General features: G+C 63.3%; 53 protein-coding genes (3 of these 53 running past the window's edge). 34 read left to right on the top strand and 19 right to left on the bottom strand.

The window, feature by feature from the left end; all coding sequences use genetic code 11:
- On the top strand, positions 1 to 35 hold the 3' end of the coding sequence (locus tag AXW84_RS08780; RefSeq protein WP_082773784.1) for a glycoside hydrolase family 30 protein. Its footprint begins 1,408 nt before the window's first position; the window shows 35 of its 1,443 coding nt (coding positions 1,409-1,443); its start codon lies off the left edge, out of view; it ends in the stop codon at positions 33 to 35.
- On the top strand, positions 1 to 393 hold the 3' portion of the coding sequence (locus AXW84_RS24690; protein ID WP_157886896.1) for a hypothetical protein. Its footprint begins 15 nt before the window's first position; the window shows 393 of its 408 coding nt (coding positions 16-408); its start codon lies off the left edge, out of view; it ends in the stop codon at positions 391 to 393. The genes AXW84_RS08780 and AXW84_RS24690 overlap by 50 nt, the downstream gene beginning before the upstream one ends.
- A complete protein-coding gene (locus AXW84_RS24685; RefSeq protein WP_157886895.1) occupies positions 394 to 567 on the top strand; it encodes a hypothetical protein in 174 nt (57 codons plus the stop codon). It abuts the gene before it with no gap.
- A gap of 12 nt (positions 568 to 579) precedes the next feature.
- Entirely contained in the window at positions 580 to 2,271 is a 1,692-nt protein-coding gene (locus AXW84_RS08775) for a glycoside hydrolase family 3 C-terminal domain-containing protein (protein ID WP_068231534.1), read from the top strand.
- 708 nt (positions 2,272 to 2,979) lie between these two features.
- Here the strand turns inward: AXW84_RS08775 and AXW84_RS08770 are convergent.
- Together AXW84_RS08770 and AXW84_RS08765 are read right to left on the bottom strand one after the other, a co-directional pair.
- A complete protein-coding gene (locus tag AXW84_RS08770; protein ID WP_068231533.1) occupies positions 2,980 to 3,249 on the bottom strand; it encodes a hypothetical protein in 270 nt (89 codons plus the stop codon).
- A 23-nt stretch (positions 3,250 to 3,272) separates the two neighbouring features.
- Positions 3,273 to 4,838, bottom strand: a complete 1,566-nt coding sequence (locus AXW84_RS08765; protein WP_068231530.1) for a T9SS response regulator signal transducer PorX — start codon at positions 4,836 to 4,838, stop codon at positions 3,273 to 3,275.
- Between the two features lie 277 nt (positions 4,839 to 5,115).
- Here AXW84_RS08765 and AXW84_RS08760 point away from each other — a divergent pair, with 277 nt between their 5' ends.
- The 6 genes from AXW84_RS08760 to AXW84_RS08735 all read left to right on the top strand — a co-directional run bounded on the left by AXW84_RS08760 (position 5,116) and on the right by AXW84_RS08735 (position 11,199).
- Complete coding sequence (locus AXW84_RS08760; protein ID WP_068239115.1) at positions 5,116 to 6,345, top strand: HD domain-containing protein; 1,230 nt, start codon at positions 5,116 to 5,118, stop codon at positions 6,343 to 6,345.
- 100 nt (positions 6,346 to 6,445) lie between these two features.
- Positions 6,446 to 7,486, top strand: coding sequence for a UDP-3-O-(3-hydroxymyristoyl)glucosamine N-acyltransferase (gene lpxD / locus AXW84_RS08755; protein WP_068231526.1), 1,041 nt, complete (start codon positions 6,446 to 6,448; stop codon positions 7,484 to 7,486).
- Between the two features lie 102 nt (positions 7,487 to 7,588).
- Complete coding sequence (locus AXW84_RS08750; RefSeq protein ID WP_068231523.1) at positions 7,589 to 8,986, top strand: bifunctional UDP-3-O-[3-hydroxymyristoyl] N-acetylglucosamine deacetylase/3-hydroxyacyl-ACP dehydratase; 1,398 nt, start codon at positions 7,589 to 7,591, stop codon at positions 8,984 to 8,986.
- Positions 8,987 to 9,086: 100 nt separating this feature from the next.
- A complete protein-coding gene (gene lpxA, locus AXW84_RS08745; protein ID WP_068231520.1) occupies positions 9,087 to 9,890 on the top strand; it encodes an acyl-ACP--UDP-N-acetylglucosamine O-acyltransferase in 804 nt (267 codons plus the stop codon).
- A gap of 92 nt (positions 9,891 to 9,982) precedes the next feature.
- A complete protein-coding gene (locus tag AXW84_RS08740; RefSeq protein ID WP_236943284.1) occupies positions 9,983 to 10,633 on the top strand; it encodes an ABC transporter ATP-binding protein in 651 nt (216 codons plus the stop codon).
- Between the two features lie 203 nt (positions 10,634 to 10,836).
- Positions 10,837 to 11,199 (top strand): hypothetical protein, encoded by a 363-nt coding sequence (locus AXW84_RS08735; protein WP_068231514.1) that lies wholly within the window; start codon positions 10,837 to 10,839, stop codon positions 11,197 to 11,199.
- 82 nt (positions 11,200 to 11,281) lie between these two features.
- On the opposite strand, the gene AXW84_RS08730 is transcribed toward AXW84_RS08735, so the two are convergent.
- The gene (locus AXW84_RS08730; RefSeq protein ID WP_068231511.1) at positions 11,282 to 12,136 is read right to left on the bottom strand and encodes a DUF4197 domain-containing protein; all 855 of its coding nucleotides are present in this window, start codon (positions 12,134 to 12,136) and stop codon (positions 11,282 to 11,284) included.
- Between the two features lie 138 nt (positions 12,137 to 12,274).
- Here AXW84_RS08730 and AXW84_RS08725 point away from each other — a divergent pair, with 138 nt between their 5' ends.
- The 5 genes from AXW84_RS08725 to AXW84_RS08705 all read left to right on the top strand — a co-directional run bounded on the left by AXW84_RS08725 (position 12,275) and on the right by AXW84_RS08705 (position 18,365).
- Positions 12,275 to 13,549 (top strand): competence/damage-inducible protein A, encoded by a 1,275-nt coding sequence (locus tag AXW84_RS08725; protein WP_068231508.1) that lies wholly within the window; start codon positions 12,275 to 12,277, stop codon positions 13,547 to 13,549.
- A 29-nt stretch (positions 13,550 to 13,578) separates the two neighbouring features.
- On the top strand, positions 13,579 to 13,950 hold the full coding sequence (locus AXW84_RS08720) for a hypothetical protein (protein ID WP_068231505.1): 372 nt from the start codon (positions 13,579 to 13,581) through the stop codon (positions 13,948 to 13,950).
- Positions 13,951 to 14,095: 145 nt separating this feature from the next.
- On the top strand, positions 14,096 to 15,505 hold the full coding sequence (locus tag AXW84_RS08715) for a dihydrolipoamide acetyltransferase family protein (protein WP_068231503.1): 1,410 nt from the start codon (positions 14,096 to 14,098) through the stop codon (positions 15,503 to 15,505).
- A gap of 39 nt (positions 15,506 to 15,544) precedes the next feature.
- Complete coding sequence (locus tag AXW84_RS08710; protein ID WP_068231500.1) at positions 15,545 to 15,754, top strand: hypothetical protein; 210 nt, start codon at positions 15,545 to 15,547, stop codon at positions 15,752 to 15,754.
- A gap of 562 nt (positions 15,755 to 16,316) precedes the next feature.
- Positions 16,317 to 18,365, top strand: coding sequence for a T9SS type A sorting domain-containing protein (locus tag AXW84_RS08705; protein WP_068231496.1), 2,049 nt, complete (start codon positions 16,317 to 16,319; stop codon positions 18,363 to 18,365).
- A gap of 95 nt (positions 18,366 to 18,460) precedes the next feature.
- Here the strand turns inward: AXW84_RS08705 and AXW84_RS08700 are convergent, their stop codons facing one another.
- Positions 18,461 to 21,094: a valine--tRNA ligase gene (locus AXW84_RS08700; protein WP_068231493.1), complete on the bottom strand. Its 2,634-nt coding sequence runs from the start codon at positions 21,092 to 21,094 to the stop codon at positions 18,461 to 18,463.
- Between the two features lie 107 nt (positions 21,095 to 21,201).
- Positions 21,202 to 21,552 (bottom strand): 4Fe-4S dicluster domain-containing protein, encoded by a 351-nt coding sequence (locus AXW84_RS08695; protein ID WP_068231490.1) that lies wholly within the window; start codon positions 21,550 to 21,552, stop codon positions 21,202 to 21,204.
- Positions 21,553 to 21,721: 169 nt separating this feature from the next.
- On the opposite strand from AXW84_RS08695, the gene AXW84_RS08690 reads away from it, so the two are divergent.
- Positions 21,722 to 22,738: an acyl-CoA reductase gene (locus tag AXW84_RS08690; protein WP_068231488.1), complete on the top strand. Its 1,017-nt coding sequence runs from the start codon at positions 21,722 to 21,724 to the stop codon at positions 22,736 to 22,738.
- A gap of 463 nt (positions 22,739 to 23,201) precedes the next feature.
- Here the strand turns inward: AXW84_RS08690 and AXW84_RS08685 are convergent, their stop codons facing one another.
- The 8 genes from AXW84_RS08685 to xerD form a co-directional block, all read right to left on the bottom strand.
- Entirely contained in the window at positions 23,202 to 24,074 is an 873-nt protein-coding gene (locus tag AXW84_RS08685; protein WP_068231486.1) for a nucleoside phosphorylase, read from the bottom strand.
- Between the two features lie 162 nt (positions 24,075 to 24,236).
- Positions 24,237 to 25,181 carry an oxygen-dependent tRNA uridine(34) hydroxylase TrhO gene (gene trhO, locus AXW84_RS08680; RefSeq protein WP_068231483.1) on the bottom strand — a complete coding sequence of 315 codons (945 nt, stop codon included), beginning with the start codon at positions 25,179 to 25,181 and terminating at the stop codon, positions 24,237 to 24,239.
- Between the two features lie 62 nt (positions 25,182 to 25,243).
- Positions 25,244 to 25,876, bottom strand: a complete 633-nt coding sequence (locus AXW84_RS08675) for a NeuD/PglB/VioB family sugar acetyltransferase (protein WP_068231479.1) — start codon at positions 25,874 to 25,876, stop codon at positions 25,244 to 25,246.
- A gap of 74 nt (positions 25,877 to 25,950) precedes the next feature.
- The gene (locus AXW84_RS08670; RefSeq protein ID WP_068231476.1) at positions 25,951 to 27,276 is read right to left on the bottom strand and encodes a hypothetical protein; all 1,326 of its coding nucleotides are present in this window, start codon (positions 27,274 to 27,276) and stop codon (positions 25,951 to 25,953) included.
- Positions 27,273 to 28,580, bottom strand: coding sequence for a DUF2851 family protein (locus tag AXW84_RS08665; RefSeq protein ID WP_068231472.1), 1,308 nt, complete (start codon positions 28,578 to 28,580; stop codon positions 27,273 to 27,275). Before AXW84_RS08665 ends, AXW84_RS08670 begins: the two co-directional genes overlap by 4 nt.
- Before the next feature lie 150 nt (positions 28,581 to 28,730).
- Positions 28,731 to 29,378 (bottom strand): LolA family protein, encoded by a 648-nt coding sequence (locus tag AXW84_RS08660; protein ID WP_236943283.1) that lies wholly within the window; start codon positions 29,376 to 29,378, stop codon positions 28,731 to 28,733.
- 131 nt (positions 29,379 to 29,509) lie between these two features.
- On the bottom strand, positions 29,510 to 32,410 hold the full coding sequence (locus AXW84_RS23950) for an FtsK/SpoIIIE family DNA translocase (protein WP_068231469.1): 2,901 nt from the start codon (positions 32,408 to 32,410) through the stop codon (positions 29,510 to 29,512).
- Positions 32,411 to 32,491: 81 nt separating this feature from the next.
- Positions 32,492 to 33,391, bottom strand: coding sequence for a site-specific tyrosine recombinase XerD (gene xerD / locus AXW84_RS08650; RefSeq protein WP_068231467.1), 900 nt, complete (start codon positions 33,389 to 33,391; stop codon positions 32,492 to 32,494).
- A 171-nt stretch (positions 33,392 to 33,562) separates the two neighbouring features.
- Here xerD and aroQ point away from each other — a divergent pair, with 171 nt between their 5' ends.
- The 5 genes from aroQ (at position 33,563) to AXW84_RS08625 (ending at position 37,267) form a co-directional block, all read left to right on the top strand.
- Positions 33,563 to 34,009, top strand: coding sequence for a type II 3-dehydroquinate dehydratase (aroQ, locus tag AXW84_RS08645; RefSeq protein ID WP_068231465.1), 447 nt, complete (start codon positions 33,563 to 33,565; stop codon positions 34,007 to 34,009).
- Between the two features lie 182 nt (positions 34,010 to 34,191).
- A complete protein-coding gene (locus AXW84_RS08640; RefSeq protein ID WP_068231461.1) occupies positions 34,192 to 35,271 on the top strand; it encodes an aminotransferase class V-fold PLP-dependent enzyme in 1,080 nt (359 codons plus the stop codon).
- An 81-nt stretch (positions 35,272 to 35,352) separates the two neighbouring features.
- The gene (locus AXW84_RS08635) at positions 35,353 to 35,913 is read left to right on the top strand and encodes a MarC family protein (protein ID WP_068231457.1); all 561 of its coding nucleotides are present in this window, start codon (positions 35,353 to 35,355) and stop codon (positions 35,911 to 35,913) included.
- 141 nt (positions 35,914 to 36,054) lie between these two features.
- Complete coding sequence (gene rnhA, locus AXW84_RS08630) at positions 36,055 to 36,528, top strand: ribonuclease HI (RefSeq protein ID WP_068231454.1); 474 nt, start codon at positions 36,055 to 36,057, stop codon at positions 36,526 to 36,528.
- A 13-nt stretch (positions 36,529 to 36,541) separates the two neighbouring features.
- On the top strand, positions 36,542 to 37,267 hold the full coding sequence (locus AXW84_RS08625; protein ID WP_068231451.1) for a tRNA1(Val) (adenine(37)-N6)-methyltransferase: 726 nt from the start codon (positions 36,542 to 36,544) through the stop codon (positions 37,265 to 37,267).
- 41 nt (positions 37,268 to 37,308) lie between these two features.
- On the opposite strand, the gene AXW84_RS08620 is transcribed toward AXW84_RS08625, so the two are convergent.
- Complete coding sequence (locus tag AXW84_RS08620; protein WP_068231448.1) at positions 37,309 to 38,670, bottom strand: saccharopine dehydrogenase family protein; 1,362 nt, start codon at positions 38,668 to 38,670, stop codon at positions 37,309 to 37,311.
- A 75-nt stretch (positions 38,671 to 38,745) separates the two neighbouring features.
- On the opposite strand from AXW84_RS08620, the gene AXW84_RS08615 reads away from it, so the two are divergent.
- Together AXW84_RS08615 and AXW84_RS08610 are read left to right on the top strand one after the other, a co-directional pair.
- Positions 38,746 to 39,243 (top strand): cytidine deaminase, encoded by a 498-nt coding sequence (locus AXW84_RS08615; protein ID WP_068231445.1) that lies wholly within the window; start codon positions 38,746 to 38,748, stop codon positions 39,241 to 39,243.
- 99 nt (positions 39,244 to 39,342) lie between these two features.
- Positions 39,343 to 40,005, top strand: coding sequence for an alpha/beta hydrolase (locus AXW84_RS08610; RefSeq protein WP_068231442.1), 663 nt, complete (start codon positions 39,343 to 39,345; stop codon positions 40,003 to 40,005).
- On the opposite strand, the gene AXW84_RS08605 is transcribed toward AXW84_RS08610, so the two are convergent.
- The 4 genes from AXW84_RS08605 to AXW84_RS08590 form a co-directional block, all read right to left on the bottom strand.
- Positions 40,002 to 40,757, bottom strand: coding sequence for an SDR family NAD(P)-dependent oxidoreductase (locus tag AXW84_RS08605; RefSeq protein ID WP_068231439.1), 756 nt, complete (start codon positions 40,755 to 40,757; stop codon positions 40,002 to 40,004). The genes AXW84_RS08610 and AXW84_RS08605 overlap by 4 nt on opposite strands.
- 33 nt (positions 40,758 to 40,790) lie before the next feature.
- Positions 40,791 to 41,594: a type IX secretion/gliding motility protein PorT/SprT gene (gene porT / locus AXW84_RS26500; protein WP_082773782.1), complete on the bottom strand. Its 804-nt coding sequence runs from the start codon at positions 41,592 to 41,594 to the stop codon at positions 40,791 to 40,793.
- Complete coding sequence (gene ubiE, locus AXW84_RS08595; protein ID WP_068231435.1) at positions 41,543 to 42,271, bottom strand: bifunctional demethylmenaquinone methyltransferase/2-methoxy-6-polyprenyl-1,4-benzoquinol methylase UbiE; 729 nt, start codon at positions 42,269 to 42,271, stop codon at positions 41,543 to 41,545. The genes porT and ubiE overlap by 52 nt, the downstream gene beginning before the upstream one ends.
- Positions 42,272 to 42,419: 148 nt before the next feature.
- Entirely contained in the window at positions 42,420 to 44,657 is a 2,238-nt protein-coding gene (locus tag AXW84_RS08590) for an OmpA family protein (protein WP_082773781.1), read from the bottom strand.
- Between the two features lie 412 nt (positions 44,658 to 45,069).
- Here AXW84_RS08590 and yihA point away from each other — a divergent pair, with 412 nt between their 5' ends.
- From yihA to AXW84_RS08575, 3 genes are all read left to right on the top strand, one after another.
- The gene (yihA, locus tag AXW84_RS08585) at positions 45,070 to 45,684 is read left to right on the top strand and encodes a ribosome biogenesis GTP-binding protein YihA/YsxC (RefSeq protein WP_068231432.1); all 615 of its coding nucleotides are present in this window, start codon (positions 45,070 to 45,072) and stop codon (positions 45,682 to 45,684) included.
- 98 nt (positions 45,685 to 45,782) lie between these two features.
- A complete protein-coding gene (locus AXW84_RS08580; protein ID WP_068231428.1) occupies positions 45,783 to 46,232 on the top strand; it encodes an energy transducer TonB in 450 nt (149 codons plus the stop codon).
- Positions 46,233 to 46,344: 112 nt separating this feature from the next.
- Complete coding sequence (locus AXW84_RS08575) at positions 46,345 to 46,875, top strand: DUF5606 family protein (protein ID WP_068231425.1); 531 nt, start codon at positions 46,345 to 46,347, stop codon at positions 46,873 to 46,875.
- A gap of 109 nt (positions 46,876 to 46,984) precedes the next feature.
- Here AXW84_RS08575 and fbp read toward each other — a convergent pair whose 3' ends face one another.
- Complete coding sequence (gene fbp / locus AXW84_RS08570; RefSeq protein WP_068231419.1) at positions 46,985 to 47,998, bottom strand: class 1 fructose-bisphosphatase; 1,014 nt, start codon at positions 47,996 to 47,998, stop codon at positions 46,985 to 46,987.
- A 91-nt stretch (positions 47,999 to 48,089) separates the two neighbouring features.
- On the opposite strand from fbp, the gene AXW84_RS08565 reads away from it, so the two are divergent.
- The 8 genes from AXW84_RS08565 to AXW84_RS08530 form a co-directional block, all read left to right on the top strand.
- Positions 48,090 to 49,340, top strand: a complete 1,251-nt coding sequence (locus tag AXW84_RS08565) for an aspartate kinase (RefSeq protein ID WP_068231416.1) — start codon at positions 48,090 to 48,092, stop codon at positions 49,338 to 49,340.
- 32 nt (positions 49,341 to 49,372) lie between these two features.
- The gene (locus tag AXW84_RS08560) at positions 49,373 to 50,149 is read left to right on the top strand and encodes an enoyl-CoA hydratase-related protein (RefSeq protein WP_068231412.1); all 777 of its coding nucleotides are present in this window, start codon (positions 49,373 to 49,375) and stop codon (positions 50,147 to 50,149) included.
- Positions 50,150 to 50,254: 105 nt separating this feature from the next.
- Positions 50,255 to 50,854 carry a peroxiredoxin gene (locus AXW84_RS08555; protein WP_068231409.1) on the top strand — a complete coding sequence of 200 codons (600 nt, stop codon included), beginning with the start codon at positions 50,255 to 50,257 and terminating at the stop codon, positions 50,852 to 50,854.
- Positions 50,855 to 50,935: 81 nt separating this feature from the next.
- Entirely contained in the window at positions 50,936 to 52,189 is a 1,254-nt protein-coding gene (locus AXW84_RS08550; RefSeq protein ID WP_068231401.1) for a 3-deoxy-D-manno-octulosonic acid transferase, read from the top strand.
- 52 nt (positions 52,190 to 52,241) lie between these two features.
- Complete coding sequence (rsgA, locus tag AXW84_RS08545) at positions 52,242 to 53,168, top strand: ribosome small subunit-dependent GTPase A (RefSeq protein ID WP_068231398.1); 927 nt, start codon at positions 52,242 to 52,244, stop codon at positions 53,166 to 53,168.
- A gap of 205 nt (positions 53,169 to 53,373) precedes the next feature.
- A complete protein-coding gene (locus AXW84_RS08540) occupies positions 53,374 to 54,846 on the top strand; it encodes a hypothetical protein (RefSeq protein WP_068231395.1) in 1,473 nt (490 codons plus the stop codon).
- Positions 54,847 to 54,972: 126 nt separating this feature from the next.
- A complete protein-coding gene (locus tag AXW84_RS08535; protein WP_068231390.1) occupies positions 54,973 to 55,440 on the top strand; it encodes a hypothetical protein in 468 nt (155 codons plus the stop codon).
- A gap of 39 nt (positions 55,441 to 55,479) precedes the next feature.
- Positions 55,480 to 56,143 carry the 5' portion of an NAD(P)-dependent oxidoreductase gene (locus tag AXW84_RS08530; protein ID WP_068231389.1) on the top strand. Its footprint extends 224 nt past the window's final position, so the window shows 664 of its 888 coding nt (coding positions 1-664); it begins with the start codon at positions 55,480 to 55,482; its stop codon lies beyond the right edge, outside the window.

The raw sequence follows: 56,143 nt of genomic DNA, 5'->3' as shown, positions 1-56,143 counted from the left end.
CCGCCGATTCGTTCAGTACGCTGGTGCTCTATTAGGGCCCCGGGGCCCCTATTTTCTCCCACCCTTCTCGTCCGCCTGCCAATTCCTAAGTTCTCCAAAGCCTGCCCGCCCCGCGCCACCTCTTTCCGCCGGCTGGCCCTGGCCGCGCTGCTGGGCAGCGCCGCCCCGGCCGGGGCCCAAACCAAAGCCCCCGCCAAAACCCCTGCGAAAGCGCCCGCCAAAGCCCCGGCTGCCGGCGCTCCTCAACTGGGCAAAGCCACCCTCAAGGAAGTGCTGGGGGCCCTCACGCCCGAAGAAAAAGTGCAGCTCGTGGTGGGCATGGGCTTCTACCCGTCGGGCTTCCCGGCCGGGATGCTGCCCCCCGGCAACCCCGGCGACGACAAGATTCCCTAGATGGTACCCGGCGCGGCTGGCCGCTCGCACGCCGTGGCGCGGCTGGGTATCCCCTCGCTCACGCTTTCCGACGGGCCCGCGGGCGTGCGCATCGACGCCATCCGGGGCAAGGACAGCACCAAAACCTACTACGCCACGGCCTTCCCGGTGGCCACGCTGCTGGCTTCGAGCTGAGACACGGCCCTGGTGCACAAGGTGGGCGTGGCCTTCGGCAGCGGAGTGCGGGCCTTTGGCATCGACGTGCTGCTGGCCCCGGGCATGAACATCCACCGCAACCCGCTGGGTGGGCGCAACTTTGAGTATTATTCTGAAGACCCGGTGGTGGCCGGCCACATGGCCGCGGCCTTCGTGAACGGCATCGAGTCGAACGGCGTGGGCACGTCCATCAAGCACTTTGCCGTGAACAACCAAGAGTTCAACCGCATGCAGCTCAACTCGCACGTGAGCGAGCGGGCCCTGCGGGAAATTTACCTGCGCGGCTTCCAGATTGCCGTGAAAACGGCCCAGCCCTGGACGGTGATGTCGTCGTACAACAAGGTGAACGGCACCTATACCTCCGAAAGCCACGACCTGCTCACCGCCCTGCTGCGGCAGGAATGGGGTTTCAAGGGCCTGGTGATGACCGACTGGTACGGCGGCCACGACGCCGTGGCCCAGCTCAAGGCCGGCAACGACCTGCTGATGCCCGGCGTGTACACCCAGACCCAGGCCATCCTGGGGGCCCTGAAAAGCGGGGCCCTCGCCCCGGCCCAGCTCGACGTGAACGTGACCCGCGTGCTGGAGCTGGTCCTTAAGTCGCCCACCTTCAAAAAGGCCGCCTACAACAGCCAGCCGGCCCTGAAGACCGACGCCGCCGTGGCCCGCCAGGCCGCCGCCGAAAGCATGGTGCTGCTGCGCAACGAAGCCGGGGCCCTGCCCCTGGCTACCGGCCGCAAGGTGGCCCTGTTCGGCAACGCCTCCTACAACCTGATTGCCGGCGGCACGGGCAGCGGCGACGTGAAACGCGCCTACACTATCTCGATGGCCCAGGGCCTGGCCAGCGCCGGCTACACCGTCGATGCCCGACTCAGCCAGGGCTACGCCCAGCACTTGCGCGCCGAAAAGGCCAAGCTGCCCAAAACCCGCGGCCTGCTCGACCCCGCCCCGGTCATCCCCGAAATGGCGGCCGAGGCCCTGGGCCTGGCGCAAACCGCCCAGGCGGCTGACGTGGCCGTGCTCACGCTGGGCCGCAACGCGGGCGAGGGCGGCGACCGCAAAGAAACCGACGACTTCACTCTTACCGCCACCGAGCAGGCCCTGCTGAAGCAGGTAGCCGCCGCGTTTCACGCCCACAACAAGAAGGTTATCGTCGTCATCAACACCGGCGGCGTGGTGGAAATGGCCAGCTGGCGCGACCAAGCCGACGCCATTTTGCTGGCTTGGCAGCCCGGCCAGGAAGGCGGCAACGCCCTGGCCGGGCTGCCAAGCGGCAAAACCAACCCTTCGGGCAAGCTGGCCACGACCTTTCCTGTGGCCTACAAGGACGTGCCCTACAGCGGCGACTACCCCGGCAAGCTGCTGGACCCCAACGCCCCCAGCGGTGCCAATTCCTTCATGGGCAAGCCCTCGGAAAACACCTACGAAGAAGGCATTTACGTGGGCTACCGCTACTACAGCACCTTCAAGGTGAAGCCGGCCTACGAGTTTGGCTACGGCCTGAGCTACACCACCTTCACCTACGGCAAACTCCAGCTGAGCACCCCCACCCTGGCGGGCAAAATCACGGCCAGCATCCAGGTCACCAACAGCGGCAAAGTGGCCGGCAAGGAAGTGGCCTCGGTTAAAAGTTTGGTACAAAGGTTAAGCGAGTTGCCCCCAAACATAGCGGTTCCAGGCTAAAATACTGCATTCAAAGGTTATTAGAGCTGTTTGTTCAGCGAAACCTCCGTGGCTGTTGCAGAACCCGGATACTGGCCTAGCGTCCCAAGCTATTTCACCGAACGAGCACCAAAAACGGCTGTTTTTGGTGCTCGTTCGCTCGTTAACGTCGATAATAGCAGGCATTACAGGCACAACTCGGAGTTCTGCAACAGCCACCTCCGTATTTATGAACAACTAAGCCAACCACCTGCCGAATGGGTAACTGGCCCCAAAAGCAGTCAATTTGGTACAGAAAACTTGTTCAGTAATCAAAGTACAATTAACCTTATCTCCATGAGGAGAAAAATGTACTTCAACGCCTCAAATAGCCACCTAAATGCATTAAAGGCAGGTTTTCTGTTGTAGGAACGCGCTGTCAGTATCTATTCTTGGTAGTTGACAAGCCCACCAATTAACCTTTGGACCAAACTTTTAACCAAGGCCATTTTTCATGGCCTGGGCGGAGCTTTTGCAGAAAAATAATTCCGTCGAAGCCACCCAAACACTCTACAACGACCCGCGCGTACTGACCCTCGACGAGCTACCGAAACGGTAGCCCCCCGGGGCCCCATCGTGGAAACGAATACCGCCAAGTAACCAGCGCCACAGCGTATTAGTCCCGTATCACCATAAAAAAGCCCCGCCGCACAGTGTGCAGCGGGGCTTTTTTGCAGCCATCAAAACGGCTTAGTTGCTGGGCTTTGGTAAATCCTTCTCCTTGGCGCGGCGGCTTTTGCGCTTTGGGAGCTGGTCGCTCTTGTCCTTTTGCTGGCCCAGGCGTACTCGGTCATCCGACGCGAGGCCCGGCGACGACGCGTCGGGGCTTAATGGGGCCCCAGAGGCGGCGGGTGTGGTGGTGACTGGGGGCGGCGTGGCGGCGGGCGGCGGCGCGGTTTGGGCCCGAGCCGCCGCCGACAGGCCCAGTACCAGGGCCCCGGCGAGCAGGAAATTTTTCATAGTCATAAATTCAGCACCCACTCTTAGCCCTTGGCCGTGAGCGTGATGTAGGGAATGATGCACTCTTCCAGCGAGATGCCGCCGTGCTGGAACGTGTCCTTGTAATAGTTCACGTAGTAGTTGTAGTTGTTCGGGTAGGCGAAGAAGTAGTCGCCGACGGTGAACACGTAGGCGGTGCTCACGTTCTCGCGGGGCAGGAAAATGCGCTCCGGCTTGCGCACCACGTACACGTCGCGCGATTCGTCGAAGCCCAGGTTGCGGCCGTGCTTGTAGCGCAGGTTGGTGTTGGTGTTGCGGTCGCCCACAATTTTGTAGGGGCGCTTGCAGCGGATGGTGCCGTGGTCGGTGGTGATGATGAGCTTGCCCTTTTTCTCGGCAATGACTTGCAGCATCTCGTACAGCGGCGAGTGCAGGAACCACGAGCGGGTGAGGCTGCGGTAGGCCGACTCGTCGGCCGCCAGCTCCCGGATCATGGCCATGTCGGTGCGGGCGTGCGAGAGCATGTCCACGAAGTTGTACACGATGATGTTGCACTTGTAGTTGTTGTGCAGGTTGCTCATCTTGCCCAACAAGTCCTTGCCAGCCTGCAAGTTGGTCACCTTGTGGTAGCTGTGGCGGTACTTCTGGTTGTTCTTCTGGAAGTTGATTTCCATGAACTCCGCCTCATGCAGGTTCTTGCCCTCGTCGTCCTGGTCGTCCACCCACAGGTTGGGGTATTTCTTCTGAATCTCACTCGGCATCATGCCCGAGAAGATGGCGTTGCGCGCATACGCCGTGGTGGTGGGCAGAATGGCGTAGTACATTTCCTCGCTGTCCACCGTAAACAGCTCGTTGATAATGGGTTCGAGCACTTTCCACTGGTCGTAGCGCAAGTTGTCAATCAGTACGAAGTACACGGGCGTGTCGCCGGTGGCCTTCAGCGTCGGGAACACGCGCTCCTTGAAGAGCTGGTGCGACATGAGCGGCGCGTTCTTGTCGTCGCCGTTCACCCAATCCTCGTAGCTCTCGGTGATGAAGCGGCCGAAGTACGTGTTGGCCTCGTCCTTCTGCATGTTAAACACCTCGGCCATGCTCTTGCCCTCGGTTTCGTTGATTTCCAACTCCCAGTACACCAGCTTTTTGTACACCTCGGCCCACTCGGCGGGCGAAAGGCGGTCGGAGAGCTGCATGCCCAGCTGGCGGAAGTCGCGCTGGTAGCCCGAGTTGGTTTTTTCACTCACCAAGCGCTTGTTGTCGAGCACCTTTTTCACCGACAGCAGAATCTGGCTGGGGTTGACGGGCTTGATGAGGTAGTCGGCGATTTTCGAGCCAATGGCCTCTTCCATAATGTGTTCCTCCTCGCTCTTGGTAATCATCACCACCGGCACGGTGGGGCGGATGGCCTTGATTTCGGTGAGGGTTTGCAGGCCGGTGAGGCCGGGCATGTTCTCGTCGAGGAACACCAAGTCGTAGGTCTTCTCCTGAATCTCCTCGATGGCGTCGGCCCCGCTGTTCACGGGGGTTACGTCGTAGCCTTTCTCTTTAAGGAATAAAATATGGGGCTTGAGCAGGTCAATTTCGTCGTCGGCCCAGAGAATCGTGGTTTGCATAGGTAGTAGGAACTAGGGCGGGGGCCCTGGGGCCCGCCGCGGGTGTTGCCGCGCGCCGCAACAGCGGCCCGCAGGGGGGTTAACGGCAAACGCGCCGGAATAGGTACTCGGCGCGGCGCGTAATCGCTCAGCAGTACCGAAAAACCGGCGGCCGGGTTGTTTCGGCCGGGCCGGGGCCCCGGCGCTTGGGGCCCCAAAGGGTGGCTGCCGGGGCCCTGGTGGCGGTAGTTGGGCCGGGCGTCGTTCTTTTGTGGGGCCCAATGCGCCCGTTTTGCTTGTGAACAAGAAAAAGATTTTCAACGACCCCGTGTACGGGTTCGTCACCATCCCCACCGAGCTGCTGTTCGACCTCATCGAGCACCCGTATTTTCAGCGGTTGCGGCGCATCCAGCAGCTGGGCCTCACGGGATTTGTGTACCCGGGGGCCCTGCACACGCGCTTCCACCACGCCCTGGGGGCCATGCACCTGATGCAGCTCGCCCTGCGCACGCTCAAAGACAAGGGCGTGGCCATTTCGGCCGCCGAGGGCGAGGCCGCGCTGGCCGCCATCTTGCTACACGACGTCGGCCACGGGCCCCTGTCGCACGCCCTGGAAACGGCCATTTTCCAGGACGTGCCCCATGAGCAACTCTCGCTGTTTCTGATGCGACGGCTCAATGAAACGTTTGGCGGGCGGCTCACGCTGGCCATCGAAATCTTCGAGGGGACCTACGCCCGGCCGTTTTTCCACCAGCTCGTGAGCAGCCAGCTTGACATGGACCGGCTCGACTACCTCAACCGCGACTCCTTTTATACCGGCGTGGAAGAAGGCCGCCCGGGCGCCGACCGCCTCATCAAAATGCTGCGCGTGGTGGACGAGCAGCTGGTGCTGGAAGAAAAAGCGGTGTACTCGGTCGAGAACTTTCTGGTGAGCCGCCGGCTGATGTACTGGCAAGTGTACTTGCACAAAACGGTGACGAGCGCCGAGCAGATGGTGATCCGCGCCGTGCAGCGCGCCCGCGACCTCACCCGCCAGGGCGTGCACGTGCCGGCCAACAGCTGCCTGGGCTTCTTCCTGGGCCGGGCCGTGGCGCTGGCCGACTTCGCCGCCGACCCCAAAATCCTGAGCCGCTTCGTGGAGCTCGACGACTACGACATCTGGTCGGCGGTGAAGGGTTGGGCCTCCCACTCCGACGTGGTGCTCAGCTACCTGGCCAAAAGTTTGCTGAACCGCAACTTGCTGAAGATCGTGATTGCGCCCGCGCCGTTCGACGACGACTTCAAGCTCGGCATCCAGGAGCTGATTGCCGAGCACTTCCAACTGCCACCCGCCGAAGCCGCCCTGCTCATGATTGCCGGCCGCCTGAGCAACAGCGCCTACGACGCCCGCAGCCAGGAACCCATCAACATCCTCACCAAAAAAGGCGAGGTGGTGAACGTGATGGACGCCTCGGACCTGCCCAACATTAGGGCCCTGAGCCAGCGGGTGGATAAGTTCTACATCTGCTACCCGAAGGAAATAATTTAATTGTCAGTTATTGGTTGTCAGTTGTCCGGCTGCTCGCAGAAGTCCGTCGGTCGTTTCTAACAACTGACAACTACCAACCAACAACTATTTTTGCCCGCCTATGGAATTTACCGTTCAACAAATTGCGGAGGTGCTCGGGGGCACCGTGGAGGGCGACGCCACCCGGCGCGTGACAGGCTTAGCTAAAATTGAGGAAGCCCAAGCCGGGGCCCTGGCTTTCCTTTCCAACCCCAAATACGAGCATTTCCTCTACGACACCCAGGCTTCGGCCGTGATTGTGAGCCCCGACTTGGTGCTGCGCCACGCCGTAGCTACTTCCCTGGTGCGGGTGGCCGACCCCTACTCGGCTTTCACCAAGCTGCTTGAATTTTATGCCCAGGCCACGCGCATGGGCAAGCGCGGCGTGGAAGAGCCGGCGTACCTGGCCGCCACGGCCACGGTGGGCCCCGGGCACTACCGCGGGGCCTTTTCCTACATCGGCGAAAATTGCCAGCTGGGCCCCAACGTGCTCGTCTTTCCGCACGCCTACATCGGCGACCGGGTGACGATTGGCGAGGGCAGCGTGATTCACGCCGGGGCCAAAATCTACCCCGATACGGTTATCGGTCGGTTCTGCGTCGTTAAGGCGGGGGCCGTGGTGGGCACCGACGGCTTTGGCTTCGCCCCGCAGCCCGACGGCAGCTACCTCCCCATCCCCCAGATCGGCAACGTGGTACTCGGCGACTACGTGAGCATTGGGGCCAACACCACCGTGGACTGCGCCACCATGGGCACGACGCGGGTGGGCGAGGGCAGCAAAATCGACAACCTCGTGCAGGTGGGCCACAACGTAGAAATTGGCCGCCACACGGTCATCGCCGGCCAAACGGGCATTTCGGGCTCGACGAAAATTGGCGATTACTGCCTGTTAGGCGGGCAAGTGGGCATCGCGGGCCACATTACGCTGGCCAATAAAACCACCCTCGCGGCCCAAACCGGCGTGCACAAATCGGTAAAGGGAGAGGGCCGCATCCTCCAGGGCCGTCCCGCCCTGGACCTCAACCAAAGCCAGCGGGTGCTGGTGGTGTACCGCAACCTACCCGCAATCTTGCATCGCGTCGAACGCCTCGAACAGACAGCAAACGCACCGGAAAAGCCCTAGCTTTGCAGCCCCTCGGTTGTTAGTTAGCAGTGGTTGGTTGTCGGAGCTTTCGGTCTCCTACTACCAAAACCGCTGGTAGCTACCAGCTGACAACTAACCAGAATGAACGACAAGCAACACACCATCAAAGCGCCCGTGACGGTGCGCGGCATTGGGCTGCACACCGGCGTGGAGGCCACGATGACCTTCTGCCCCGCCCCTATTGGCCACGGCTACAAATTTCAGCGCGTGGATTTGCCCGGCCAGCCCATCGTCGACGCCGATGTGGACAACGTGGTGGACCTCTCGCGGGGCACCACCATCGAGCAGAACGGGGCCCGGGTAAACACCGTGGAGCACACGCTGGCCGCCCTGGTGGGCTTGCAGCTCGACAACGTACTGATTCAGCTCTCGGGCCCCGAGCCGCCCATCATGGACGGCTCGTCGGCCGAGTTCATCCACGCCCTGCAAAGCGTGGGCCTGGAAGAGCAAAACGCGCTGCGCAACTACTACGAAATACCCGACACCATCCGGTACATGGACAACGCGCGGGGCGTAGAAATTGCCGCCCTGCCGCTTTCCGACTACCGCCTCACGGTGATGGTGGACTACAACTCGCCGGTGCTGGGCTCGCAGCACGCCACGCTGGCCGACATCGCGCAGTTCTCCGACGAAATAGCTTCGTCGCGCACCTTTTGCTTTTTGCACGAGCTGGAGCACCTCTACAAGTCCAACCTCATCAAGGGCGGCGACCTGAGCAACGCCATTGTGGTGGTGGACCGCGTGGTGGCCGACGAGGAACTGAACGACTTGGCCAAAATGCTGGGCAAGCCCCGCGTGAGCGTCAAGAAGGAAGGCATCCTCAACAACGTGGACCTGCGCTACAAGAACGAGCCCGCCCGCCACAAACTGCTCGACTTGGTGGGCGACCTCGCCCTGGTGGGCCGCCCGCTAAAGGGCCAGATTCTGGCCGCTCGCCCCGGCCACGCAGCCAACGTGGCCTTCGCCAAGAAGATCAAAAAGAAGATGCTGGAGGTGGCTTCTAACCCCGTGCCGGTGTACGACCCCGCCCGCGAGCCGGTGATGGACGTCAACCGCATCATGCAGGTGCTGCCCCACCGCTACCCGTTTCTGCTGCTCGACAAGGTGATTTACCTGGACTCGCAGATGGTGACGGCGGTGAAGAACGTGACCATGAACGAGCAGTTCTTCCAAGGCCACTTCCCCGGCAACCCGGTGATGCCCGGCGTGCTGCAGGTGGAGGCCATGGCCCAAACCGGCGGCATCCTGGTTATGAACACCGTGCCCGACCCCGAAAATTACTGGCAATACTTCCTGGGCATCGAAAACTGCCGCTTCCGTAAGAAGGTTATCCCCGGCGACACCCTCATTTTCCACTGCTGGCTGCTGGCTCCGGTCAAGCGCGGCATTGCCAAAATGAAAGGCCAGGCCTTTGTGAACGGCAAGGTGGTGATGGACGCCGAAATGAGTGCTGCCATCGTGCGCAAGGATAACGCCTAGCCGCGGGCCCCAGCCATCGGCCGGTGGCCGTTGGCGTTCTTTGCCCGTAATTCCCTACTAAAAGCTAACAGCTGTCCGCTAATAGCTCTCAGCTCCCGCAATGATTTCACCCCTCGCCCACATTCACCCCGACGCCCGCCTGGCCCCAGGCGTCACCGTTGAGCCGTTTACGACCATTGCCGCAGACGTGGAGATTGGCGAAGGCACGTGGGTGGGGCCCAACGTTACCATCATGGCCGGGGCCCGCATCGGGGCCCACTGCCAGATCTTCCCCGGCGCCGTGGTGTCGGCCATTCCGCAAGACCTCAAGTTTGCCGGCGAGCACACCACCGCCCACGTGGGCGACTACACCGTGCTGCGCGAGTGCGTGACCGTGAACCGCGGCACCGTGGACCGCGGCCGCACCGTGGTGGGGGCCCACTGCCTGCTGCAAGCCTATGTGCACGTGGCCCACGACTGCGTGGTGGGCGACCACTGCGTGATTTCAAACGCGGTGCAGCTGGCGGGGCACGTGCAGGTAGGCGACTGGGCCATTTTGGGGGGCATGACGGCCATCCACCAGTTTGTGAGCGTGGGGGCCCACGCTTTCATCGGCGGCGGCTCGCTGGTGCGCAAAGATGTGCCGCCCTTCGTAAAGGCCGCCCGCGAGCCCCTCACCTACGCCGGGGTGAACTCGGTGGGCCTGCGCCGCCGCGGCTTCAGCGAGCAGCAAATCCTTGAAATTCAGGACCTGTACCGCATCGTGTTTCTGAGCGGCCAGAACACCCAGGAGGCCTTGGCGCGCATCGAGGCCGAAGTGCCCGCCTCAACCCAGCGCGAGTTGGCTGTGGCGTTTGTGCGGGCCGCCAGCCGCGGCATCATCAAGGGCCCCGGCAAAAAAGGCCTCGACGAGGGTGCCGATTAGAAGAACCTAGTTGCTTGTTGTCAGTTGCTAGTTGTCAGTCAGTGGTTCATAAATCTTCTGACAATTGATAGCTCATCACTAACAACTAGCAATTGACAACTGACTCCTACTTGCATATTGACGCCACCGGCCTGGGCAAGCGCTACCAGCGCGACTGGATTTACCGGGGCCTCACGCGCACGTTTCGGCCCGGCAGCGCCACGGCCGTGCTGGGGCCAAATGGCGCCGGCAAAAGCACGCTGCTCAACACCTTATCGGGCCAGTTGCTGCCCACCGAGGGCACCCTGGCCTACACCCTGGCCGGCCAGCCCCTGGCCGTGGAGGACGTACCCCGGCACCTGGCCTACGCCGCCCCCTACCTCGACCTACTGGAGGAGCTGACCCTGACCGAGCTGCTGCGCTTCCATACTCAGTTCAAGCCGTTGCGACCGGGCGTGTCCCTGGATGGCCTCGTGGGCATTATGTACCTGGAGGGGGCCCGGCAGCGGCTGGTGCGCGAGTTTTCGTCGGGCATGAAGCAGCGCCTCAAGCTGGGCTTGGCCCTGTACGCCGATGCGCCGCTGCTGCTGCTCGACGAGCCCACTACCAACCTCGACGCTACGGGGGCGGCCTGGTTCCAGGAGCACGTGCGCGCCACCCGCGCCGGCCGCACGGTGCTGCTCAGCTCCAACGTGCCGGCTGAGTACGCCTTTTGCGACGAAGAGCTGTTGGTGACGGATTTCCAGGCGGCACGGCCGCGCTAGGCGCATGCTGTTTTCCTAACCGCTTGCTATTTTTAGCCGGTAGTTGCCCGCCGCTACGGAGCTGCTAATGCGGTCATTTTTAAAAAAACATTGCTTCTGGGGGCCCAAACCTGCTTTTTGGGGGAACTCCGTTTTGCTACGGCGCGTATCTTCGCCGCCGTTTCTGTCTTTATCCTCCACCCTTATTTTATTCCGCCCCGGCCATGATTGACCACGACGACGACCTGGACGACGACTTGCTCGACGACGACGACACCCTCGATTCTTACGCCGCCCAAGGCGGCGCCAAGGCATTGGGCAATCCCGAAGACCAACTTTCGGCCAAGTACGCCGACTACCTGATGTGGCGCGACACCGGTTCGAGCCACGACGAAGCCCTGGACCTGGCCGGCATGACCGAAGCCGAGCACGTAGCCGCCGAAAACGCCGACAATGCCGACAGCGCCGAGCGCAGCGGATTTGGCTCGCTCGACGACGAAGACGACAGTTTTGGCGACGACGAAGACGAGGACGATGGCTTTACCCCCCGCGGCCGCAGTAGCAGCTTTGACAGCGACGATTTCTAACCGAGGGCCCCGGCCCGCAAAAAAGCCCCAGCTGCGCAGTGCAGCCGGGGCTTCTTTGTGGGCCGGGGCCCTAAACCGCCACCTACTTGGTCGCGAACACGCGCTTGAGCAAGTCGGTGGTACGAGCGGCGGGGTTGCGGCGGATTTTGGCTTCTTCCTGGGCCATGAGGATAAAAATGCCGTCCACAGCTTTCTGGGTGGTATAGGCCGAAAGGTCGGTTTGCACCGGCGTCATCAGCGGAATGCGGTTGTATTGGGTAGTCATTTTGGTATAAGCGGCCTCGGCCCCCACCTGGCTGATGGCCGCGGTGATATCGGGCTTGAAGGCTGCCACCAACTGGGCCTCGGTCGACTTGCGCAGGAACTGCGTGGCCGCGTCCGTCGAGCTGCTCGTAACCAAGCTCAGCGCGTCGGTTAGGCTGATGTTGGTCAGGGCGGATAGGAAGATGTCCTTGGCTTTGGGCGCGGCAGCCTCGGCGGCGCGGTTGAGCTGGGTTTCGAACGTCGAGACCACCGTGCTCATGCCGGGCAGGCGGCCCAGCGTGCTCTTCATCAATACCATGTCCTCTGGGAACGGGATGTGAATGTCGTCGTTGAGGTTAAAGCCGTCCTTCTCCGACGCGAATTCCACGGCCTTGGTCACGCCCTTGTTAAGGGCATCTTTGATACCGGCGCTGGCCTCGGCCTCGGTGAGCGGTGCCACGGGGGCCGGGGCGGGCGTGGCAACGGCTTTGGCGGCGGCTACCTTGGCAGCAGCGGCTTTCGCGGCGGCTGTTTTGGCCGCGGCGGCCTTGGTAGCGGCAGCTTTGGCAGCGGCCGTTTTCGCAGCCATGGTTTTAGTGGTAGTGGTGGTTTTTTTGGTGGTCTGGGCCCGAACGGCGGGGGCGGCGGTCAGTAGGCCAGCAGTTAGTAGCAGGGTGGCAAGGCGGGTAGACATGGCAATAAAAAAAGGCGCGGCTGGAAAACCCAGCAGCCGGTGTGGCTGTCGTAGTGCCGGCGCGATTGCAAAGTGACGCAATTTTCCCGCCAAATTTGTTTTTATCTTCTTCACCCCTCGCCTCGCGTGCCCCTTTCCATGCCCCCCGCTTCTTCCCGCCCCGCCCCGCCCGACGTTGAAATTATGACCATTGGCGACGAGCTGCTCTACGGCCAGGTTGTTGACACCAACTCGGCCTTCATGGGCCAGGAATTGGCCAAAATTGGGCTGCGCGTGCGCCAGATTTCGTCGGTATCCGACCGTGCCGACGAGATTGTGGGGGCCCTCGACCAAGCCCGGCAGCGGGCCCGGGTGGTGCTCATCACCGGGGGCTTGGGGCCCACGAAGGACGACCTGACCAAGCACGTACTGGCCCGCTACTTCGGCAGCGAGCTGGTGATGGACGAACCCACGCTGGCCCACGTTACCGAGTTTTTCCGGCGCTATAACCGGCCCATGCTCGACGTGAACCGCCAGCAGGCCCTGGTGCCGGCCAACTGCCAGGTGCTGTTCAACGCCGTGGGCACGGCCCCCGGCATGTGGTTCGAGGACCAGGGGACGGTGTTCGTGAGCATGCCCGGCGTGCCCTTTGAGATGAAGAAGCTGATGACCGACGAGGTGCTGCCGCGCCTGCGCGCGCGGTTCGCCCTCGCGCCCATCGAGCACGTGGTGGTGATGACCGTGGGCTTAGGCGAGTCGTACCTAGCCGAGAAAATTACTGATTGGGAAGACGCCCTCCCGCCCAACTTCAAGCTGGCCTACCTGCCCAGCCTGGGGGCCGTGCGCCTGCGTCTGACGGGCTCCGACGACGGCCAAGCCGACCTGCGCGGCCGCATGCTGGCGCTGCTGCCAGCGCTGCGCGAGCGGGCGGGGCCCTACATTTTTGCCGAAGAAGAAACGACCCTGGAGGCCGCCATCGGCCAGCTGCTGCTGGCAAAGGGCCTAACGTTGGCCACCGCCGAGAGCTGCACCGGGGGCTTGGTGGCGCACCGCATCACGGGCGTGCCGGGTAGCTCAAGCTACTTCCGCGGCAGCGTAGTGGCGTACCACAACGACATCAAAATGAGTGAGCTAAACGTGCCCGCCGAAACCTTGGCTACAAGTGGCGCCGTAAGCGAAGCCACCGTGCGGGCCATGGCCGAAGGGGCTCGCCAGCGCCTGGGTGCCAGCGTGGCCGTGGCCACCAGCGGCATTGCCGGTCCCGGCGGCGGCACCCCCGAGAAGCCCGTGGGCACCATCTGCTTTGCCGTCGCCGACGCCCAAGGCACGGTGAGCCGGCAAATTAGCTTTGACCGCGGCCGGGCCCTGAACATCACCTACACCGCCCAGTCGGTGCTGGCGCTACTGTGGCAGCGGCTAACGGGACAGGCGTAAGCGGGCCGGTGCGTATCCTATTTTTGGCCATGCAAAACTTGTTAGGTTATTGGGGAGCCGCCGGGCGCTGGCTGCTATGCGCCGGGGCCCTGCTCCTGCCCGCGTGCACGCCACCGTGTACTGGCAACATCGAAAGCACCGTGCTGTACGCCAAGCCCCGGCCCGGCGGGGGCCGGCTCATCTACGCCAATGTGCTGAACCAGCCGGCGCTGGGCCGCAAGAAAACGCTGCTCTGGCAGGGCAAGGAATTTGGCACGTTTGGCCACGTAGTCATCATCAACGACCCGGCCAACAAGTACGCGTCGAACCGTAGCATTTGCTTCACCACCTACCGCCCGGCCCCGGCCACCGCCGGCGACGAATTGGGCGAGGAGGACATTCAGCGGTTGACCGTCGACTAACGACCTGGCCGGGGCCCCAACACAGGGCCCCGGGCCGTGCGATTCGCTGCCAGCCCCCGGCGCGCCGTGCGCCGGGGGCTTTCTGGCTACCTTTACGGCCTCCCCATCCCACCCCATCCCTTACCCCAAAACACCCCCGCACCTTATGGCACGAGTGGAAATGACGATGCCCAAGATGGGCGAATCCATCATGGAAGGCACCGTCTTAAAATGGCTCAAGCAAGTCGGCGACGCCATCGAGCAAGACGAATCGGTGCTGGAAGTAGCCACCGACAAAGTAGACACTGAAGTGCCTGCCACCCACGCCGGCACCCTGGCCGAGATTCTGGTGCAGGAAGGCCAGGTCGTGGCCGTGGGGGCCCCCATCGCCGTCATCGAAACGGAGGTGGGCGCAGCAGCTTCGGCAACGCCCGGCGCCCCGGCGCCCGCTGCGCAGGCCGCCGCGCCGGCCAGCACCAACGGCAGCGCCCCGGCCCCCGAGGTACCTTACCTACCCGAGCCCGACGACCCCGAAGCGGTTCAAGCCGCCGGTGGGGCCCCGCACCAGCCCGGCCGGTTCCTGTCGCCGCTCGTACTCAGCATTGCCCGCGAGGAAGGCGTGAGCCTGAGCGCGTTGGAATACCTGCCCGGCACGGGCAAGGAAAACCGCGTCACCAAAAAGGACATCCTCGACTACGTGGCGGCGGGCAAGCCTTCGCTGGTGCCGCAGGCCCCGGTAGCCACGCCGCCCGCCCCGCTGGAACCAGCACCCGCGCCGCGCCCGGCCGCGCCCGCTCCCGTAGCGGCCCCGGTTCCCAACGCCAACGACCAAGCCCCCGCGGCCAAGCCGGTGCCCAGCGTGAGCGGCGGCCAGGAGCTGATTGAAATGGACCGGATGCGCAAGATGATTGCCCAGCGCATGGTCGATTCGAAGCGCATCGCGCCGCACGTCACCAGCTTCGTAGAAGCCGACGTGACGGAGCTGGTGAACTGGCGCAACAAGCACAAGGACGCCTATAAGAAGCGCGAGGGCGAAAACCTCACCTTCACGCCCCTATTCATCCAGGCCGTGGCCCGCGCCATCCAGGATTTCCCAAACATCAACGTTTCGGTGGACGGCGATTACATCATCAAGAAAAAGGACATCAACATCGGCATTGCCGTGGCCCTGCCCAGCGGCAACCTCATCGTGCCGGTCATTCACAAGGCTGACCAGCTCAACCTCAACGGCCTGAGCAAGAAGGTGAACGACCTGGCCAACCGCGCCCGCGCTAACAAGCTCACGCCCGCCGACCTCGAAAGCGGCACCTACACCCTAAGCAACGTGGGCTCGTTTGGCAACATTATGGGCACGCCCATCATCATGCAGCCGCAGGTGGCCATTATGGCCGTGGGGGCCATCAAGAAGAAGCCCGCCGTGATAGAAACCCCGCAGGGCGACCTCATCGGCGTGCGCCAGTTCATGTTCCTGAGCCACAGCTACGACCACCGCGTGGTCGACGGCTCGCTCGGCGGCATGTTTGTGCGCAAAGTGGCCGACTACCTAGAGCAGTTCGACCCCAATACCACGATTTAATGACCAGTCCCGGGCGGCTGCGCCCGGGGCCCCACTGCTATGCGAAACATTCTCACTATTGGGGCCCTGGTGCTGGCGCTGGGCATCATCGCCTTCCTCTACCAGCAGCTGAGCGCCGCCGAAGCGGCCCTGAAAGTAGCCGACCAGCGCTTTGCTGATTGCCAGGTGGTCACCTTTCAACTGCAAAACCAGCTGGCCCAGCAGCAGAAGCAAGCAGCTGGAGGCGTAGTGCCGCGGCCCAAGCCGTAGGCCCCGCTGCCCCAAAACCTAACTAAGGCCACCGTCTACCCAGACGGTGGCCTTTTTTTATGGCGCCAAGGCTCCGGCAGGTTTGCCGCCATTGCGCCAGGGGGCCCCGGCTGACGCAGGGTGGAGTGAGGCAGCGCACGCCGGTGCAGCGGTTATTGCATTTTGGCTGGCTTAGCTCACTGTTCAGCTTTTGCACTGATTGAAGGCTGCCCTTAGTGTGGGTCAGCCATACCTACTAAGCCGGCGCACGCGCCCCGCCGTGTGCCCAGGGCAGTAAGGCCGCGGCGCAGGAGTTATCCCCATCAATCATCAACCTTTTTATTTATAGGGTTTTATATTTATAATCAACTGTTTTTGCCGTTGTGAATGCGGCTGAACCGGGCGGCAAATGGCTGGCGAATTTTAAATATTATTTTTTATTATTCCGGGAAATACGCGTGAATTTTAATATTTTTAATTGATATATTTGCACACCTAGGCTATACAAATTTGTCACGCAATCGATGGCGATTTTCTGCACCTAGGCCAGCTTTTTTTCATTTTTCCTTCTTTCCAGTTACCCATGAGAAAAACTTACCTCCGCACCGCTGTGGCTTTGCTTGCCGCGGCAACCTTGGTGGGCCCGCCCGCCGGGGCCCAAAACTTGCCCACGCCCAAAGGCAAGGTATCGGCCAGCCTGCTCGAGTTGGCCAAGCCCGCAGTGGCCACCCGGGGCTTGGCAGCGAAGGCTTCGGCGAGCACCGACTCGCCCCTCCAGGCCACCGATGCCGTCCAGGTATACAACGGCTACGTGGTGGTGCAGGCACTGGCCACCTCGCCCAGCGCCAAGCAGCTGCTGGCCGACCTGCAGGCCAGAGGCTTGCGCCAGGGCACGGCCTACGGCGCGCTGGTATCGGGCCTGTTTCCGGTAGATAAGCTGGCGACGCTCGAGAGCGTGCCCTCGTTGCAGCTCGTCCGGCCCGTTTACAAGCCGGCCCTGAACGTGGGCCGCACCACCAGCCAGGGCGACCGGGCCCTGCGGGCCGACGCGGCCCGCTCCAAGTACGGCCTGACTGGCAAGGGCGTGAAGGTGGGCATCCTCTCCGACAGCTACAACAACCTGGGCGGGGCCACCGCCGGCGTGACCAGCAATGACCTGCCCCGCGGCGTAGAGGTGCTCGAAGACTTGCCCAGCGGCGGCATCGACGAGGGCCGCGGCATGGCCGAAATTGTGCACGACGTGGCCCCCGGGGCCGCCATTGCCTTTCACACCGCCTTCTTGGGCCAGGCCGACTTTGCCCAGGGCATCGAAGACCTGCAAGCCGCCGGCTGCCAGGCCATTGTGGACGACGTGATTTACTTTGACGAGCCTTTTTTCCAGAACGGCATCATCGCGCAAGCCGCCCAAAACGTGGTGGCCAAGGGCGCGTCGTACTTCTCATCGGCCGGCAACCAGGCCCAGCAGTCGTACGAGGCGGTGTTCCGCAACTCAAAAACCTCGGTGCCGGGCATCACGGGCGAGGCGCACAGCTTTGCCCCCGGCGACGTGCGGCAAACTATTACCGTCGGCCCCGGCCGGAGCTTGGAACTGGCCCTGCAATGGGACGACCCGGCGTTTTCGGCCAGCGGTGTGCGCGGGGCCCGCACCGATATGGATATTTACTTGCTTTACAACGGCGTACCCGTGTTATCGTCCATCGACAACAACATTGGTGGTGACCCATTCGAGTTCGTCGGCTTCACCAACAGAGGCACGGCCCCGTTGACGGTGGAAGTAGTGATCGTGAAATTTGACGGTCCCGACCCCACCCGCCTCAAGTACGTCAACTTCGGCAGCCGACCCACGGCCGTCGAGTACGACACCCAAAGCTCGACCCTGGTGGGCCACGCCAACGCCCCGCAGGTGGTGGCCGTAGGCGCCGCCCCTTATTTCAACACGCCGCTGTTCAACGCCAACACGCCGGTGCCGGTGGTGGAATCGTTCTCGTCGCTGGGCGGTACGCCTCTGCTGTTCAACGACCAGGGCCGGCGTCTGGGCCAGCCCCTGACGTCCAGCAAGCCCGAAGTGACGGGCCCCGACGGCGGCAACACGACCTTCTTCCCGCCCTTCCCCGGCCAGGACTTCGAGGGCGACGGATTTCCTAACTTCTTCGGCACCAGCGCGGCAGCTCCGCACGTGGCAGCCGTGGCGGCGCTGATGCTCGAAATTGACAAAAACCTCCCGCCGCGCATCGTCACGAAGTCTTTGCAGCAATCGGCCATTGACATGGACAACCCGCTCACGCCGGGCTTCGACCAAGGCTTTGACTTCAAAACCGGCGTGGGATTTGTGCAAGCCGACGCCGCCATTCGCGACTTGATTAAGCAGAAGGTAATCAGCAAAATCAAGCAGCTGCTGGTGGCCCTCTACCCCAACCCATCTACCGGCCGGGTGAGCTTCCAGGTGGTAGCCGATGACCAGCAAGCCATCGTGCTGACGGTGCTCAACCAGATGGGCAAAGAGGTATTCCGCAGCGAGGGCACCACGCAGCTCGAAGCCACGAAGGATTTCAGCAACTTGCCCAAAGGCTTGTACATCGCCAAAGTACAGACCGGTACCGACGTAAAAACCCAGTCGCTGCTGATTCAATAGCCTCGGCGTGGGGCCCCAGCGCCCTTGCCGACGCTTCACAAAAAAGCCGTTTCCTCGATTGAGGGAACGGCTTTTTTGTGAAGCGTCGGCGAAGACTACAGGCCTTGTAGCGCCTGCTCCAGGGCCCCTATTTTGGCTTCGGCGTCGGCCAGCTTTTGCCGCTCGCGCTCCAGCACGTCGGGCTTGGCGTTGGCTGCGAATTTCTCGTTGCCCAGCTTTTTCTGCACCGATTCGCGGAAGCCCTGGGCGTAGGCTAGCTCCTTTTCGAGGCGGGCGCGCTCGGCGGCCACGTCAATCTGGCCTTCGAGCGGGATGAAAAACTCGCTGCTGCCCTGCACGAAGCTCACCGCGCCGGCCGGGCCCGCGTCGGCAAAATCCAGCGTCTCCAGGTTGCCGAGCTTGCGCAGCACGCCCGCGTAGGCCGTGAACAGCGCGGGCTCGTCGGTTTTGATGACCAAGGCCAGGGGCTTGTGGGGCCCCAGGTTTTTCTGGTTGCGCACGGCGCGGATGCCGGCCACCACGGCCAGGACTTTGTCCATGTCGCTCAGCAGCAAGGCGCTGGTGGCGGGCGGCGTGGGCTTGGGCCAGTGCGCCACGGTCACGTACTCGCGGGGGCCCCGGGCGGCCAGCTCGTGCCACAGCTCCTCCGTGATGAAGGGCATGAAGGGGTGCAGCAGCTTGAGCAGCGTTTCGAAGTAGGCCGTGGTGTGGCGCAGGGTTTCGGCGTCGATGGGCTGCTGGTAGGCGGGCTTCACCATTTCCAGGTAGTAGGCGCAGAAGTCGTCCCAGACAAGCTTGTACACCGCCAGCAAGGCGTCAGAGATGCGAAACTTCTCGAAGTGGTCGTCGATTTCGGCCGTGGCCGCCGCCAGCCGGGCCCCAAACCAGGCCACGGGTTTGTCGTGCCCGAAGGGCAGGGCCGCGTCGGGGGCCCAGCCTTTCACCAGCCGGAAGGCGTTCCAGAGCTTGTTGGCGAAGTTGCGGCCCTGCTCCACCAGCTTCTCGTCGTAGAGCAAATCGTTGCCGGCGGGCGCCGAAAACAGCATCCCCGTCCGCACGCCATCGGCCCCGAACTGCTGAATGAGGTCGAGCGGGTCGGGCGAGTTGCCGAGCTGCTTGCTCATCTTGCGGCCCTGGGTGTCGCGCACGATGCCGGTGAGGTACACGTTGCGGAACGGCACCTCCTGGCGAAATTCCAGCCCGGCCATAATCATCCGCGCCACCCAGAAAAACAGGATGTCGGGGCCCGTCACCAAGTCGTTGGTCGGGTAGAAATAGTTGACGTCGGCGTTGTCGGGGTCCTCAAACCCATCGAACACCGAGATGGGCCACAGCCACGACGAGAACCAGGTGTCGAGCACGTCCTCGTCCTGGCGCAAGTCGCTTATTTGCAGCGCGGCATTACCACTTTGCTCACGCGCCAGTTCAAGTGCCTCAGCGGCTGAGAGGGCCACCACAAACGAGCCATCCGGCAGGTAGTAGGCGGGGATTTGCTGGCCCCACCAGAGCTGCCGCGAGATGCACCAGTCGCGCACGTTTTCCATCCACGCCCGGTAGGTGTTCTTGAACTTGGCGGGGTGCAGGCGCACCGTGTCGTTCTCCACCACCTCCAGCGCGGGCTTGGCCATGTGCTCCATTTTCAGGAACCACTGCATGCTCAGCTTGGGCTCGATCACGGCCTTGGTGCGCTCCGAGGTTTGCACAATGCTGGCGTACTCCTCCGTTTTCACGAGCAAGCCGGCGGCTTCCAGGTCTTTCACAATGTTGCGGCGGGCCGCAAACCGGTCCTGGCCCACGTACAGCTCCGCCTTTTCATTCAGCGTGCCGTTGTCATTGAGGATGTCAATAGTCGGCAGGTTGTGCTTCTGGCCCAGGTTGTAGTCGTTCAGGTCGTGGGCCGGCGTCACTTTCAGGGCCCCGGTGCCGAAGTCCGTCAGCACGTACTCGTCCTGAATAACCGGCACGTCGCGGCCCAGCAGCGGGATGCGCACGCGCTGCCCGGCCAGGTCAGCGTAGCGCCCATCGGTGGGGTTCACGGCCACGGCCACGTCGGCCATGATGGTTTCGGGGCGCGAGGTGGCCACCGTCAGGAAGCGGCCGGGCTGGCCCACCACCTCGTAGTTGAGGTAGTACATTTTGGCCACCACGTCCTTCGGAATCACTTCCTCGTCCGAAATGGCGGTGCCGCCCAGCGGGTCCCAGTTTACCATGCGCACGCCGCGGTAAATCAGGCCCTTGCGGTACAAGTTCACGAACACGCGTAGTACGGCCTCGGTCAACTTGGGCTCCATCGTGAAGCGCGTGCGGTCCCAGTCGCAGGAGGCCCCCAGCTGCTTGAGCTGCTCCAGGATGATGCCGCCGTACTTGTCCTTCCAGGCAAAAGCGTGCTCCAGAAAGGCCTCGCGGGTCAGGTCCTTTTTCTCGATGCCTTGCTCCTTCAGCAGGGCCACCACCTTGGCCTCGGTGGCGATGCTGGCGTGGTCGGTACCGGGCACCCAGCACGCTTCCTTGCCCTGCATCCGGGCGCGGCGCACCAGCACGTCCTGAATGGTATTGTTCAGCATGTGCCCCATGTGGAGCACGCCGGTCACGTTCGGCGGCGGAATGACAACGGTGTAGGGCGTCTTTTTGGGGTTGGCACTGGCCTTGAAAAAGCCCTGCTCCTGCCACCGCTGGTACCATTTGGCTTCAACGTCGGCGGGCGAGTACGTGGTTTTGGTGGGGGTCATCGGGAATGGGTATTTCGGCAAAGGTACGTTTTGGGGCCCCGGGGGCCACAAAAAAGCCGCTCCCGACGAGGCAGCGGCTGATTCGGTTTGGGCCGGGGGCCCGGCGCTTACGCGGCCAGGTGCAGCCAGGCTTTCTTTTCGAGCAGCCGCTCGTGGGTTTCGCGCAGGTCGGGGTCGTCCACGCAGCAATCGACGGGGCACACGGCGGCGCACTGCGGCTCCTCATGGAAGCCGACGCACTCTGTGCACTTATCCGAGACGATGTAGTAGTATTCGTCCGACACCGGCGTTTGGGGCGCGGTGCCGGCTACGGTGGTGCCGTCGGCGGTTTCGACTTGCTTCAGGGTGGTACCGTCGGCCCAGCGCCACTGCGCGCCGCCTTCGTAGATGGCGTTGTTGGGGCATTCCGGCTCGCAGGCACCGCAGTTGATGCACTCGTCGGTTATCATGATGGCCATGGGGCGTCGCGGGTCAAATAGTAGATAAGGAAACCAAAAGGGGACGGGGGGCTTTACGTAAAAGCGGGGCCCCCGGCCATGTGGCTGGGCCCACAAATTTACGCACCGGGCGCCGCTTTCCCGCGCCGCGCCCCAATTTTACGGCTTCTCCGCCGCCCTCATCTTCCGCATGAACCACTCCGAACGCCTGGCCGCCTTTGTGGCCCTGGGCCAGCGCCTCACCGCCCTATCCCCCGACGAGCTCACCGACCTGGCCGCCCGCGCCCGCAACCAGAACCCTTGGGTTGACCGGCCCAACGTGGCCGCCGCCCTCATCGGCATCGCCCACCTGCTCGAGCCCGGGGCCCTGGCCCAGTGGGCCGCCCGCTACCCGCCCGAGCCCACCGCCGTGCGCCAAGTGGGCGTGGTGATGGCCGGCAACATCCCGCTGGTAGGCTTCCACGACGCGTTGTGCGTGCTGCTGAGCGGCCACATTTTGCTGGCAAAGCTCAGCGCGTCCGACACATTTTTGATGACGTGGATCTTGGACGAACTTTCCCAAATTGAGACAAGATTTACCAATTTAGTCCAAATCGTGCCGCGTCTGAACGCGGCCGATGCCTTTATTGCGACGGGCTCGGATAATACGGCGCGTTATTTTGAGTTTTATTTCGGCAAGAAACCGCACCTGATTCGGCGCAACCGCACGAGCGTGGCCGTGCTTACGGGCCACGAAACCGACGCCGAGCTGGCTTATTTGGGCCCCGACATCTTCCAGTACTATGGACTGGGCTGCCGCAACGTGAGCAAGCTATACGTGCCCGAAGGCTACGATTTCACTCCATTGCTCGACGCGCTCCAGATTTGCAGCGGTGTACTGAACCACCACAAGTACCAAAACAACTACGATTATAACAAGAGTATTTTACTGGTCAACGCTGTACCGCACTTCGACGCTGGTTTTCTGTTGGTTACCCCGAATAACGCCTTGGTCTCACCCATCTCAGTTTTGCATTACAGCGAGTATTCGGAGGAAATTGACTTGGTAGACCAACTCACCGATGTAGCCCCGCGCATCCAGTGCGTAGTGTCGGCCGGTGGGCGGTGGGCCGGCAGCGTCCCATTGGGGCGAGCCCAACAGCCGGGCGTGGCCGACTACGCCGACGGCGTGGATACAATGGCCTTTCTGGCGGCTGAATTGCTATAATGCGTTAGTTAAGCTAGCCAGCTTACTGGCCGCACCGCAATTAATGGTCCGTCGCTATACCGCCCGCCCCCGTCCAGGCCCCCGGAGTTGTTCGCGCGAATGCGCTTCGCCGACACCGACGTTTTGCCGAGCGTTACCGCCGCGCCACTGAGGCCGCCCGCGCCGCTATTTTAGGAAATACCTACCGCGGCAAGCTCGCCGTAGCCTTCCGCACCGCCGACGGGGCCCTGCACCGCCTCCAAACTTGCGTGTGGGCCGTTGATGGCGACTATGTGGTACTGCAAACCGGCATGGCCCTGCCCCTGCGCGCCGTGTTGGGGATGGAATTTTGCTGGGTGAAATGGCCAGCCAAGTAGTTTGGGTGCCTTACCAACTGACAACAAGCAACCTATAAATTACAAAAAACGGGGCCCCGTGAACAGTTGCTGTTCACGGGGCCCCGTTTTATTGTTGTTCCACCGGGCTACGCCAGCCGTTGCAAGGTGCGCTCGATCATGGTGTCAACTATGGCCCCGGCATCGGCGGCAAACTCGCCGGTGGCGCGGTTAGCCACGATGGCGTTCAGGCTGAGCACCTGGTGGCCCAGCAGACGGCCCAGGGCGTAATAGCCAGCGGTTTCCATCTCGAAATTGGTGAGGCGAAACTCGCCCTCGCCGCTCTCATGGTGGAAGTTTCGCAGGCGCTCCAGGTAGTCGGCAGGCGTCACGTCGAGGCGCAGGCGGCGGCCCTGGGGCCCGTAGAAGCCCGGGCACGTCAGGGTGTTGCCCACCACAGCGCCAGCGCCCAGCTGCTCGCGCAGCAGGTCGTCGCCGCGCACCACGTAGGGCGCAAACGGCAGGCCCAGCGTGGCTTGCAGGGCAGTGCCCACCTGTGTTTCAAGGCCGGTTTCCACCAAGGGGTAGAACTGCATCAGCGAATCGAGGCCTACGGCGTGCTCGGTGGCCAGCACGGAGCCGATGGGCACGTCAGGCTGCAAGCTGCCGCTGGTACCCAGGCGCACAATGCGCAGGCGCAGCTGCTCCTCCACGGGCCGCACCGTGCGCGACATGAAATCGATGTTCACCAAGGCATCCAGCTCGTTCATCACGATGTCGATGTTGTCGGTGCCCATGCCCGTGCTCAGCACCGTGAGGCGCTTGCCCTTGTAATAGCCCACGTGGGTCACGAATTCGCGGTGCGCGCCCTCAAACTCGATGGAATCGAAGTGCCGGCTCACCTGCGCCACCCGGGCGGGGTCGCCCACGGTGAGGATGGTGTCGGAAATGTGGTCCGGCAGCAGGTGTAAGTGGTAAATGGTGCCGTCGGGGTTGAGGATAAGCTCGGAATTGGAAATCATGGCTGTCGGGGGCGGGAAGCGTGGAGTGAAATGCCTGGGGTGGGAAGCGTGGAATTGTACCATCAAGCTACGCCTAGCCTTGCCCTAGGGCCCCAGGGCTGCTTAGGCAAGGCTAGGCGCAGCTTGGCGGTACGGCCGGAAAACTACTCTTCAAAAATTGCTTCAGCCCTTGTACGAGGCCAGGCCCTGGGCCGGTTGGTAATGGTTGCTGGCCTTGGGGTAGGCCCCCGTGCCGTCGTAGGGGCGCTTGGCGGGGTGCGCGGCGCAGGCCTCGGAGCAGGCGCCTTGCAGGGCCTCGCCGCAGCTTTCGCATTGGGCCACGTGGGCGTTGCAGAGCGGATTGGCGCAGTTGATGAGCCGGGCCGAGGGCTCGCGGCAAGCACAGCAGCGCGAAATCACGCGCGGGTTTACGCGGTTCACGTCCACGGCCACGCGGTTATCAAACACGTAGCACTGGCCGTCGAAGTCTTCGCCCCCGGCCTCGATGCCGTACTTGATGATGCCGCCGTGCAGCTGGTATACGTTCTCGAAGCCCTGCTCCAACAGGTAGGCGCTAGCTTTTTCGCACTTCACGCCGCCAGTGCAGTAGGTCAGGATCTTCTTGTCTTTGAATTGCTTGAGCTGCTCCACGCGGGCTGGGAAGTCGCGAAAGTTCTCCATATCCAGCGTCACGGCGTTGCGGAAGCGGCCCAGGTTGTACTCGTAGTCCGAGCGCACGTCCACCACCACCACGTCGTCGTCGTCCTTGAGGGCCCTAAATTCCTCTGGCGAAAGGTGCTGGCCGGTCTTTTCCTGCGGCTTGAGGTGGGCCAGGCTGCTGTGCACAATCTCGGGCTTCACGCGCACGTGCAGCTTCTGAAACGTGTGCCCAGCGGCAGCGTCTACCTTAAATTCCAGGGCCCCAAACCGCGGGTCGGCTTTCACCGCCGCCATGTAGGCCGCGCAGTGGGCCACCGTGCCCGATACGGTACCGTTCAGCCCCTCGGAAGCCACGATGATGCGCCCGCGCAAATCCAGCTCCACGCACAGCTGGTGGTGCTCGTCGCGAAACTGCGCAGGGTCTTCGATGGGCGCGTAGCAGTAGTAAAGCAGAACTTGGTAATTCATGTCGAAGCTGTTGGGTGATAACCGCGGGCCGTTGCCAACAAGCAAGGGCCCGCGGTTAGAAATCAGACCTTTACCGCCGGGTTGCCGAACACGGTTTGGCCCTTGGGCACGTCGGCCACCACCACCGAGCCAGCCCCAATGCGGGCCTTCTCGCCGATGCTGACGCCGGCCACCACCACAGCCCCGGCCCCCACAAAGGCCAGCTCGCCCACCGTGGCACCGGCCCCGAGCAGGGCCCCACTACCAAGCTGGGCGTAGTCGCCCACCGTGGCGCGGGCCTCCACCACGGCGTTGCCGTTGATGAGGCAGCCGTTGCCGAGCGTGGCCAAGGCGGCCACCACCGCGTTGGGCCCCACGTAGTTGCCGTGGCCCAGCGTGGCGTGGGCCGATACGCTGGCCCGCTGGTGGATGGCGTTCACGGGCACGGCCTCATATTCCTGGCGCAGCATTTGGGTGAGGCTGCGGCGGCTGGCGGCGTCGTCGGTGGCCACAAATACCTCGCACTTCTTGCCCAGCAGCTTTAGCAGCTCGGCGTCGTCGGTGGCGCCCATCACGGGCACTTCCAGCAATTCACTTTTTTGCAGCTTGGGGTCGTCGTCGAGCAGGCAGTACACCACCAGGTCGTTGGAGAGAAAGGCGTCGAGGGCAGCCGTGCCCACGGCTTGCGCGCCGAGGATGATAACGGGGTTTTCCATGAATAGCGTAGAGCGAAGTAAGCGGCCAGAACAACCCAAACCCAGGCTTGGTTTCGCCGCTTTAAAGCGCAAAGTTACGCCACCGGGTCCGGGGACTGGGCCGGGGCGGGCCCCGCTGGGGCCCCCAGGCCCAGGCGGCGCAGGGCCGCCGCGGCGTAGTCGTTTTGCAGCAGCAGCAGCAACCAAAAGGGAAGCATCGCGCTGCGGTAGCGGCCGAGCGTGCCCAAATTGGGCGTGCTCAGGCCCATAAGTGCGGCCAGTAGCAGGCAGTAGCCCAGCAGCACCACGGCCAAGGCAAACGGCAGCCGCCCAGGGCGGCCCCGTACCAATGCAGCCAAGGCCAGGGCCCCCAACGCCAGCAGAAGACCGTTTTCCAGGCCTGCTGCCACGTACTGCGGCTCGGCCGATTCGCCTAGCCAAGGCCTGGTAAAGGTGTTCCAGGCGGCCTGCGGGGTGTGGGCCAGAAAACTTGCGGCCGTGGGCCGCAGGTCGGCGTATGCGAAGTGGGGCCGGCCGGCAGACACCAGCAAGTCGTGGTCGTAGATGCGCACTACTTGGCTCGTGAACTTGTTGAGCCGAAATGCTACGCTGACCTCGGGGGCCACCGCTGCGCCTGCCACCAGCAGGGCTACCAGCACCAGCATCTGTGCGCCGCGCCTCTGTGCCCTGCCGCGCCGCTGCAGCGCCCGCACCAACGCCAGCCCCAGCAACCCGCCCATCAGGGGCACCGCGAAAAAATAGCGCATCTTGAAGCACAGCAGTGCCAGGCCAGCCACGGCTGGGCCCCACCACGGGCGCGGGGCCACCCCCACCTGGGCATACAACTTATTGATCATCAACGCCAACAGCCAGGCACTGCTGCCCAGCAGGATGGCTTCTTTGTTTAGGCCGGCGGCCCAGTACGCCACCGAAGGCCATAGCACCAGCCCCACCAGTCCTGCACCGGCCGGCGTGGCCGGCAGCCTTTTGGCCAGCGTGCGCGCCAGTTGCCAGCACCCCACAAAGCTGAACAAACTCAAATATACCGCATTGAGCCAAGGACTTGCCAGCGAGGCCAAGTTTAACAGGGCCAGCACTTTGGCCAGAAACAGCGTATTTGACATGCCGTAGTACACCACCCGCTCGCCGGCAAATTGCACCACGTCGCCCGCCAGCGAGCGGAGGCCGCTGGCGGGCTCGCTCCACAGCTGGGCGGTGAGCAACTCGCCCAGGTGCTGCACGTAAGCCCCGTCGCTCACGGGGCGGGCGTCGCGCAGGCCCCCCACCAGCAAGCGGGCCAGCAGGCCGGCCACGAGCGCTGCCCGCCAAACGGCGCCACAGGCCCGCCACTCGCGGCGCAGCCACGGCAGCAGCGCGGCCAGCAAGGCCGCGTTCAGCACCAGGGCCAGCGCCAGGCTCATCGCGAAACGCGCAGTTGGGGGCCCTGCACCAGGCGGCTGCCGATGGCGCAGTGCAGGCAGCGGCGCGGCGCGCAGTAGCTTTTGTGCAGCGCCAGCAGGCCCTGCGAATCGGCCGCGGTGCGGTGGCCAAAGCCCAGGGCCCCGTACACATCGGTGAACTGGTTGTGCTCGGCGGGCAGCTCCGTGAACAGGGCCACGCTGCTTTCGACCAGCGCGGGCTGGTCCACCGAGCGGGCGTAGGCCACGCGCAGGGGCACCACTACGTTGGTAATCAGCAGGTCGATGCTGCTCTTGCCCAAATCGGGCACCTTGCCCGGCCGGCCGGGGCGGAAGTGCGCCCGCCAGTAAGCCGGCGCTGGGGCCCTAAAAAACTCGGCCAGCGCTGCCACGCTCTGGGCCGTGAGCAAGGCGTCGAACAGGGCGGGGCGGGCGTGTAGCAGGCCCGCCAGCTGGCCCAGGCGCACGGGCGGAAAATTGGCGGGCCGCAGGCGCAGGTAGTTCCACTCGTGCACGGCCAGGGCGGGGGCCCCCAGGTCGTACTTGTGGCGCAGAAACTCGTGTTCCCGCCGCAAATCCTGGATGTAAGCATCGGCCGCCGTCTCGTCGTTTTCCACCAGGAAACCGGCCTGCCCAAACAGCAGGGCTTCTACCTGGCGCTGGTCGTGGCGGTGGCGGCGCAGCACGGCCAGCGGCACGGCCTTGGCGAGGCGGGCCAGCGGCTCGCTATTTTTTTGGAAGCCGAACGCGGCCATCAGGGCATGGTAGGCCGTGGCCTCCCAGTCGTGGCCCAGGCGCTCATGCAGCGCGGCCACGGCGTCGGCCTTGGCTTCCACACGCTCCAACAGGGCCCGCTCGGCCATCATGATTTTAGTAATTTCAGGCACCTGCCCCAGCAGCGGCGCGCAGGGCAACGGCGCGGCCGCCGGGGCGTCGGCCAGGGCCTGGTAGCGGGCCAGCAGCTCGGGCCCCAGCCGGAGCCCCAAGGCCAATACCGGAATGCGGCTGCCGTTGGTGCGGGCTACTTCGGCGTCGTGGGTGTGCACCACGTGCAACACCACTTGGTCATACTTGGCGTCCACCTGATGGTTGTGCCGCTGCCAATCGGAGGCTTTGAGGTGAATTTCCACCGCGCCGTTCCACTCCACATCGCCTAGGCGCAGGCGGGCGTTCAGGAAGTCAGGGCCCGCGTCGGCGTTACGGTGGCCGGGCTTCAACACCTGGATTTCTTCGCCGCCCGCCGTGCGCAAATCGGCCTTGTCGAAGTACTGGTGCTGCCAAACGTAGTGGAGAAAATCTTCGCGCATGGGGCAAAAATAGTTGTTAGTTGCTCGTTGTCCATTGCCAGGAAAAACGCGGTCCGTTTCGTCCATAAATCAAAAGCGGCCCGCCTCTTTCGAAGCGGGCCGCCCTGGGTCGTTGCCCTAACAACGGACAACGAATGACTAACAACTAACCTATCGCAGGTCAACCACTTTCACGCCTTTATGCTCGGCTTTGTCGAAAGCGAAGGTGCTGGCCGTGATGGGCGGGTTGGGCTTGAAGTTCTTGATGTTGAACGTGTACTGGTTGCCGTTCTTCTTGTACATCTGCCAGCTTTTCACGGTCTGGTCCTTCTTACGCACCTTTAGGCGAACTTTTATGACCTCGTTCGTACGGTTTTCCGGGGTCAGTTCAATCACGTCCACGGCCTCGCCGCCGTCCTGGGCTTGCTGCACGTAGGCGTATTTGTAACCCTTCTTGTACATGGTATAAATCTGCGAGGGCGACATGTCCTGGCTATCGGCATCGGCGTCGGCGATGTTCACCTCATTCTCGTTTTTGAGGTAGGTCCAGGTGGTTTTGCCGTCGTTGATAACTTCCTGGCCGTTCATTTTGAGGTGGAACTTCTTACCGCTCACCACGATGTCGCCGCTCATGTTCTGCTTCACCTTGGCCGAAGGGTTCTCCAGCGTCTGGGAGAAACTAGCGCCGAAGGCATTCAGGGCCTGGTATTTGGCGCTCATGGCGTCGAGGATTTTGCCAGCTTTGGGGTCTTGTTGAGCCGCGGCGGGCAGGGCCAAGGTGGCGGCCAGGGCCAGCAGCGAAAACGATTTGGTCATCATATCAATAAATAAGAAAGCGGGCGTTGGGGCCCCGTAGGACCTGATACGCAGCCCCTCATCAAAAGGTCGGCCAGAATAGCTTTTCTGAAGAAAAACTGTTCTGGCCGACCGATGTATTTACCCTGTCTTTACTACTTGGGCATGGAATTCAGCAACTGCTCCAACTGGTATTCGTCGGGCACGAGCACGTCGCGGGCCTTGCTGCCCTCGAAGGGCCCCACGATGCCCGCGTGCTGAAGCTGATCGATGAGGCGCCCAGCGCGGTTGTAGCCCAGCTTGAGCTTGCGCTGGAGCAGGCTGGTGCTGCCCTGCTGGTGCAGCACGATGCAGCGAGCGGCCTCCTCGAACATGGAGTCGCGCTCGGCGGGGTCGCCCGCGTCCTGGCCGCTGCCGTCGTCGCCCTCGGCGCCGGCCACTTCGGGCAGCAGGTAGGCGTCGGAGTAGCCCTGCTGCTCGCTGATGAAGTCGCACACGCGGTCCACTTCGGGCGTGTCGATGAAGGCGCACTGCACCCGGATTAGGTCCGAGCCAGCCGAGAACAGCATGTCGCCCTGGCCAATAAGCTGGTCGGCCCCGCCGGTATCGAGGATGGTGCGCGAATCGATTTTGCTGGTCACCTTGAAGGAAATCCGGCAGGGGAAGTTGGCCTTGATGATGCCCGTAATCACGTTTACGCTGGGGCGCTGGGTGGCCACGATGAGGTGGATGCCGATGGCGCGGGCCAGCTGGGCGAGGCGGGCAATGGGCGTTTCCACCTCCTTGCCGGCCGTCATCATCAGGTCAGCCAGCTCGTCGATGACCAGCACGATGAAGGGCAGGTAGCGGTGCCCCTTCTTGGGGTTGAGCCGCCGCTCCACGAACTTGAGGTTGTACTCCTTCAGGTTGCGGCAGCCCGCTTCCTTCAGCAAATCGTAACGCCGGTCCATCTCCATGCACAGCGAATTGAGCGTGTGCACCACCTTCTTGGTGTCCGTGATGATGGGCTCGTTCGTGTCGGGCAGCTTGGCCAGGTAGTGGCGCTCGATCTTGTTGAAGATGCTCAGCTCCACCTTCTTGGGGTCGACCAGCACGAACTTGAGCTGGGCCGGGTGGCGCTTGTAGAGCAGCGAGGCCAGAATCACGTTCAGGCCCACCGACTTGCCCTGGCCCGTGGCCCCGGCCATCAGCAAGTGCGGCATCTTGGCCAGGTCGGCCACGAACACTTCGTTGGTGATGGTGCGGCCGAAGGCGATGGGCAGGTCCATTTCCGTGCGGGCGAACTTCTCCGAGCCCAGCACCGAGCGGATGCTCACCATCTCCTTTTTGGCGTTGGGCACCTCGATGCCGATGGTGCCCTTGCCCGGAATCGGGGCGATGATGCGGATGCCCAGCGCGGCCAGGCTCAGGGCGATGTCGTCCTCCAGGCTCTTGATTTTGCTGATGCGCACCCCTGCCTCGGGCACGATTTCGTAGAGCGTGACCGTGGGCCCGATGGTGGCCTTGATGCTGGCGATGGTGATGCCGTAGTGGCCCAGCGTCTCCACGATGCGGTCCTTGTTGGCCTCCAGCTCCTCCTTGGTCACCTGCGCCTTGGCCACGCCGTAGTCGTTGAGCAGCTCCAGGGTGGGGTACTGGTAGCGCGAAAGGTCCAGCGTGGGGTCGTAGTTCACGTCCGGCATGGCGTCGGCATCCGCGTCCTCGTCGGCCACCGCCGCAATGGCGGCCCCGGCGTTCGGGTCGAGGTCGTCGCGGCTCGGCACCGTTATTTCCAGCTGCTTATTTTCCACCCCCAGGGGCCCCATCACCGGTTTCGCGGGGGGCCCGTCGGCCAAGTCAGCCAGCGAAAGCGGCGTGGGCACCGTAGCTACCACGGGCGCAACAAATGCCACTTCGGGTTCCGGCTCCGGCATCTCCACAGAAAACGACGGGCCGCTCACGACCAGCGGCACGGCCGCCGCGGCTGCTACGGTAGTAGCCAGCGGGCCGGCCACGCTCAGGGCGGGGCCCGAGCTGGCTTGGGGCGCGGGCTCATACTCGACCGGGGCCGGGGCCCCACTGGTTTCTTCCACGTCCTCGGTTTCCTCTGCGGTGAAGGCCAGGGCCATCGGTGCGGGGGCATTAGGAGCGGGCTTGGGCGCGGCCGGGCGGGCCTTAGCGGCCTCCTCGGCTTCGATTTCGGCGGTCAGCTCGGCGTCTTCGTCGGCTTCGGCCTGGGCGGCCGAACGGCCAAAATTGAACGGCAACGTGGTGATGTTGAAGAAGAACACCACGAACGAAATCAGCACGAAGGCCAGCAGCAGCACCGTGCCCCAGCCGATGAGGCTACTCAGCCACGAGGCCGCTTCGAAGCCCACGCCGCCGCACAAAAAGTCGAGCCGGTGGGCCAGGGCCAGGTCGGCGCCCGGCGCGGGGGCCCCCAGCGCCACCACCACGTAGCCGAGCAGCGTGCTCAGCCAGGCCATCGTGAAGAGGCCCAGCGCCAGCACGTAGCTCACCGAGCCGGTGGCGGTGCGGAACACGATTTTGTAGCCCAGGAAAAACACGATGGGAATGAGGGCGAACGCCGCCACCCCAAACAGCTTATAGATAAATACTTGTGCTGCCCAGGCCCCCAGCAGCCCCAGCCAATTGTTCGATTCCTGCCCCGCCTCTTTGGTGGGGATGGTGCTCATGGCGGCTACCACGCTCTGGTCGGCGTGGCCCGTGAACAGGAACGACGTGAAGGCGATGGTGAGGTATAAGCTGCCCAGCAGCAGGCCAAACCCGATGAACAGGTGAAAGCGCCGGTCGCGCAGCAGCGCCTTCAGGCCGGCTACGCCGGGCAAGGGGCCCCGGGGCCCCCGCGGAGCGCGGGCGGCCTGGGCCTGGGCCGCCGCTTTGGCGGCCTTGGGCTGGTTGGTAGCGGCGGGGCGCGGCGGGCGCGGGGCCGCCGCAGGGGCCGGCTCGGCGGCGGGCCGGGGGGCGTTGGCGCGCGGCGCGGCGGCCGGCCGGCCCTCGGCGGGACGGTTGGCGGAGGGGCCCGGCGGGGGGTTCTTGTAGCGGTTATCGGCCATGCGGAGAGGCAGCGGAAAAGCCAAATTTACGCACGGCGGGCCACTGTGCCGCTACCCGCGTTGCGGCGGGCCTGGGCCCCCTTAGCTGCGCGGGTGGAACTCGGTGATGACCTGCCGCAGGTAGTCGCGGTCGAGGTGGGTGTAGATTTCGGTGGTCGTGATGCTGGCGTGGCCCAGCATTTCCTGCACCGCGCGCAGGTCGGCTCCGCCCTCGATGAGGTGAGTAGCGAAGGAGTGGCGCAGCGTGTGCGGGCTGATGGTTTTGCGCAGCCCCGCCTGCTCAGCCAGCTTCTTGAGGGTGGTGAAGACGGTGATGCGCGAGAGCGGCCGCCCGCGCTGGCTCAGAAAGGCGTGGTCTTCGGCCCCGGGCTTGATGTCGAGGTGGCCGCGCACGCCGCGCAGGTAGAAGTTGAGGTGCTTGAGGGCCTCGCGGCCCACGGGCACCAGGCGCTCCTTGTTGCCCTTGCCCAGCACCTTCATAAAGCCCTGCTCGGCGGCAATATTCGACAGCTTCAGCTCGCACAACTCGCTCACGCGCAAGCCCGAAGAGTACAGCACCTCCAGTACCGCGCGAGTCCGCAGGCCCTCGTCAGTGCTCAGGTCGATGGCCCCGAGCAGGGTTTCGATTTCGGGGTAGCTGAGGGCGTCGGGCAGGTGGCGGCCGGTTTTGGGGGCCTCCAGCGTGTCGGTGGGGTCGAACTTGATGAGGTCCTCCATGATCATGAAGCCGAAGAACGCCTTCAGCCCCGAGAGCGTGCGCGCCTGCGAGGTGGCTCCCAGCCCGAGGTCGGTGAGGGTGTTGAGGAAGTCGCGCAGCAGCCGCGTCGTCACCTGCTCGGGGCGGGCGGGCACCCCCTCCCCTATTAGGAACTGGTGCAGCTTGGTGGCGTCGCGCACGTAGGCCTCCACCGAATTGGGCGAGAGGGATTTTTCGAGCTGTAAGTAGCCCTGGAATTGCCGGAGGGCCTGGGGCCAGGTCATGTTATTTAAGGATAGGAAGCAGGATAGGGCCCAAAGAACGTCATGCTGAACGCAGCGAAGCACCTCTCCTGCTTCATTGCCCAATTTGGTTAGTGCCGCAGGAGAGGTGCTTCGCTGCGTTCAGCATGACGTTCTTTGGGCTATAATCTCTTGCTATTTCGCTCTTCAAAGATGGACCTTCTCATCATCAACGGCCCCAACCTCAACCTGTTGGGCCGGCGCGAGCCCGGCATCTACGGCAGCCGCTCGTTCGACGACTTTTTCCCGGAGCTGGTGGACGGCTTCCCCGACCATAAGCTGACGTACTTCCAGAGCAACCACGAGGGGGCCCTGCTCGACAAGCTGCACGAGGTCGGCTTCAGCCACCACGGCATTATCCTGAACGCCGGCGGCTTCACCCACACCAGCGTGGCCCTCGGCGACGCCGTGGCCGGCATCGCCACGCCCGTGGTGGAGGTGCACCTGAGCAACATCGCCGCCCGCGAAGAATTCCGCCACAAAAGCCTCATTGCCAAGCACTGCGCGGGCAGCATCGCCGGCTTCGGGCTTGAAAGCTACCGGCTGGCCGTGCAGTGGTTTGCCAGCCAGCGGCCCAAGCGCGTGGGCTTTCAGGTCTGAACCACGGATTTATCGGATTTGACGGATTTATCGGATTTTGGGGAAGATTTGCCCGAACTTTGCGCTGGCAAGCAGCCGGGCCCCAACCGGCCCCGGCCAGTGGCCGCCGGCCCACCCGGGCCCCCAGCCACTGGCCGGGGCCGTCCCCAAAATCCGATCAATCCGCTCAATCCGATAAATCCGTGGTTCAGACATTCACGTTCAACGTTGGCCCCGCGGCCGTGTACCCCGCCGTTCGCCAGTACCTGCAAGACGCCTACGACGAGGGCTGGCTCTCGGCCCCGCACCGCGGGGAGCGGTTCACGAGCCTAGTGCGCCAGGCCGTGACGGACCTCAAGCTCAAGCTTAATATTCCGCAGGACTACACGGTGCTCTTCACCGGTTCGGCCACCGAGTGCTGGGAAATCCTGGCCCAGGGCCTCACCCCGCGCCGCAGCTTCCACCTTTACAACGGCGAGTTTGGCAAGAAGTGGTTCGACTACGCCCGCGCCTTGCGACCGGAAACCACCGGCGTGCAGTTCGACATCAACGAGGTGCCCGACATGGGGGCCCTGCCCTTCGTGGGCGAGGACACCGACCTGGTGTGCGTGACGCAGAACGAAACCAGCACCGCCACCCAGCTCCGCGAAACCCACATCCTGCAGCTCTTCAACCGCCTCGGCGGGGCCCTGCTGGCCGTGGACGCCACCAGCTCGCTGGCCGGCCTGAACCTCAAGTACATCAAGGCCGACGTGTGGTACGGCTCGGTGCAAAAGTGCTTCGGGCTGCCCGCCGGCCTGGGCGTGCTCATCCTCTCGCCCCGCGCCGTGGCCAAGGCCAAGGAGGTGAACGACCGCGCCCACTACAACGGCCTGCCCGCCGCCCTGAGCAACATGCTCAACCACCAAACCAACTACACGCCCAACGTGCTCGGCATTTACTTGCTGAGCCGCGTGATGGCCGACCGCGAGCCCATCAAGGCCGTGGCCCAGCACCTGGCCGACCGCGCCCAGAAGCTCTACGACTTTTTCGAGCAGGCCACGCCCCTGCAGCCGCTCATCACCAACCCCGACGCCCGCTCCACCACCGTCATCGGCCTGCAGGGCGAGCCCGCGCTGATCGAGGAAATCAAGCGCAGAGCCCTCGAAGCCGGCCTCACGCTGGGTGGCGGCTACGGCCCGCTAAAAAATACCACCATCCGCATCGCCAATTTCCCCGCCGTGTCCGACGCGGCGATGGAAGCCCTGGTGCAGTTTTTCGTGAAGGAATACGTGACGGTTTAGGGCCCCCGGCCGCCGCCCCCGACGCAACGCCCCACGGGCAGCCGGCCGGAAGGCCCACCGCCCGCCCCAATTTTTCGCCCCGTGTTCAACCTCCAGCAAATCTTTTCCGTCACGCTCACGCTATTTGCCATCATCGACATCATCGGCTCGGTGCCGATCATCATCCAGATTCGGCAGCGCGAGGGCGAAATCAAGGCCGAGCTGGCCACCGTGGTGGCGGGCGGGCTGATGGTAGCGTTTCTGTTCCTGGGCCAGAGCATTTTGCGGCTGTTCGGGGTTGACAATGAGAGCTTTGCTCTGGCCGGGGCCGTTATCATCTTCCTCATCGGCATGGAGATGATTCTCGGCATCGAGCTGTTCAAATCCGATATGACGGCCCGCACGGGTTCCATCGTGCCGCTGGCATTTCCCATAATCGTGGGGGCCGGCACCATGACCACGCTGCTCTCGCTGCGCGCCGCCTACGCCCTGCCCAACATCCTGGCCGGCATTGCCCTGAACCTGGTGTTTGTGTACGGCGTGCTCAAAACCAGCCTCTGGATCGAGCGCCAGCTCGGCAAGGCCGGCGAAGATGTGCTGCGCCGCGTGTTCGGCGTCATCCTGCTGGCCATCGCCATCAAGTTGTTCAAGGCCAATTTTTAAATGAATGTGAGAAAGTGACGGATGTGAAGATGTATTCGAGTGTGTGGGGGTAAAAATCATGTTATTGCTCCCCGCATCCAGCACTTTTTTCTTCATTGCCCGCATTTCTCACACCCGTCACATTTCTCACATTCTTTCAATTTGATAACCCTTTTCACCGACGGCTCGGCCCGCGGCAACCCGGGGCCCGGCGGCTACGGCGCCATCCTGCGCTACGGCCCCCACGAAAAAGAACTGAGCCAGGGCTACCGCCGCACCACCAACAACCGCATGGAGCTGCTGGCCGTCATCGTGGGCCTGGAGGCCGTGACGCGCCCCGATATCCCGGTGCTCGTCGTGTCCGATTCGAAGTACGTGGTGGACGCCGTGGAGAAGCGCTGGGTGTTCGGCTGGGAGAAAAAACCCGACTTCGGCAAGAAGGCCAACCCCGACCTGTGGCGCCGCTTCCTGGCCGTGTACCGCCAGCGCAAGGTGTCATTCAAGTGGATCAAAGGCCACGCCGGCCACGCCGAAAACGAGCGCTGCGACGTGCTGGCCGTGCAAAGCGCCCTCGGCAAAGGCTTGTTGGTGGACGAAGGCTTCGAGCGCGCCCAGGCGGCGGCCCCGCTGCTGTAGCCGCGCCCCGGACGTGCCCAACGACTACTTTCAGTTCCAGCAGTTCCGCATTGAGCAGGCGGCGTGCGCCATGAAGGTGAGCACCGACGCCTGCGTGCTCGGCGCGTCCGTGGACCTAATCGGCGCCACCCGCTTGCTCGACATTGGCACCGGTACCGGCCTGCTGGCCCTCATGGCCGCCCAGCGCCACCCCACGGTCGCCATCGAAGCCGTGGAAATTGACCCCGCGGCCGCCGCCCAGGCCGCCGCCAACGCGGCGGCTAGCCCCTGGGGGCCCCGCGTCCGGGTGCACCCGCTGAGCTTGGCGGGCTACGCCGCCACAGGCCCCGCGCCCTTTAGCCACATCGTGTGCAATCCGCCGTTTTTCCAGGGGGCCCTGCGCTCGCCCCATGCGGCCCGCACTACTGCCCGACACGCCGCGCCCGACACGCTCACCTTCACCGAAATCAGCCGCTTCGCTGCTAATTTCCTAGTTCCCGGCGGCCGCCTCACCGTGCTGCTGCCCGTGCCCGAAATGGCACGGTTCGTAGCAGATGCGGCGGCGGTGGGCTTGCAGCCGGCCACGCGGCTGGCGTTGCGCCACCGGCTCGGCAGCCGGGTGCTGCGCCACATCGTAGCCTTAGGGCGGGACCCAGGGCCCCTAGTAGTGCAGGAACTAGCCTTCCGCACAGCCGACAACGACTCGGTTTACACGGCAACGTTTCAGGCGTTGCTGGCGGGATTTTACCTGGCATTCTGAGGCTTTGCTAGCAGTGGCCGACTCTGGGCAGCGCGGCTATTTTATGCGCCGCTTTCTTCCTCTTGGAAAAGAATGCCGTACTCAGCTGCCAGCTCTTCTAGGATGGCCTCGTACAGCTCGGGCACGACGGGGATGACGACGCCGCGCTGCGGCACTTCGCCCCGGGCCAGTCGCCGCACGGCCATGCCCAGGGGCAGGCCCACGGTCTGGGCCATGGCGGTATGGGTGGCGTCGGCCCCCGTCACAACCAGCGACGATGTGCGGCGGTGTACCTGGCCAGCCACCTCGTATTCGAACTCGTGCTGCATAACCACCAGGTCGCGGTCGTGGGGCCCCAGCTGCCACTTATCGGCCAGCAGGCGTTCGAGTAGCTGGGCGGGCGTGGCATCGGCGTGGCCCACGGGGTGCTGATCGGAAAACAGGCCCAGCCAATTCAAGCGGCCCATTTCCTCGCCTTCGGGGGCCAGGTTCAGGTAGTTGGCCACGCGCAACGGCAGCGGCAAGCCGGGCACTTTGGCCACGGGCAAAAAGGCGTCGACCACCGCGGCCCAGCTCATGGTTTCGGCGTTGCCAAGGCGGGTGCCGTCGTCGGTGAGGCCCAGGCTGACCAAGGCTTGCCAGGCGGCGCAGTAGCCCGGGCGGCGCAGCGTACCGCGCAATACCGTGGGCACGTCGGCCAAGCCGTAAGGGCCCCGGTAGCCGAGCGAGTCGCGGTTGGCGTAGCCCTCGAAGTCGCCGTGGCCGGGCACGGCCACGGGCTCGGCCCGTGCAAACAGGTGCTGATAAGGGATGAAGCGCAGGTGGCCGCGGTCGAGGTAGCGGGCGGGGCCGCCCTGTCCGGCCAGCACCACGTTGCGGGGGTTCCAGGTAAATTTGTATTTCCAGGGATTATCGGCCTCGGCGGCCGGGGCCAGCAGGCCCCCACAATACGATTTAAAGGACGTAATCCGCCCGCCCCGCGCCCGGATGTCGGCTAGGGCCCGCATGGCCGACATGTGGTCAAGGCCTGGGTCGAGGCCACATTCCATCAAAAAAACCAGTCCGGCGGCTTCCGCTTCGGCGTGCAGGGCCTGGATTTCGGGGCCCACGTAGCTAGCCGTGGCCAGGTGGCGGCGGTGGCGCAGGCAGGCCAGGGCCACGGCTGGGTGCAGGGCAGCCGGCAGCATGGAAATCACCACATCGGCCTCGGCCACGCGGGCGTCGAGGGCCCCGGCGTCGGCCGCGTCGAAGGGCACGGCACGGGCGTATTGCGAGTGGGCAGCCAGCACGGGGGCCAGGTGGGCGGGGTTGGCGTCGGCCACGGTCAGGTACCAGCCTTCGGTGGGCGCGTGGCGCAGCAGGTACTCGATAAGCGAAGCGGCGGAACGGCCGGCCCCGAGCAACAGCAAGCGGGTTGTCGTCATGCGAGCAAATGTACACGGGCCCGGCGGCCAACCGCGGCGCAACGCCTACCTTCGTCGCCCCGTTTTAATTTTTACATGGCCCGCACCCTCCGCCAGCTCGCCCTGGCCTACGACGAACTCGACGCTCCCGCCGACCTCTCCCCCACCGAGCTTTTGGTATGGGACGCCGCCCGCGCCGCCACCGCTCACGCTTATGCACCGTACTCGCACTTTTGCGTGGGGGCTGCCCTGCTGCTGGCCGACGGCACCATTTTCCAAGGCACCAACCAGGAAAACGCCGCTTACCCCTCGGGGCTTTGCGCCGAGCGCACCGCCTTGTTTGGGCTGGCCGCGGCCCAGCCGGGCCACGCGCCCATTGTGGGCATGGCCGTAGCCGCTAGGCCGGCAACCGGCGATTTTGGCCCCGCCATGCCCTGTGGGGCCTGCCGCCAGGTGATGACTGAGTACGAAGCACGGCAGGGCCAACCCATTCCGCTGCTGCTGCCCAGTCGCGGCGGCAGCATCCTGCGCTTCGCTGCGCTGGCCGATTTGATGCCGTTCACCTTCCTGGCCGACGACCTACCCAGCGCATAGGGGCCCCTACTGCACAAAAGCAAATGGGTTGTTCGTTGCCAGTTGTTAGTTAATGAGCTACGCACTTGCTAGCAACTGGCAACGAATAACTTATCTCCTATGTCCACTGAGCACCACCTTGTTGTGCCGCGCACGGCCCGCTACCACCAATTGGGCACGCCCTCAGCTGCCACGCGGCGGGTGTGGTTCGTGTGCCACGGCTACAGGCAATTGGCGGCGTATTTCATCCGGCACTTTGCCGCCCTAGCGGCGGCCGATCCGGGCTTGGTAGTGGTGGCTCCCGAAGGCCTGTCGCGCTTCTACCTGCACGGCCACGACGGCCGCGTGGGTACCAGTTGGATGACCCGCGACGACCGCCAACATGAAATCGACGACCAAATCGGCTTCCTAAACAAGCTCGTTGGCCACGTGTTGGGCCGCTGCCCGGCCGGGGTGCCGGTTACGCTGCTGGGCTTTTCACAAGGCACGGCCACCGTGGGCCGCTGGCTGGTGCAGGCGCCGTTTCGGCCGGCGCACTTGGTGTTATGGGCTGGCACATTCCCACCCGATACCAATCCAGAAGCGACCGAGCAATTAGTTCGAAACCTGCCTATTACCCTTGTAGTGGGCGAGCACGACGAGTACCTGACACCGTCCCTGGTGGCGCAGCAACAAGCCCACTTGCGGCAAATGGGGGCCCTGCTTGCGGTACGCACCTTTACCGGCGGGCACGCCCTGAACCAGGAAATCCTGGCCCAGTTGGGCAGCGTCAAAAAGGCCTAGCTCGGCTGCCGGAAGGTCGTTGTTGCCGAGCCCTGGGCCGTGGGCAGCAGTAGCACATCGGCTACGTTGACGTGGGCCGGGCGCGTCACCATGAACGCCACCACATCGGCTACGTCTTCGGCCCGCAGCGGTTCGAAACCATCGTACACCTTGGCCGCGCGCTCAGAATCGCCCTTGAAACGCACCTCTGAAAACTCTGTTTCTACCGCGCCGGGGGCTACTTCTGCTACCCGGATGCCGAAAGGCAGCAAGTCGAGCCGCATGGTTTTGGTGAGCATGCTCACCGCCGCTTTGCTGGCGCAATACACGTTTCCATTGGCGTAGGCTTCGCGCCCGGCAATGGAACTGATGTTGACAATAAAGCCGGTTTTGCGGGCCGTTAGGCCCGGCAGCACAGCGTGGGTCACGTTCAGTACGCCGCGCACGTTGGCATCAACCATGAAGTCCCAGTCGTGCGGGTCACCGTCCTGGAGGGGGCTGAGGCCGTGGGCCCCACCGGCGCTGTTCACCAGTACGTCGATGGCCGCAAATTCGAGCGGTAGTCCAATCACGGCGGCCGTGGTGGCGTCGCGGTCGCGCACATCAAACGTCAGGATGTGGACCGGCGTGGGGGCCACCGCCGCCGCCAACTCGTCGAGGCGCTCGCGCCGCCGGCCCGTCACCACCAATTGGAAGCCAGCCCGGGCCAATGCTACCGCCGTGGCGCGCCCAATACCGGACGAAGCCCCCGTTACAAATGCCGTTTTTATCACGTAGTCGTTAGTGTTAAGCCGCTTACGGGCCGCTTAGTTTTGGATATTCAGGTAAAGGGTAACCGTGCTGGTACGAAGGCTCTGCAAGCTTCGGCTGTATAGGTCGGGGCGGTCGATAAGCAGATTGCGCAGGCCGTAGGAAAACCGCAACTCCGGTGCAAACTTAAATAGCGGATAGAACAGGTCCAGCCCCACGCCGTACTCCAGGGTTAAATCGTTGTCACTCACCTGCAGTTGGTTGCGCAGCAAGTCGCTGCGGCGCGTAGTCACGCTCACGCTTGGCTTCACGCCGGCAATCATGTACATCCGGGTGTTGCCCCGGCGCTTCGATTGGTACTTCAGCAGCAGCGGAAAATCCACCACCGTCGAGCTAACTTCCTGGGTGAACACTGAGTCGGGTGGCGTGAGGTTGTGGGGCCCAAACTCGACCCGCCGGGTGCGGAAATTTACGCCCGGCGCAAACCGCAGGATAAACGGCGAACCCGACTTGCCCAGCCGCACGTCGCCGATAATACCCACCCCAAAATCAGGGCTAATGATGGAATTAGCCGTCAATGTCTGCGGCAGAATGTATGTGGCCGACTGCTCTATAAAGAACTTTGAAAAGCCTGGCGCAAAGTATAGCCCCGGGTGAAACCACCGGTCGTCGTAGTTAGACAAGTTGGCCACTGTGACGCCCTTTAGGTTGCCTTTTCGGCTGCGAGTAGCTTTAACGGGCCGGCGTCGCTGCTGTGCCTGGCCCGCTAAAGGCAAGGCCAACAATAGGACCAAGGCCAGCAGCCGGCTCAGTTGTGGGCGGTGTAAATGGAGCTGATGCCGAAGGTAAGGGGTTGCCATGCGGGGTTTTTAAAGCCGACCCGGGCCAGAATGGCCAGAAAATCGGAGCCGTCGGGAAAAGCCTGCACCGATTCGGGCAGGTACGTGTAAGCGGCCCGGTCCTTGGAAATCAGTTTCCCAAACACGGGCAGCACCCGGCGAAAGTAAAAATTATAAGCCTGCTTGAGCGGAAACGCCGTCGGTTTGCTGAACTCCAAAATCACGAGTTTGCCACCGGGGCGCAATACCCGGCGCATTTCGGCCAAGCCCACTTCTAAATGCGCGAAGTTGCGGACCCCAAACGAAGCCGTTACGGCGTCAAAGGATCCATCAGCAAAGGGCAAATTCTCCGAATCACCCAACTCCAGCTGAATGCGATGGCCTAACTGCTTCTCAGCCAGCTTACGGCGGCCCACGTCCAACATCCCTTCCGAAATGTCTACCCCCGTCACGTGGGCGTTGGGCGCGGCGGCCCGCAGGGTTTCGATAGCAAAGTCGGCCGTGCCAGTAGCAATGTCCAAGATTCGGGCCGGACGCAGGGCCTTCAACTCATCCACCGCCTTGCGGCGCCAATAAATGTCAGTGCCCGCGCTTAGAAAGTGGTTAAGGAAGTCATACTTACCCGCGATGCTGTCGAACATCGTGGCTACCTGCGACTTCTTGTCGGCAGAATCTTCTTTGTAGGGGACAACGGCCATGGGTAGTGCAAAGAACGGCGAAAAAGCGAGAAATTGTGTTGTTCCAACGGCTAGGCCCTGGTTTTGTTTAGGGGCCCAGCCGGTCACCGGCCACAAAAAAGCGGGCCAGGCAAAACGCCCGACCCGCTTAAGGCAATCTAACCAGTTACTATTCCGGTTTGATTTTCACTTTATCTTTTGCGCCAGTGGCGTCCTTAGCCTTCGAGTCTACCTCGCCGTTCTTGGAGACAGTTTTGGATTTCTCGCCGGCCGCGCCTTTGGTTTTCACTTTTACTTTGTCCGAGTCCTCGTCCACTTTGGTTTTCACCTTGGTGCCGTCGGCCATTTTAGCCTTGCTCTTCCCGGGCAGCGGCGGCTGCGGGGCGGCGGGCGGTGTCGTGGGGGCCCCCATCGGAGCACCGACGGCCGGGGCAGCAGCAGGAGTCGTCATCGGCATGGTTTCGCCTTCCTTCAGCACTACGCGGAACTCATCGCGGCGGTTAAGCTGCATGTTCTCCGGCGAATCGTTCGGAGCTGCCGGGCGGCGCTCGCCGTAGCTCACCGTAGTCAGGCGGGTATCCGCCACGCCTTTGGTAACCAAGTACTTCTTAGCTGCATTGGCGCGGTTCTGGCCGAGCACCATGTTGTACTCGTCCGTGTTGCGCGAGTCGCAATGGCCTTCCACCTGGATGTTCAAGCCTGGGGCCGCCACCAATTTCTGGGCAATGTCGTTTAGTACCACAATCGACTCCGGCCGCAACTTGTACTTGTCGGTGTCGAAGTAAATTTTGCTAAATGGGTACATGCTGGCCATCGAAGTGTCGATGTAGGCAATGTAGAAATTCTTGGTGATGGTGGTCGAGTCGTTAGTCGACACCGGAATGGCGAACTCCTGGGTTTCAATGTTTTTGCCGTCCTTACTTACAGCCACCTGGTAGGTGCGGCCTGAGAGCATGGCCACTTGGTATGAACCGTCGGGCTTGCTTACGTCGCGGAAGCTCAGCGGCGTGTTATCCGCCTGTTTGCCGCTAAACACCAACTCCACACCTGGAATTACCGTGGTGCTGTCTTTGGCAAACACCTTCCCTTTGACGGTGGCGTTCTTGATGTAGTTGATGGTGTAGATGTCCTTCTCGCCGTAGCCGCCAATGCGGTAGCTGCTTAGGTAAGCATACGAGCCGTCGGGGCTTAGGCGGTAGTAGCTATCATCATCGGGGGTATTGATGGGGTAGCCCATGTTCTCAGGTGCTCCCCATTTGTGCCCGATGCTGTCGTAGGCGCTCTTAAAAATATCGTAGCCGCCCATGGTGTTGTGGCCACGCGACGAGAAGTACAGCGTTTTGCCGTCTTTGCTCAAGTACGGGCTGTCGTCGTCGTACTTGGTATTAATGGCACCGCCCATCGATTTAGCGGGGCCCCAATCACCATCCGACCCGCGGGTCGAATAGTACAAGTCCAGCGTGCCATCTTCCGAGTACTTGCCGGTCGAAAAGTACAACGTTTTACCGTCGGGCGTAATGTAAGCGTCCGACTCGTAAGCTTTCGAGTTAATGTTGCTATTCAGCTTCTTAGGAGCCGTCCACTCGCCGTTTACTTTGTCCGAACTGAAGATATCGCCGTTTTCGTCGTCGCGGTACATCAACAGCTTCGAGTCATTGTCGTAAAGCTGCGTCGAAGCATCGTGGCCTTTAGTCACGAGGGCTTGGCCCAACGAGCGGGGCTTTTCCCAGTTCTCGTCATCAATCCGGCGCGATTCGTAAATTTCTTCAAAGTATTCGCCGTCAGCCGCCAGCTTCTTTTTATTGGTGGCGGCGCCCGTGTATTGCCCGCGTGAGGTGAAGAGCAGTACTTTGTCGTCCGACGAAATTACTGGGCTGTGCTCGGCGTATTGGGTGTTGATGCTGGGGCCCAGGTTCTTCACGAAGATGTCCTTGGGTGAATTGAAAAGCACCTTGGCATTCTTCGAGTGCTGAATTAGCTGCGCCACTTCCTGCCGGCGTACCTCGTTGCTCTTCTTAGCCTTGAGCGTAGCGTTGTACGACTGGTAATGAGCAATGGCTTCGTCGAAATTGTAATTCAAGTGGTCGACGCGGCCGAGCCAATACTCTACATCTTTCGAAACTTTGGGCTTAAGACGTTGGGCCTTGTAGATATAATCGCTAGCCTTTTCCTTATCAAAGCTGAGGTACGCAATACCGGCGTTGAACAATGCCTTTGCATTGTTGGGGTCTTTGGCCAGCACCTGCTCATAATAGGGAATCGAAGCGCGATAGTTTTCCTGCTCAAAAAACTTGTTACCGGTTTTTAGCAGTTTACCCGTGCTTTGGGCCATGCCGGGCTGGATGGCGGTGGCACTCAGGGCCACGGCGCAGGAAGCCTGCAATAACCGTTTGGATAAGTTATCCATTGTAAAAGAAAGAGTTAGAAAAAGAGTTTCGAAGGTGTGCGAGGTAGCGGCGTGACAAAAATCAGCGAAAAACAGGATAAAATAGCGACTATTTCCGCGTTATACTTAAATCAAAGCACAGGGTTTAGCACAGAATAGCGGAAATTATAGAATCTAAGACGTTTTGCGTAGCCCGCGCTAGCCCAAAGGTAGCGCAGTAGCCGCGGGCAGCCGCGGAGAAGTAGTGCAGGGCCGGCCCACAAACTATTCACCGCAGGTCAAAATGCCCCAAGAAACTGCACAAATATAGATGAATGCAAGAGATTACTCACTTGGCCAACTACTTATTGTGTGGCGTTTGGGAAGCTGGCGGATGTATTTTTGCAGCACGCTCGCCGTTTGGGTTGGCGCTCCTTTTTGCTTGCTTCTGCCTATGATTATTCGTGACGCTCGGTTTTTGACGAGCAATACCCGCGTGGAGCTGTGCCCGCCCCCCGACCGGCCAGAATACGCCTTCATCGGGCGCTCCAACGTGGGCAAGTCGTCGCTCATCAACGCCTTGACCAGTCGAGCAGGTTTGGCCAAAACGTCGGCCTCGCCCGGCAAAACCCAGCTCATCAACCACTTCCTCATTAATGAGCAGTGGTACTTGGTCGATTTGCCAGGTTACGGCTACGCCAAGGTGAGCAAAACCGCCCGGGCCGAGTGGCACAAGATGATCAACGCCTACTTGCAGCGCCGCGAAAACCTGGCTTGCGTGTGCGTACTCATCGATTCGCGCTTGCCGCCGCAGGCCAGCGACCTGGAATTCATGGAAAAGCTGGGCGAAATGGGGGTGCCTTTCGTGATGGTGTTTACCAAGATTGACAAGCAGTCGGCGGCCCAAACGCGCACGCTCATTGCCGCGTATCTGGCCAAGATGAGTGAAATTTGGGACGAGCTGCCGCGGCATTTTCTTACCTCGGCCAGCACCAAAGCAGGGCGCGAGGAGCTGCTGGGCTTCATCGACGAGGTGAACCAGCGGCTGGCCGCCACGCCCGGCGCGTAGCTTTGGACCCAATTTTGCGCAGTGGCCCACCCGACCCTAGCTGGGGCCCATACCCACCGGTCTTATTTCATTTCACTCCTACTTATATTTTATTTGTTATGTTGAAACCTTTGCTCTCGCTGCTGGCCTTAAGTCTGCTGCTCACGGCGCCGGCGGTGGCCCAAACTACGCCCCCTAATACCTCACCGCCCGCCCGCCCGGCCCCCGAAACTGGGGCTGGCACCGGCCGCGTGGGGGCCGTCATTCCAGTGGCCGAGTACTACGAAGGAGGCCAGGAGGCCATGTACGCCTTCATTGCCCAGGAGCTGAAATACCCGCTGCTGGCCAAGCGCAACCGCATTCAGGGCCGTTGCATCGTTAGCTTCACGCTGAACCCTGACGGCACCATGTCGGGCGTGAAGCTGGTGAAGCAACTAGGCGGCGGCACCGGTGACGAGGCCCTGCGCGTCGTGCGCCTGCTTAAGTTCAAGAAACCTGCTTACCCCATTCTCACTAGCCTGCCCATCGACTTCAAGCTCGGGGTGACGGGCTCGAACGCCACCGAATAAATGCAATTAACGGTTGGCAACAACCCGCCACAAGGCACCTTTAGGGCCCTGTGAAATGCCCGCTCGCCGCCGGCCGTTAATCGCTAACTGTTTACCGTTAACTGAAAAAAGAATGCCTTACGAACTGAAAGAAATCGCCGCCATCAGCGGCATGCCGGGCTTGTACCGCTTGCTGAAAGCCGCCCGCCATGGTGTGCTGGTGGAAAGCCTCGACGCCCGTGCCACCCGCAGCATGGCCCCGGCCCGCAACAAGGTGTCGTTGCTCGCGGAGATTTCGATTTATACGACCGATTACGACGTAAACGTGCCCCTGACCGACGTGTTTGAGCAAATCCACGCCCACTACGGCACCGATTTGCCTGTAACCAACAAGTCGAGCGAGGCGGAGCTGGCCGAGTTTATGGGCCAGGCCGTGCCCGACTACGACCGCGACCGGGTGTACTTCTCCGACATCAAGAAGCTGGCCAGCTGGTACGGCGTGGTGAGCCAAAACCTCCCCTACCAGTCCGCTGCCGAAGCCGCTGCCGCGCCCGCCGAAGGTGAGCCCCTAAGCACGGGCGGCGTGATTGACGCACCCGAGCCTGCCGCCACGGCCGGGGCCCCCGCTAACCCGGAGGCTACGACCGCCGACGCTGCTAAGTAGATAGTCCATTGTGGGCCGCGCCAGTCGGCGCTGGTCTATGTTTTAAGCTAACAAAAAGCCCTGCTGAATACTCAGCAGGGCTTTTTGTTTTTTTGGAGAACCGCTGGGGCTACGCCGTGGCCCCGGCGTTTTCGGCAATTAGCCGCTCGACTTCTTCCACCAACTCTTTGCTGCCGATGAAAACGGGGCAGCGCTCGTGCAGCGCCTGGGGCTCGATTTCCATGGTACGGCGGGTGCCGTTCGAGCTTTTGCCCCCGGCCTGTTCTACAATGAATGCCAGCGGGTTGCATTCGTACATAAGGCGGAGCTTGCCGCTGGAGTTTTTGGCAGTGGCGGGGTAAAAATAGATGCCACCCTTGAGTAGGTTGCGGTGAAAATCGGCTACTAGCGAGCCGATGTAACGGGCCGAGAAGCCCTGCGCCTTGCATTGCTGCACGTAGGCTGCCACAGCGGGCGCAAACGAGGAGGAGCTGCCCTCGTTCACGGAGTAGACGGTGCCGGTGGTGGGCGTTTGAATGTCGGGGTGCGAGAGGAAAAATTCGCCCAGTGAGGGCTCGTAAGTGAAGCCGTTTACGCCGTTGCCGGTGGTGTACACGAGCATGGTGCTGGAGCCGTAGATGACGTAGCCAGCGGCCACCTGGTGGGTGCCGGGCTGGAGGCAGTCGGCGGCCGTGCCATCGCGGCCGGTGGGCGACATGCGCCGGTAGATGCTGAAAATGGTGCCGATGCTCACGTTCACGTCGATGTTCGACGAGCCGTCGAGCGGGTCGATGGCCACCACGTACTTGCCCTGCACGTTGCCGGTTTGAATCATCTCCTCGTCCTCCTCCGAGATGATGGTGCATACCTCACCGCCGTTGCGCAGGGCCCGGATGAAGCGGATGTTGGCCACCACGTCGAGCTTTTGCTGGTCTTCGCCCTGCACGTTTTGGCTGCCGTAGGCCCCGGCAATGTCAATAAGGCCCGAGCGGTTGATTTCGCGATTAACGATTTTGGCCGCCAGTGCTATGTCACGCAGCAGCTGCGAGAGTTCCCCGGTGGCGTAGGGGAAGTCTTCCTGCTTGCGCATGATGAAGCGGTCGAGGGTGGCACCGACGGGCAGGGCCATTTTGTTGTGGTCCATAATAAGCGAAAAGACTCAGGGGCAGGTGGTACGCGCAAAGCTAGGGTGATTTTGCCTGCCTGCGCACCTCCGGCCCTACTTTTGGGGCCCTATGGCAGCACATTCCCCCTTGGTTTACAAATTTGGCGGCGCTTCGGTGAAAGACGCAGCCGCCATCCGCAACCTCCAGCGCATCGTGGAAACCACGGCCGCGGGCCGGCCGCTGCTCGTGGTGGTGTCGGCGATGGGCAAAACAACCAACGCGCTGGAAGAGATTTTTGACCTGGCCCACCGCGGCCAGTCCTACGACGCACCCCTGGGGGCCCTGCACGACTTCCATGCCGCCGCCGCCGAAGCACTGGCGGGCCCCGGAGCCGCGCCGGGGCCCTGGCGCCAAACGCTGCAAGACTTGCGCGAACAGCTGGCCGACATCAACCCCGACCACTACGACCGGCAGTACGACCAGATTGTGGGCTACGGCGAGCTGCTCGCCTCGCAGCTGGTGGCGCAGGCACTGGGGGCCCAGTGGCTCGATTGCCGGCCCCTGGTGCGCACCGACCGTACCTGGCGCGAGGGCCGCGTGGACTGGCCGGCCACCGAGCGGCTGGTGCAGGCCGCGCTACCGGCGCTGCTGGACCAGGGGCCCGTCGTTACGCAGGGCTTTTTGGGCGGCACGGCTGGGGGCCTAACGACAACGCTCGGCCGCGAAGGCTCCGACTATTCGGCGGCCATCTTTGCGTATTGCCTCGGGGCTGAGTCGGTTACGATTTGGAAGGACGTGTCCGGGCTGCTCAGCGCCGACCCCAAGATTTTCCCGGATGCGGTGCGCTACCCGGAAATCAGCTACCAGGAAACCATCGAAATGGCTTACTACGGGGCCAGCGTCATCCACCCCAAAACGCTGAAGCCGCTGGCCGAGCGCGGCATTCCGTTGCGGGTGCGCTCGTTTGTGGACCCCGGGGCCCCCGGCACGCTCATCCACGACTGCCAGCACCCGGCGCTGGCGCCGGCCTTCATCCGCAAAACGGGGCAGTGCCTGCTCTCGTTCGAAAGCAAGGATTTCGCGTTCATCTCGGAAGAAAACCTGGAGGTGATTTTTGGGGCCCTGGCGCAGGCGCGGCTCAAAATCAACCTGATGCAGAACTCGGCCATCAGCTTTTCGGTGTGCACCGACTTTTCGGAGCGGCGGGTGCAGCAGTTGCTGGGCCTGCTGGCCGGGCAGTTCCGGGTGCACTACAACGCCGATTTGACGCTCTTTACCATCAAAAACTACGACGCCGCCAGCGTGGCCCGCCTCACCGCCGGCCGCGCGCTGCTGCTGGAGCAGCGTACGCGCAGCACCTTTCAGTTCGTATGCCGGTAGGCGCATCACTCATATTACTAACAAGTTAGCTCATGCCCGAATTCCTCCTCGTTACGCCCCAGGCCCGGCCGGGCGTGGCGCTGCTCCAACTCAACCGCCCGAAGGAGCTGAATGCCCTGAACCTGGCGCTGATGCACGAACTCCGCGAGGCGCTGGGGGCCCTGGACGCCGACGCCGCGGTGCGGGCGGTGGTCATCACCGGGAGCGACCGGGCCTTTGCCGCGGGGGCCGACATCCGGGCCCTGGCTGGCCAGAGCCCGGTGGACATGCTGCTGGCCGACCACGTAACGTTTTGGGACCAGCTGCGGCTGATGCGCAAGCCGCTGGTGGCCGCCGTGGCGGGCTTTGCCCTGGGCGGCGGCTGCGAGCTGGCCCTGGTTTGCGACCTGATTGTGGCGGCCGAAACAGCGCAGTTTGGGCAGCCCGAAATCCGGCTGGGCACGCTGCCCGGCGGCGGCGGCACCCAGCGCCTGGCCCGCGCCGTGGGCAAGGCCAAGGCCATGGAAATGGTGCTCACCGGCGACTTCATTACGGCCACCGAGGCCCTGCGCCTGGGCTTGGTGAACCGCGTGGTGCCCACCGGCCAGCACCTGGAAGAGGCGTTTCGCCTGGCGGCGCGCATCGCGGCCCAGCCGCCGGTGGCCGTGCGCCTGGCCAAGGAAGCCGTGAACTACGCCTTTGAAAGCCATCTGGCCGCGGGCCTACAGTTCGAGCGGCGCAACTACTACCTCACCTTTGCCTCGGACGACCAGCGCGAGGGCATGGCGGCTTTTTTGGAAAAGCGGCCACCGGCCTTTAACGGCCACTGAGGGCCCCGGGCTGGGCATTTTTGGCCCGGGCCGGCCACCTTCGCGCCGCCCGCGCCGTACACGTCCGCATTTACTTCTCCGCACCAAAACCTCAACACCACCGCAATGGCAGTTCTCGTGGGCAAGCGCGCCCCTTCTTTCCGGGCCACGGCCGTTATCGACGGCGATATTGAAAATGACTTTTCGCTCGACCGTTACCTAGGCAAGATGCACGTAATCTTCTACTTCTACCCGGCCGACTTTTCGCTGCTGTGCCCCACCGAAATCCTGGCCTTTCAAAACCTGCTGCCCAAGTTTGAGGAGCGCAACGTGGCCGTGGTGGCGTGCAGCACCGACAGCCACCAGAGCCACCGCGCCTGGCTGCGGCAGCCCCGCGAGCAGGGCGGCATCATGGGCGTAACCTACCCGCTGGTGGCCGACGCCACCAAAACCATTTCGGCCAACTACGACATGCTGGCCGGCCACTTCGACTACAATGAGCAGGGCGAAATGAGCTTCGTGGGCACGCCCACCAGCAACCGCGGCCTGTTCCTCATCGACCGCGACGGCATCGTGCGCCACCAGGCGGTGAACGACGGCCCCTTGGGCCGCAGTACCCAGGAAGCCCTGCGCATGGTGGATGCCCTCCAGCACTACGAGCAGCACGGGGCCCTGTGCCCCGCCGACTGGCGCGAGGGCGAGGCCGCCTTGAACCCCACCCGGTAAAGGCGCCAATTTTTTTGACGCCGAAAAAGCAGCCGGGGCCCTGGCTCCGGCCGTTTTTTTTTCGGCCGTAATTTCGCGGCCTTGACGCTGCTCTACGACTTCGCCCTTTTCTGCTACGCGCTGCTGCTGCGGCTGGCCGCGCCCTTCGTACCCAAAGCGGCGGCCTGGGTGGCCGGGCGGCGCGGGCTGCTGCCGCGCATCGGCGCGGCGCTGGCCGCCGATGGGGCCCCGCGGGTGTGGTTCCACTGCGCTTCGCTGGGCGAATTTGAGCAGGGCCGGCCCTTGATGACGGCCTACCGCCGGGCCCACCCGGGCACGAAAATCGTACTCACGTTTTTCTCGCCCTCGGGCTACACGGTGCGGCAGGACTGGCCGGGGGCGGATTATGTTTTCTACTTGCCACTCGACACCCGGGCCAATGCCCGTGCCTTCCTCAACGCCGTGCGGCCGCAGCTGGCCGTGTTTGTGAAGTACGAATTCTGGTACCACTTCCTGACGGAAACGCGGCGGCGGGGCGTGCCGGCCGTGGTGGTGTCGGCCATCTTCCGGCCCGAGCAGGTATTCTTCAAACCCTGGGGCGGCTTCTTTCGGAGAATTCTGGGCCAGCTCTCGCACATTTTCACCCAAAACCAGGCCTCGGCCGACTTGCTGCGCCAGCACGGCCTGACCCGCGTGAGCGTGGCCGGCGACACCCGCTTCGACACCGTGGCGGCCACGGCCCTGGCCCCGCCGCGCCCGCTGCCGCTCGTAGAGGCCTTCGTGGCCGATGGGGCCCCGGTGCTGGTGGTGGGCAGCGCCTGGCCCGAAGACCTGCCCGCCCTGGGGCCCCTGCTGCGCCGCTACGCCGGCCGCATCCGGGTGCTGCTGGCCCCCCACGAAATCACGGAAGGCCACTTGGGGCAAATAGAAGCCGTGCTGCCGGGGCAGGTACTGCGCTACTCGCAGGCCACGGCGGCCACCGTGGCGGGGGCCCGGCTGCTGCTCTTCGACAACGTGGGGCTGCTCAGCCAGCTCTACCGCTTCGGGCAGTTTGCCTACGTCGGCGGAGCGTTTGGCAAGGGGCTGCACAACACGCTGGAGGCCGCCGCCTTTGGCCTCCCGCTGTTTTTTGGGCCTACCTACGGCAAGTTCCAGGAAGCCGTGGACCTGGTGGCGCTGGGCTGCGCCACGCCCGTGCGCACCGCCGCCGAGCTGGAAACGGCCTTCGCCCGCCTGCTAGCCGACGAAGCCCGGCGCCTCAAAATGCAGGACCAGGCCCTCGATTACGTGCACCAGCAGGCCGGGGCCACGGCGCGCATCATGGCCGCGCTGGGGGCCCTAAATGCCTCCCGCTAGTTCGGCAGCCGCGTTACTACGCGTTACTACTCACCAATCCTATCAATTCAGAATGACCGGCACCGTTGTAAAATCTACCGGCTCGTGGTACGTGGTGCGCGACGCGGCCACCGAGCAGCTGTACCGCTGCCGGCTGAGGGGCAAGTTCAAAATCAAGAACCTGAAGGTGAGCAACCCGCTGGCCGTGGGCGACTTGGTGACCTTCGAGCCCGAGCAGCAGGCCGAGGGCGCGGCCGTGATTACGCACATCGCGCCGCGCCGCAACTACATCGTGCGGCGCTCGGTGCACACCACCGGCCACGCCCACATCGTGGGCGCCAACCTCGACCAGGCCCTGCTGGTGGTCACGCTGGTATCGCCCACCACGTCGTTTGGGTTCATCGACCGGTTTTTGGTGACGGCTGAGGCTTACCACATTCCCGTGGTGTTGGTGTTCAACAAGGCCGATTTGCTCGATGCCGACGGGCTGGCCTACCAGGAGGAAATTGCCGGCATGTACCGCTCGCTGGGCTACGGCAGCTGCGCGTGCACGGCCAGCACCGGCGCCGGCGTGGCGGCCGTGGATGCGCTGCTCGACGGCAAAACCTCGCTGCTATCGGGCCATTCGGGCGTGGGCAAAAGCACGCTCATCAACGCCCTGGTGCCGGATCTGGACATTAAAACGGCCGAAATCAGCCAGTTTTCCGACAAGGGTGTGCACACCACCACCTTTGCCGAAATGCTGGAGGTGCGCCCCGGCACGTACATCATTGATACGCCCGGCATCAAGGAGCTGGGCCTCGTCGACATCAAGCCCGCCGAGCTGGCCGGTTACTTCCCCGAAATGCGCGCCCTGCTCAACCAGTGCCGCTACCACAACTGCCAGCACGTGCACGAGCCCGGTTGCGCCGTGCGCGAAGCCGTGGATGCCGGCCGCATGGCCCTGCCCCGCTACGACAGCTACCTCAGCATGCTGGCCGATGACGACAACCGCCACTAGCAAGTAGCGTGGACGCTGCTAGTCCGCGCGGTTGAAGGGCTGCCCGACAATAACCAGCAGGACGAACCGAGCAACGCGGACTCGCAGCGTCCGCGCTACCGAACCCGCTTCGGGCCACCGGCTTCTGTTCGCGAACTGCGTAAATTCGCCGGGCAATGGGGCCAGGCCGGTGGCCGCCGCCGATAGCCCCTAAGCGCCCTCTGCCATGCTGTACCACTGCCTATTAGCGCCTTTTGCCGACGCGGCCCAACAGGCCCAGTACGAGGCTGTACGTGCGGCTTTGGCGGCCGCCGCGGCCGCCGGGGGCCCCACCACCCTGCTGCTGGGCAACCTGGCGGCGCTGCCCGGTGGCTTGGCCATTGACCTTGACGCGCTGGTACTGCGGCCGTACCAGGCCACGGCGCTTGTACTCGTGCCACAGAACGGCTCGCTGCGGGTACCCGCGCTGGCGCACGGCGCTTGGCAGCTCAACAGCCAGCCCCTGGCCAGCCGCGGCGGGGCCGATAATCCTTACGCTCACTACTGGCAGCAGCAAGCGGCCGTGGCCGGCTGGCTCGGGGCGGAGCTGGGCCAGGAGCCCCCGCCCCTGGCCGGCGCGGCGGTGTTTGCCATGCCCGTCACGTTTGGCAACGAAGCGGAGGAGCACCTGCGCCAAACGGCCGGCGATTTCCAGCTCGTGCGGGGCCCCGCGCAGTTGCCGCGGCGCCTGCAAACCGCCCGCGCCGCGGCCCGCACCCTCGATGCGGAGGCGCTGGAGGCCCTGGCCCAGCGCTGGCAAGCCGCGTTTGGCGCGGAGGATGAATCAAATTCGCCCGAGCAATTTGACGCAACGCCGGGGGCCCCCGCGGGCTTCTGGGCGCAACAGGCGCGGCAGCTGTGGCAGTGGCTGGGGGCAGCCGACGTGCCCGCCGATCCGCCCTATGGCGACGCCACGGCCGCCGCGCTGGCCCAGCACGAGCAGTTGCGGCGGGAGTTGCTGGCCGAGTTGCACCAGCATCGGCAAGCCGCTGCCCGCCACCAGGCCGCTCACGAGCAGGAGTTTGCCCAATTGCGCGCCCAGCTGGCCCGGCCCGCCGCCCCCACCCCTTCCGAGCGGCCCGAGCAAGCCACCCAAGCCGCCGCCCGCAACCAGGCCCTCGACGAGCGCATTCAGCAGCTAGGGTACCTCATCGAGCAGTTGCGGGTTCAGGTGGCGGCTCCTGCTGCCCGGCCTTCAGTGGCCGCATTGCCGGCCACGCACCGTGCCGGGGCCAGTAGCCCCAAAGCTTACCGGCCGGCCCGGGGCCCCTGGCAGCTGCCGGTGCAGCCCCGGGTGGCCGCCCGGGCCGCCGCGCGGCTGGTGGCCGGGCTGGCCGTAGCGGCGGGCCTGGGCGTGGGCGGGTGGAGCCTACTGCACGGCTGGGGCCCCGTGCGGGTGAGGGCCCCGCAACTGGCCCAACTAGCACCGGTTCCTTTCATTGGCCCGACAGACAACTCAGACGAAGCCGGCTTTGCTGATTCGACGCAAACCCAGGAATTTCTGGCGCCTGATGTAATTCCGGCCACCGATACCGAAACAGCCGTGCTCCGGGAAGCGCCCCCCGCCAGTGAGGCAGCAAGAGAAGCCCCAGCCGCGCCCGATTCGGTGCTGGCAATACCAGTGGCACCGCCGGTGGCTGATTCGCTGGGGCCCCGGTAGGGTTAGCAGTTGGAAGGGGCCGCGGGCTGCTTTTCTAACACATTTCAATCCTTAGGCTTGCAACGAAACAGGCAATTGGGAACTCCTTGGTTCACACATTCTCTCTCTTCTGCTCGACCATCGATTATGAAAGCGCTTTTACTTGCTGGGGCCCTCGGATGCGCCGCCCAACTGACCACCGGGTGTAAGCACGATGCCGACGTGCAGCCCGCCAGCACCTCCACTAGCTACGACGTGTTGGCGAAAGGTACTGGGCACTGGGAATGGGAGAGTTCCGCCTTCGGTTTTGCCAGAGCCCGCACCCCGGCTACCGTGGGTTTCACCCGGCAGTTGGTATTTGGGACGGGCAACGTACTCAACGTGAAGCGCAGCGGCCAGCAATACTACAAGACTAGCTACCAGCTTTCTACGCGAACCAGCCCTACTACGTCCGAACCGCTGATTACCTACACCAACGAAACCGACTTGTACAACAACGACACCAAGACGTACGCCCTGAGCCAGCCAAATGGCCGGCATGTGTTGGTTTTGATGGGCGAGCAAGTTCCAGTTGATGGCGGCGCCGTCGAAACCTACCACTGGGTAGCTGAGTAAACCGGGGCGAACCACTGGCTTCGGCCACTCCCCTTTTACATGGCAAAACTTGCATTCCTGGGCCTGGGCAACATGGGCCTGGCGATGGCCGCCAACCTGCTCAAGGCCGGCCACACCCTCACCGTGTACAACCGCACCGCCGCCAAGGCCGCCCCGCTGCAAACGCAGGGCGCCACCGTGGCCGCCACCCCCGCCGAAGCTGCCCGCGGCGCCGAAGCCGTGTTCACGATGGTAACCGACGACGACGCCCTCACCGAACTGGTGACGGGCCCCGAAGGAATGCTGCACGGCCTGGCCCCCGGCGCGGTGCACATCTCGTGCAGCACCGTGGCGCCCGCCACCACTACCCGCCTGGCCGAGGTCCACGCCGCCCACGGCTCGGAGTTTGTGGCCGCGCCGGTGTTCGGCAAGCCCGATGCCGCGGCGGCGGCCAAGCTCTGGCTGGGCCTGGCGGGGCCCCCGGCCGCCCGCGCGCGGGTGCAGCCCTGGCTGGCGCCGCTGGGCCAGGGCGTGCACGAGTTCGGCGACGACCCGGCCGCGGCCAGTGTAGTGAAGCTCTGCGGCAATTTCATGCTTGGGGCGGCCATCGAGGCCATGGCGGAAGCCTTCACGCTGGCCGAAAAAAGCGGCGTGGGCCGCCAGCCCATCTACGATTTCCTGGTGGGCACGCTCTTCAACTGCCCCGTGTACCAGGGCTACGGGC

This window comes from Hymenobacter sp. PAMC 26628 (genome assembly GCF_001562275.1).
Lineage (GTDB): Bacteria > Bacteroidota > Bacteroidia > Cytophagales > Hymenobacteraceae > Hymenobacter.
This window is presented reverse-complemented; position numbering and strand designations above follow the sequence as displayed.

Excerpts from the sequence above, each read along its gene's own strand:
- lpxA (WP_068231520.1), top strand. The coding sequence starts at position 9,087 with ATGATTTCACCCCTCGCCCACATTCACCCCGACGCCCGCCTGGCCCCA.
- trhO (WP_068231483.1), bottom strand. The coding sequence starts at position 25,181 with ATGAATTACCAAGTTCTGCTTTACTACTGCTACGCGCCCATCGAAGAC.
- AXW84_RS23950 (WP_068231469.1), bottom strand. The coding sequence starts at position 32,410 with ATGGCCGATAACCGCTACAAGAACCCCCCGCCGGGCCCCTCCGCCAAC.
- AXW84_RS08735 (WP_068231514.1), top strand. The coding sequence starts at position 10,837 with ATGATTGACCACGACGACGACCTGGACGACGACTTGCTCGACGACGAC.
- AXW84_RS08610 (WP_068231442.1), top strand. The coding sequence starts at position 39,343 with ATGTCCACTGAGCACCACCTTGTTGTGCCGCGCACGGCCCGCTACCAC.
- AXW84_RS08730 (WP_068231511.1), bottom strand. The coding sequence starts at position 12,136 with ATGTCTACCCGCCTTGCCACCCTGCTACTAACTGCTGGCCTACTGACC.
- AXW84_RS08715 (WP_068231503.1), top strand. The coding sequence starts at position 14,096 with ATGGCACGAGTGGAAATGACGATGCCCAAGATGGGCGAATCCATCATG.
- AXW84_RS08580 (WP_068231428.1), top strand. The coding sequence starts at position 45,783 with ATGTTGAAACCTTTGCTCTCGCTGCTGGCCTTAAGTCTGCTGCTCACG.
- ubiE (WP_068231435.1), bottom strand. The coding sequence starts at position 42,271 with ATGGCCGTTGTCCCCTACAAAGAAGATTCTGCCGACAAGAAGTCGCAG.
- AXW84_RS08765 (WP_068231530.1), bottom strand. The coding sequence starts at position 4,838 with ATGCAAACCACGATTCTCTGGGCCGACGACGAAATTGACCTGCTCAAG.
- AXW84_RS08540 (WP_068231395.1), top strand. The coding sequence starts at position 53,374 with ATGCTGTACCACTGCCTATTAGCGCCTTTTGCCGACGCGGCCCAACAG.
- xerD (WP_068231467.1), bottom strand. The coding sequence starts at position 33,391 with ATGACCTGGCCCCAGGCCCTCCGGCAATTCCAGGGCTACTTACAGCTC.
- AXW84_RS08555 (WP_068231409.1), top strand. The coding sequence starts at position 50,255 with ATGGCAGTTCTCGTGGGCAAGCGCGCCCCTTCTTTCCGGGCCACGGCC.
- fbp (WP_068231419.1), bottom strand. The coding sequence starts at position 47,998 with ATGGACCACAACAAAATGGCCCTGCCCGTCGGTGCCACCCTCGACCGC.
- yihA (WP_068231432.1), top strand. The coding sequence starts at position 45,070 with ATGATTATTCGTGACGCTCGGTTTTTGACGAGCAATACCCGCGTGGAG.
- AXW84_RS08665 (WP_068231472.1), bottom strand. The coding sequence starts at position 28,580 with ATGCGCGAAGATTTTCTCCACTACGTTTGGCAGCACCAGTACTTCGAC.
- AXW84_RS08670 (WP_068231476.1), bottom strand. The coding sequence starts at position 27,276 with ATGAGCCTGGCGCTGGCCCTGGTGCTGAACGCGGCCTTGCTGGCCGCG.
- AXW84_RS08750 (WP_068231523.1), top strand. The coding sequence starts at position 7,589 with ATGAACGACAAGCAACACACCATCAAAGCGCCCGTGACGGTGCGCGGC.
- AXW84_RS24685 (WP_157886895.1), top strand. The coding sequence starts at position 394 with ATGGTACCCGGCGCGGCTGGCCGCTCGCACGCCGTGGCGCGGCTGGGT.
- AXW84_RS08695 (WP_068231490.1), bottom strand. The coding sequence starts at position 21,552 with ATGGCCATCATGATAACCGACGAGTGCATCAACTGCGGTGCCTGCGAG.
- AXW84_RS08660 (WP_236943283.1), bottom strand. The coding sequence starts at position 29,378 with ATGATGACCAAATCGTTTTCGCTGCTGGCCCTGGCCGCCACCTTGGCC.
- AXW84_RS08675 (WP_068231479.1), bottom strand. The coding sequence starts at position 25,876 with ATGGAAAACCCCGTTATCATCCTCGGCGCGCAAGCCGTGGGCACGGCT.
- rsgA (WP_068231398.1), top strand. The coding sequence starts at position 52,242 with ATGACCGGCACCGTTGTAAAATCTACCGGCTCGTGGTACGTGGTGCGC.
- AXW84_RS08700 (WP_068231493.1), bottom strand. The coding sequence starts at position 21,094 with ATGACCCCCACCAAAACCACGTACTCGCCCGCCGACGTTGAAGCCAAA.
- AXW84_RS08575 (WP_068231425.1), top strand. The coding sequence starts at position 46,345 with ATGCCTTACGAACTGAAAGAAATCGCCGCCATCAGCGGCATGCCGGGC.
- aroQ (WP_068231465.1), top strand. The coding sequence starts at position 33,563 with ATGGACCTTCTCATCATCAACGGCCCCAACCTCAACCTGTTGGGCCGG.
- AXW84_RS08705 (WP_068231496.1), top strand. The coding sequence starts at position 16,317 with ATGAGAAAAACTTACCTCCGCACCGCTGTGGCTTTGCTTGCCGCGGCA.
- AXW84_RS08560 (WP_068231412.1), top strand. The coding sequence starts at position 49,373 with ATGCCCGAATTCCTCCTCGTTACGCCCCAGGCCCGGCCGGGCGTGGCG.
- AXW84_RS08565 (WP_068231416.1), top strand. The coding sequence starts at position 48,090 with ATGGCAGCACATTCCCCCTTGGTTTACAAATTTGGCGGCGCTTCGGTG.
- AXW84_RS08710 (WP_068231500.1), top strand. The coding sequence starts at position 15,545 with ATGCGAAACATTCTCACTATTGGGGCCCTGGTGCTGGCGCTGGGCATC.
- AXW84_RS08685 (WP_068231486.1), bottom strand. The coding sequence starts at position 24,074 with ATGATTTCCAATTCCGAGCTTATCCTCAACCCCGACGGCACCATTTAC.
- AXW84_RS08770 (WP_068231533.1), bottom strand. The coding sequence starts at position 3,249 with ATGAAAAATTTCCTGCTCGCCGGGGCCCTGGTACTGGGCCTGTCGGCG.
- AXW84_RS08720 (WP_068231505.1), top strand. The coding sequence starts at position 13,579 with ATGCAAAACTTGTTAGGTTATTGGGGAGCCGCCGGGCGCTGGCTGCTA.
- AXW84_RS08690 (WP_068231488.1), top strand. The coding sequence starts at position 21,722 with ATGAACCACTCCGAACGCCTGGCCGCCTTTGTGGCCCTGGGCCAGCGC.
- AXW84_RS08725 (WP_068231508.1), top strand. The coding sequence starts at position 12,275 with ATGCCCCCCGCTTCTTCCCGCCCCGCCCCGCCCGACGTTGAAATTATG.
- porT (WP_082773782.1), bottom strand. The coding sequence starts at position 41,594 with ATGGCAACCCCTTACCTTCGGCATCAGCTCCATTTACACCGCCCACAA.
- AXW84_RS08590 (WP_082773781.1), bottom strand. The coding sequence starts at position 44,657 with ATGGATAACTTATCCAAACGGTTATTGCAGGCTTCCTGCGCCGTGGCC.
- AXW84_RS08615 (WP_068231445.1), top strand. The coding sequence starts at position 38,746 with ATGGCCCGCACCCTCCGCCAGCTCGCCCTGGCCTACGACGAACTCGAC.
- AXW84_RS08535 (WP_068231390.1), top strand. The coding sequence starts at position 54,973 with ATGAAAGCGCTTTTACTTGCTGGGGCCCTCGGATGCGCCGCCCAACTG.
- AXW84_RS08620 (WP_068231448.1), bottom strand. The coding sequence starts at position 38,670 with ATGACGACAACCCGCTTGCTGTTGCTCGGGGCCGGCCGTTCCGCCGCT.
- lpxD (WP_068231526.1), top strand. The coding sequence starts at position 6,446 with ATGGAATTTACCGTTCAACAAATTGCGGAGGTGCTCGGGGGCACCGTG.